The 57,671-nt window shown below is 62.8% G+C and carries 54 protein-coding genes and 1 pseudogene (2 of these 55 running past the window's edge); 18 read left to right on the top strand and 37 right to left on the bottom strand.

Features of this window, described 5'->3' with window-relative positions:
• The 3 genes from F3K02_RS22880 to msrA form a co-directional block, all read left to right on the top strand.
• Positions 1-895, top strand: partial view of an XdhC family protein gene (locus tag F3K02_RS22880; protein ID WP_177138306.1) — the 3' portion only. Its footprint begins 155 nt before the window's first position; only the last 895 of its 1,050 coding nucleotides appear in the window; the start codon falls outside the window, past its left edge; its stop codon occupies positions 893-895.
• Between the two features lie 4 nt (positions 896-899).
• Positions 900-1,559, top strand: a complete 660-nt coding sequence (locus F3K02_RS22875; RefSeq protein WP_177138305.1) for a nucleotidyltransferase family protein — start codon at positions 900-902, stop codon at positions 1,557-1,559.
• 68 nt (positions 1,560-1,627) lie between these two features.
• Complete coding sequence (msrA, locus tag F3K02_RS22870) at positions 1,628-2,161, top strand: peptide-methionine (S)-S-oxide reductase MsrA (RefSeq protein WP_177138304.1); 534 nt, start codon at positions 1,628-1,630, stop codon at positions 2,159-2,161.
• A 90-nt stretch (positions 2,162-2,251) separates the two neighbouring features.
• Here msrA and F3K02_RS22865 read toward each other — a convergent pair whose 3' ends face one another.
• The 4 genes from F3K02_RS22865 to aztA all read right to left on the bottom strand — a co-directional run bounded on the left by F3K02_RS22865 (position 2,252) and on the right by aztA (position 5,857).
• On the bottom strand, positions 2,252-3,133 hold the full coding sequence (locus F3K02_RS22865; RefSeq protein ID WP_177138302.1) for an EamA family transporter: 882 nt from the start codon (positions 3,131-3,133) through the stop codon (positions 2,252-2,254).
• A gap of 73 nt (positions 3,134-3,206) precedes the next feature.
• Positions 3,207-4,142, bottom strand: coding sequence for a metal ABC transporter substrate-binding protein (locus F3K02_RS22860; protein WP_177138300.1), 936 nt, complete (start codon positions 4,140-4,142; stop codon positions 3,207-3,209).
• 9 nt (positions 4,143-4,151) lie between these two features.
• Complete coding sequence (locus F3K02_RS22855; protein WP_246309727.1) at positions 4,152-5,057, bottom strand: metal ABC transporter permease; 906 nt, start codon at positions 5,055-5,057, stop codon at positions 4,152-4,154.
• Positions 5,054-5,857, bottom strand: coding sequence for a zinc ABC transporter ATP-binding protein AztA (gene aztA / locus F3K02_RS22850; RefSeq protein ID WP_177138298.1), 804 nt, complete (start codon positions 5,855-5,857; stop codon positions 5,054-5,056). Before aztA ends, F3K02_RS22855 begins: the two co-directional genes overlap by 4 nt.
• Before the next feature lie 83 nt (positions 5,858-5,940).
• Between aztA and F3K02_RS22845 the strand changes: the two genes are divergently transcribed.
• The 6 genes from F3K02_RS22845 (at position 5,941) to F3K02_RS22820 (ending at position 10,207) form a co-directional block, all read left to right on the top strand.
• Positions 5,941-6,432, top strand: a complete 492-nt coding sequence (locus tag F3K02_RS22845) for a Fur family transcriptional regulator (protein ID WP_343067138.1) — start codon at positions 5,941-5,943, stop codon at positions 6,430-6,432.
• Positions 6,429-7,073, top strand: coding sequence for an ATP-binding cassette domain-containing protein (locus F3K02_RS22840; RefSeq protein ID WP_177138296.1), 645 nt, complete (start codon positions 6,429-6,431; stop codon positions 7,071-7,073). Before F3K02_RS22845 ends, F3K02_RS22840 begins: the two co-directional genes overlap by 4 nt.
• The gene (locus F3K02_RS22835) at positions 7,070-8,287 is read left to right on the top strand and encodes an FtsX-like permease family protein (RefSeq protein ID WP_177138288.1); all 1,218 of its coding nucleotides are present in this window, start codon (positions 7,070-7,072) and stop codon (positions 8,285-8,287) included. Before F3K02_RS22840 ends, F3K02_RS22835 begins: the two co-directional genes overlap by 4 nt.
• A 5-nt stretch (positions 8,288-8,292) precedes the next feature.
• Entirely contained in the window at positions 8,293-8,532 is a 240-nt protein-coding gene (locus F3K02_RS22830) for a hypothetical protein (RefSeq protein ID WP_177138286.1), read from the top strand.
• 258 nt (positions 8,533-8,790) lie between these two features.
• On the top strand, positions 8,791-9,189 hold the full coding sequence (locus tag F3K02_RS27815; protein ID WP_343067137.1) for a DUF3299 domain-containing protein: 399 nt from the start codon (positions 8,791-8,793) through the stop codon (positions 9,187-9,189).
• A 61-nt stretch (positions 9,190-9,250) separates the two neighbouring features.
• On the top strand, positions 9,251-10,207 hold the full coding sequence (locus F3K02_RS22820) for an AEC family transporter (protein ID WP_177138282.1): 957 nt from the start codon (positions 9,251-9,253) through the stop codon (positions 10,205-10,207).
• Positions 10,208-10,225: 18 nt separating this feature from the next.
• On the opposite strand, the gene F3K02_RS22815 is transcribed toward F3K02_RS22820, so the two are convergent.
• Complete coding sequence (locus F3K02_RS22815) at positions 10,226-10,750, bottom strand: hypothetical protein (protein ID WP_425485634.1); 525 nt, start codon at positions 10,748-10,750, stop codon at positions 10,226-10,228.
• Positions 10,747-11,286 carry a GNAT family N-acetyltransferase gene (locus F3K02_RS22810; protein WP_177138280.1) on the bottom strand — a complete coding sequence of 180 codons (540 nt, stop codon included), beginning with the start codon at positions 11,284-11,286 and terminating at the stop codon, positions 10,747-10,749. The genes F3K02_RS22815 and F3K02_RS22810 overlap by 4 nt, the downstream gene beginning before the upstream one ends.
• A gap of 196 nt (positions 11,287-11,482) precedes the next feature.
• Between F3K02_RS22810 and rpsP the strand changes: the two genes are divergently transcribed.
• From rpsP to F3K02_RS22780, 6 genes are all read left to right on the top strand, one after another.
• A complete protein-coding gene (rpsP, locus tag F3K02_RS22805) occupies positions 11,483-11,740 on the top strand; it encodes a 30S ribosomal protein S16 (RefSeq protein ID WP_177138277.1) in 258 nt (85 codons plus the stop codon).
• Positions 11,741-11,788: 48 nt separating this feature from the next.
• Positions 11,789-12,379, top strand: a complete 591-nt coding sequence (gene rimM, locus F3K02_RS22800) for a ribosome maturation factor RimM (protein WP_177138269.1) — start codon at positions 11,789-11,791, stop codon at positions 12,377-12,379.
• Positions 12,380-12,642: 263 nt separating this feature from the next.
• The gene (gene trmD / locus F3K02_RS22795; protein ID WP_177138267.1) at positions 12,643-13,419 is read left to right on the top strand and encodes a tRNA (guanosine(37)-N1)-methyltransferase TrmD; all 777 of its coding nucleotides are present in this window, start codon (positions 12,643-12,645) and stop codon (positions 13,417-13,419) included.
• Positions 13,420-13,563: 144 nt separating this feature from the next.
• Positions 13,564-13,920: a 50S ribosomal protein L19 gene (rplS, locus tag F3K02_RS22790; RefSeq protein ID WP_177138265.1), complete on the top strand. Its 357-nt coding sequence runs from the start codon at positions 13,564-13,566 to the stop codon at positions 13,918-13,920.
• A 386-nt stretch (positions 13,921-14,306) separates the two neighbouring features.
• On the top strand, positions 14,307-14,990 hold the full coding sequence (locus tag F3K02_RS22785; RefSeq protein WP_177138263.1) for a CoA pyrophosphatase: 684 nt from the start codon (positions 14,307-14,309) through the stop codon (positions 14,988-14,990).
• Between the two features lie 89 nt (positions 14,991-15,079).
• Entirely contained in the window at positions 15,080-16,015 is a 936-nt protein-coding gene (locus F3K02_RS22780) for a CobD/CbiB family protein (protein WP_177138261.1), read from the top strand.
• Between the two features lie 151 nt (positions 16,016-16,166).
• Here the strand turns inward: F3K02_RS22780 and rsgA are convergent, their stop codons facing one another.
• From rsgA to F3K02_RS22765, 3 genes are read right to left on the bottom strand one after another with little or no spacing between them, the layout of a single operon-like run.
• The gene (gene rsgA, locus F3K02_RS22775) at positions 16,167-17,138 is read right to left on the bottom strand and encodes a ribosome small subunit-dependent GTPase A (RefSeq protein ID WP_177138259.1); all 972 of its coding nucleotides are present in this window, start codon (positions 17,136-17,138) and stop codon (positions 16,167-16,169) included.
• Positions 17,139-17,170: 32 nt separating this feature from the next.
• A complete protein-coding gene (locus F3K02_RS22770) occupies positions 17,171-17,491 on the bottom strand; it encodes a 4a-hydroxytetrahydrobiopterin dehydratase (RefSeq protein ID WP_177138251.1) in 321 nt (106 codons plus the stop codon).
• Between the two features lie 24 nt (positions 17,492-17,515).
• The gene (locus tag F3K02_RS22765; RefSeq protein WP_177138249.1) at positions 17,516-18,790 is read right to left on the bottom strand and encodes a M48 family metallopeptidase; all 1,275 of its coding nucleotides are present in this window, start codon (positions 18,788-18,790) and stop codon (positions 17,516-17,518) included.
• Positions 18,791-18,891: 101 nt separating this feature from the next.
• Here F3K02_RS22765 and orn point away from each other — a divergent pair, with 101 nt between their 5' ends.
• From orn to F3K02_RS22750, 3 genes are all read left to right on the top strand, one after another.
• Positions 18,892-19,500, top strand: a complete 609-nt coding sequence (orn, locus tag F3K02_RS22760; RefSeq protein WP_177138247.1) for an oligoribonuclease — start codon at positions 18,892-18,894, stop codon at positions 19,498-19,500.
• Between the two features lie 114 nt (positions 19,501-19,614).
• Positions 19,615-21,201: an inorganic phosphate transporter gene (locus F3K02_RS22755; protein WP_177138245.1), complete on the top strand. Its 1,587-nt coding sequence runs from the start codon at positions 19,615-19,617 to the stop codon at positions 21,199-21,201.
• A 361-nt stretch (positions 21,202-21,562) separates the two neighbouring features.
• Positions 21,563-23,455, top strand: a complete 1,893-nt coding sequence (locus F3K02_RS22750) for a DEAD/DEAH box helicase (RefSeq protein ID WP_177138243.1) — start codon at positions 21,563-21,565, stop codon at positions 23,453-23,455.
• Positions 23,456-23,558: 103 nt separating this feature from the next.
• Here F3K02_RS22750 and F3K02_RS22745 read toward each other — a convergent pair whose 3' ends face one another.
• The 28 genes and pseudogenes from F3K02_RS22745 to F3K02_RS22610 all read right to left on the bottom strand — a co-directional run.
• The gene (locus F3K02_RS22745; RefSeq protein ID WP_177138241.1) at positions 23,559-25,523 is read right to left on the bottom strand and encodes an acyltransferase family protein; all 1,965 of its coding nucleotides are present in this window, start codon (positions 25,521-25,523) and stop codon (positions 23,559-23,561) included.
• 78 nt (positions 25,524-25,601) lie between these two features.
• Positions 25,602-26,744, bottom strand: coding sequence for a Gfo/Idh/MocA family oxidoreductase (locus F3K02_RS22740; RefSeq protein ID WP_177138240.1), 1,143 nt, complete (start codon positions 26,742-26,744; stop codon positions 25,602-25,604).
• 107 nt (positions 26,745-26,851) lie between these two features.
• A complete protein-coding gene (locus F3K02_RS22735) occupies positions 26,852-28,786 on the bottom strand; it encodes a polysaccharide biosynthesis protein (protein WP_177138239.1) in 1,935 nt (644 codons plus the stop codon).
• Between the two features lie 16 nt (positions 28,787-28,802).
• A complete protein-coding gene (locus F3K02_RS22730; protein ID WP_177138238.1) occupies positions 28,803-29,363 on the bottom strand; it encodes a sugar transferase in 561 nt (186 codons plus the stop codon).
• Positions 29,360-30,286, bottom strand: coding sequence for a UDP-glucose 4-epimerase family protein (locus F3K02_RS22725; protein ID WP_343067144.1), 927 nt, complete (start codon positions 30,284-30,286; stop codon positions 29,360-29,362). Before F3K02_RS22725 ends, F3K02_RS22730 begins: the two co-directional genes overlap by 4 nt.
• A 5-nt stretch (positions 30,287-30,291) precedes the next feature.
• Entirely contained in the window at positions 30,292-31,380 is a 1,089-nt protein-coding gene (locus tag F3K02_RS22720) for an acyltransferase family protein (RefSeq protein WP_177138236.1), read from the bottom strand.
• Between the two features lie 33 nt (positions 31,381-31,413).
• Entirely contained in the window at positions 31,414-32,364 is a 951-nt protein-coding gene (locus F3K02_RS22715) for a glycosyltransferase family 2 protein (RefSeq protein ID WP_177138235.1), read from the bottom strand.
• Positions 32,365-32,402: 38 nt separating this feature from the next.
• The gene (locus F3K02_RS22710; protein ID WP_177138234.1) at positions 32,403-33,278 is read right to left on the bottom strand and encodes a hypothetical protein; all 876 of its coding nucleotides are present in this window, start codon (positions 33,276-33,278) and stop codon (positions 32,403-32,405) included.
• Between the two features lie 14 nt (positions 33,279-33,292).
• A complete protein-coding gene (locus tag F3K02_RS22705) occupies positions 33,293-34,339 on the bottom strand; it encodes a glycosyltransferase family protein (protein WP_177138233.1) in 1,047 nt (348 codons plus the stop codon).
• Positions 34,336-34,953: a histidine phosphatase family protein gene (locus tag F3K02_RS22700; protein ID WP_177138231.1), complete on the bottom strand. Its 618-nt coding sequence runs from the start codon at positions 34,951-34,953 to the stop codon at positions 34,336-34,338. Before F3K02_RS22700 ends, F3K02_RS22705 begins: the two co-directional genes overlap by 4 nt.
• Positions 34,950-35,918: a glycosyltransferase gene (locus tag F3K02_RS22695; protein ID WP_177138229.1), complete on the bottom strand. Its 969-nt coding sequence runs from the start codon at positions 35,916-35,918 to the stop codon at positions 34,950-34,952. The genes F3K02_RS22700 and F3K02_RS22695 overlap by 4 nt, the downstream gene beginning before the upstream one ends.
• Before the next feature lie 122 nt (positions 35,919-36,040).
• Entirely contained in the window at positions 36,041-37,084 is a 1,044-nt protein-coding gene (locus F3K02_RS22690; RefSeq protein WP_177138227.1) for a glycosyltransferase, read from the bottom strand.
• Positions 37,085-37,104: 20 nt separating this feature from the next.
• A complete protein-coding gene (locus F3K02_RS22685; protein ID WP_177138225.1) occupies positions 37,105-38,388 on the bottom strand; it encodes a sulfotransferase family 2 domain-containing protein in 1,284 nt (427 codons plus the stop codon).
• Entirely contained in the window at positions 38,385-41,105 is a 2,721-nt protein-coding gene (locus F3K02_RS22680) for a glycosyltransferase (protein WP_218179557.1), read from the bottom strand. The genes F3K02_RS22685 and F3K02_RS22680 overlap by 4 nt, the downstream gene beginning before the upstream one ends.
• Positions 41,089-42,093 (bottom strand): glycosyltransferase, encoded by a 1,005-nt coding sequence (locus F3K02_RS22675; protein ID WP_343067135.1) that lies wholly within the window; start codon positions 42,091-42,093, stop codon positions 41,089-41,091. The genes F3K02_RS22680 and F3K02_RS22675 overlap by 17 nt, the downstream gene beginning before the upstream one ends.
• Positions 42,063-43,154, bottom strand: a complete 1,092-nt coding sequence (locus F3K02_RS22670; protein WP_218179556.1) for a rhamnan synthesis F family protein — start codon at positions 43,152-43,154, stop codon at positions 42,063-42,065. The genes F3K02_RS22675 and F3K02_RS22670 overlap by 31 nt, the downstream gene beginning before the upstream one ends.
• A 743-nt stretch (positions 43,155-43,897) precedes the next feature.
• Positions 43,898-45,352, bottom strand: a complete 1,455-nt coding sequence (locus F3K02_RS22665) for a hypothetical protein (RefSeq protein ID WP_177137940.1) — start codon at positions 45,350-45,352, stop codon at positions 43,898-43,900.
• Positions 45,277-46,279 (bottom strand): annotated as a pseudogene (locus tag F3K02_RS22660) (IS30 family transposase). Before F3K02_RS22660 ends, F3K02_RS22665 begins: the two are co-directional and overlap by 76 nt.
• Positions 46,280-46,333: 54 nt before the next feature.
• Positions 46,334-47,191 carry a class I SAM-dependent methyltransferase gene (locus F3K02_RS22655; protein ID WP_281362875.1) on the bottom strand — a complete coding sequence of 286 codons (858 nt, stop codon included), beginning with the start codon at positions 47,189-47,191 and terminating at the stop codon, positions 46,334-46,336.
• Entirely contained in the window at positions 47,170-49,167 is a 1,998-nt protein-coding gene (locus F3K02_RS22650) for a glycosyltransferase family 2 protein (protein ID WP_177138208.1), read from the bottom strand. Before F3K02_RS22650 ends, F3K02_RS22655 begins: the two co-directional genes overlap by 22 nt.
• 65 nt (positions 49,168-49,232) lie before the next feature.
• Complete coding sequence (locus F3K02_RS22645; protein WP_177138206.1) at positions 49,233-50,420, bottom strand: glycosyltransferase; 1,188 nt, start codon at positions 50,418-50,420, stop codon at positions 49,233-49,235.
• Positions 50,407-51,537: a non-hydrolyzing UDP-N-acetylglucosamine 2-epimerase gene (gene wecB / locus F3K02_RS22640; RefSeq protein ID WP_177138203.1), complete on the bottom strand. Its 1,131-nt coding sequence runs from the start codon at positions 51,535-51,537 to the stop codon at positions 50,407-50,409. The genes F3K02_RS22645 and wecB overlap by 14 nt, the downstream gene beginning before the upstream one ends.
• Positions 51,534-53,123 carry a polysaccharide deacetylase family protein gene (locus F3K02_RS22635; protein ID WP_177138201.1) on the bottom strand — a complete coding sequence of 530 codons (1,590 nt, stop codon included), beginning with the start codon at positions 53,121-53,123 and terminating at the stop codon, positions 51,534-51,536. Before F3K02_RS22635 ends, wecB begins: the two co-directional genes overlap by 4 nt.
• Before the next feature lie 7 nt (positions 53,124-53,130).
• Positions 53,131-54,516 (bottom strand): phenylacetate--CoA ligase family protein, encoded by a 1,386-nt coding sequence (locus F3K02_RS22630; protein ID WP_177138199.1) that lies wholly within the window; start codon positions 54,514-54,516, stop codon positions 53,131-53,133.
• Between the two features lie 34 nt (positions 54,517-54,550).
• Positions 54,551-55,300, bottom strand: a complete 750-nt coding sequence (locus F3K02_RS22625) for an ABC transporter ATP-binding protein (protein WP_177138197.1) — start codon at positions 55,298-55,300, stop codon at positions 54,551-54,553.
• A gap of 4 nt (positions 55,301-55,304) precedes the next feature.
• Positions 55,305-56,108: an ABC transporter permease gene (locus F3K02_RS22620; RefSeq protein ID WP_177138640.1), complete on the bottom strand. Its 804-nt coding sequence runs from the start codon at positions 56,106-56,108 to the stop codon at positions 55,305-55,307.
• 31 nt (positions 56,109-56,139) lie between these two features.
• Positions 56,140-57,588: a mannose-1-phosphate guanylyltransferase/mannose-6-phosphate isomerase gene (locus F3K02_RS22615; protein ID WP_177138194.1), complete on the bottom strand. Its 1,449-nt coding sequence runs from the start codon at positions 57,586-57,588 to the stop codon at positions 56,140-56,142.
• A 9-nt stretch (positions 57,589-57,597) separates the two neighbouring features.
• Positions 57,598-57,671 carry the 3' end of a glycosyltransferase gene (locus F3K02_RS22610; protein ID WP_177138192.1) on the bottom strand. It continues 1,054 nt past the right edge of the window, so only the last 74 of its 1,128 coding nucleotides appear in the window; its start codon lies off the right edge, out of view; the stop codon is at positions 57,598-57,600.

The raw sequence follows: 57,671 nt of genomic DNA, 5'->3' as shown, positions 1-57,671 counted from the left end.
CTCGGTCTCGGGCGGCTGCATCGAGGACGACCTGATCCGCCGCGTGCGCGAAGAGGGCCTGGACGCGGTGTGCGCGCAGGGCCGGCCCGCCACGCTGCGCTACGGCATCTCGGCCGACCAGGCGCACCGCTTCGGCCTGCCCTGCGGCGGCACGGTGGAGCTGGTGCTGGAGCCGGTGGCCGCGCACAGCCAGTTGGCGCAACTGCTGCAGGCCAACCTGGAGCGGCGCAGCACACAGCGCCGGCTGGACCTGCGCAGCGGCGCCGTGGACCTGCAACCGGGCCGGCGCGACGGCGTGCCGGAGTTGACCGACGACACGCTGGTGACCCACTTCGGGCCGCGCTACCGGCTGATCCTCATCGGCGCGGGCGATCTCTCGCGCTTCCTGAGCCAGATGGCGCTGAGCCTGAACTTCGAAGTCATCGTCTGCGACCCGCGCGAGGAACAGCGCGCCAGCTGGACGCTCGAGGGCGCGACCCTCAGCCACGAGATGCCGGACGACCTGGTGCTGCGCCTCCAGCCCGACGCGCGCACGGCGGTGGTGGCGCTGACGCACGACCCCAAGCTCGACGACCTGGCCCTGATCGACGCGCTGCAGTCCGAGGCGTTCTATGTGGGCGCCATCGGTTCGCGACGCCACACCGCGCTGCGGCGCGACCGCCTGCGCGAACACTTCGGCCTGGGCGAGGCGGAGCTGGACGCGTTGCACGGGCCGGCCGGCCTGTACATCGGCAGCAAGACGCCGGCCGAGATCGCGCTGTCCATCATGGCCGAGGTGGTGGCGGCGAAGAATGGCATTCAGCGGGCCACACCGGTGCCGGTGGCCGAAGGCAAGACGGCGTGGCTGGACGGTGGGGCTGCGCCCGCAGACCTGCCGGCCATCTGTTCGGTGTGAGTCGATGAACCTGACTGTGCACCCCGGCGCCCCGGTGGCGGCCACCCTCCTGGCGGCCGGGCTGGGCCGCCGACTGGGTGGTGTGCCCAAACCGGCGCTGCTGATCGATGGGGAAAGCCTGTTCGAGCGGCTGGTGCGTGCGCTGCGCCAGTCGGGCATTCAGTCCATCAGCGTCGTGATCGGCCCGTACGCCGACACCCTGCTGGCTTTGGCCCGGCGCTGCGATGTGCAGGTCATCCGGCACAGCGGGCCCGCAGACGAACTGGCGGCGTCGCAGCGGCTGGCGGTGCATGAACACCTGCGGCAGCAGCCGGGCACCGACCTGATGCTGCTGGTGGCGGACCTGCCGCTGCTGGCGGCCGACGACATCCGGCCACTGCTGCGGGCGTGGGCCCAACGTCCCGCGCACACGCAGGCGCAGGTGCCCGTGGTCGGCGGTGTGCGCGGTCATCCGGTGCTGCTGTCCTGGCAGGCCGTGCAGGCGGTCGCCGGGCAGCCCTGGCCCCACGCAGTGAAGGCGTGGATGTTGGCCAACACCGGCTCGACACAGTGGCTCCAGGCCGACCGTGACGCCTACGTCACCGACCTGGACACGCCGGAGGACTTGCAGGCGCTGAGGTCCCGTCTGGCGGGCGCCAGCATCGCCTGGCCGAAACAACCCTGACGCGGCCGACCCCAGGGGCGGTGGGTGCATGGTGCTTGTCCCATACTGCGGGCCAAGGAGAATCAACCATGACCCTATCGACCATCGTGCTCGGCGGCGGCTGCTTCTGGTGCACCGAGTCTGTTTACAAAGAGGTGCGCGGTGTGACCGACGTCGAGTCCGGTTACAGCAATGGCCAGGCCGAACGGCCCAGCTACGAAGGCGTGTGCACCGGCCGCACCGGCTGCAACGAAGTCGTGAAGCTCGAATACAACCCGGCCGTGATCAGCACGCGCGAGATCCTCGAAATTTTCTTCGTGATCCACGACCCGACCACGCTGAACCGCCAGGGCAACGACGTGGGCACGCAGTACCGCAGCGGCATCTACTTCACCAACGACGAACAGAAGCAGACCGCGCAGGCGCTGCTGGACGAACTGGCGCACGACAACGCCTTTGGCCGCCCGGTCGTGACCGAACTCGTGCCGCTGGAAAACTACTGGCCCGCCGAGGACTATCACCAGGATTTCTTCGAACGCAACCCGCACCAAGGCTACTGCATGGCCGTGGCCGCGCCCAAAGTGGCGAAGTTCCGCAAGACCTTCGCTCGTCTGGCGAAATAGAGGCCCCCACGCTCCGCCGCTGCGCGGGTCGCTGCCCCCCAAGGGGGCTGATCCGCCTTGGGGCGGCCCGGCGGCGGATCGTCTCGGAGTTCAGGCCCTTTCCAGGCGCGCCCGCAGCCGTGGCCAGAGAACGATCACGGCCAGGCCACCGAGCACCAGGGCTGCTGCCTCCAGCTTCCACCCCGGCAGCGACTCACCCAGCGACAGGGCCGATGCCCCCATGCCGAACACCGGCACCAGCAGCGCCAGCGGCGCCACGGTGGCGGCCGGGTGGCGGGCCAGCAGCCAGTTCCACACGCCGTAGCCAAAGAGCGTGTTGCCCAGCGCCTGCCAGAGCACGCTGGCCCACACCAGCGGCGTGGCGTTGATGACCGCACTCTGCATCAGGGCTGGGCCTTCGATGAACCATGAAATCGCCAGCAGCGGCGGCACCGCGAACACGCTGCTCCAGACCATGAAGTGCAGCATGTTCACCGGCCCGAGCGACTTCACCACCAGGTTCGCGCCGGCCCAGAAGAAGGCGGCCGAGAGCACCAAGGCCAGACCCAGCCACGTGACCACGGCGGCGTCCAGGTTCAGGGCGATCACACCCAGCCCGGACAGCGCCAGCAGCAGGCCCACGATCTGGAAGCCGCGCACGCGCTCGCCCATCAGCAGCAGCGAGAGACCGATGGTGAAGAACACCTGCACCTGCACCACCAGCGAGGCCAGCCCGGGCGAAATGCTGCTGCGCATGGCCAGGAACAAGAGGCCGAACTGGCCCACACCGAGCAGCACGCCGAACGCGGCCATCTTGCGCCTCGGCGCGGTGGGTCGCGGGATGAACAGCAGCCAGGGCAGGGCGGAAAAGGTGAAGCGCAACGTGGCGAACAGGAACGGTGGCAAACCGTCCAGGCCCCAGCGGATGACCACGAAGTTGGTGCCCCAGACGAACACCACCGCGAGGGCGAGCAACAGGTGGTTGAGAGGCAAAGGGGGCTCCGGCCGGTGAAAAGCCCGCCAGTGTAGCCACGTGCCGCCCCGGGGCAGCGCGCCTGCGCGACGCTCAGTGGCCCTGGATGGCCTGCGTGAGTGCGGTGGTGTTGGCGCGCATCATGGCCACGTAGCCCGCGGCCGGGCCTTTGGCGTCGGACAGGGAGTCGGAGAACAGCTCGCCCGCGGGCTTGACGCCGGTCTCGCGGCCGATCTGCGCGATCAGGCGCGGGTCGGAAATGCTCTCGACGAACAGCGCCTTGATCTGCTCCTTCCTGATCTGGCGCACCAGTTGTGCCACGCCCTTGGCAGAGGCTTCGCTGTCGGTGTTGACGCCTTGCGGGGCGAGGAACTTCACGCCGTAGGCATGCGCGTAGTAGCCGAACGCGTCGTGCGACGTGATGACCTTGCGTTGCGTTGCCGGAATCACGGCCCAGGTGGCGCGGATGTCGGTGTCCAGCGCCTTGAGTTGTGCGTTGTAGGCCACCGCGTTGCGCCGGTAGCTGTCGCAGCCGGTGGCGTCGGCCTCGCACAGGCCTTTGACGATGTTGCCCACATAGACCATCGCGTTGGGCACGCTTTGCCAGGCGTGCGGGTCGGTTTCCTCGTGTTGGTGTCCGGCATGTGGGGTTTCACCGGCTTCTTCGGTGTGGATCGCCTGGATGCCCCGGCTGGCCACCACGTGACGGCCCTTGTAGCCGGCCGTGCCTAGCAGGCGGCTCATCCAGCCTTCGAAGCCCAGGCCGTTGGAGAACACGATCTGCGCCTGGCCGACCAGCCGGGCCTGCGAAGGCGTGGGCTGGAACACATGGGCGTCGCTGCCGGGACCGACCAGCACATCCACCGCGACGCGATCACCGCCGACCTGGCGCACCAGATCGCCGAGGATGCTGAAGCTGGCCACGGCCTTGATGGGGGCCACGGTCTGGGCCAGCAGCACGGGGCTGAGGGCTGCGGTGGCGAGGCCGATGACGGAGGTTATGAGGTGACGGCGCAGTGACGTGTTCATGAAAATTCCTTAGGCTTGCAGATGGGACGAGGCGGGACGCTGGTGGCGCAGCGCGCCCTGCGGCGCGAAGAGCAGGGAGAGCAGGTACATCGCGCCGAGGGTGAGCACGATCACCGGGCTGGTGGGCCAGTCGGCGTGGTACGAGATGAGCAGGCCGCTCAGGCAGGCCAGCAGGGCGAGCGCGGTGGCCAGCAGCAGCAGGGGGCCGAGGCGGCGCACCCAGAAGCGCGCGGTGGCGGCCGGCAGCACCATGATGCCCACCGCCATCAAGGTACCCAGCGCGTGAAAACCGGCCACGAGGTTGATCACCAGCAGGCCCAGAAAACCGTAGTGCGCCACCGGGCTCCAGCGGCTGACCTGGCGCAGGAAACCCGGGTCCAGACACTCCAGCACCAATGGGCGGTAAAGCAGGGCGAGCGCCACCAGCGTCGTGGCCGAGATGCCGCCGAGCAGCGTGAGCGCCGCGTTGTCCAGTGCGAGCACGGTGCCGAACAGCACGTGCAGCAGGTCCACGCTGTTGCCGCGCACCGAGACGATGAGCACGCCCAGCGCCAGCGAGAGCAGGTAGAACGCGGCGAGGCTGGTGTCTTCGCGCAGCACGGTGTTGCGCGCCACCAGCCCGGAGCCCACGGCCACGGTGAGCCCGGCGGCGATGCCGCCGATGGTCATGGCGGTGAGCGAGAGGCCGCTCACCAGGTAGCCGATGGCGGCGCCCGGCAGGATGGCGTGGGCCATGGCATCGCCGGTCAGGCTCATGCGCCGCAGCATCAGGAACACGCCCAAGGGCGCGGCGCTCAGCGAGAGCGCCACACAGCCGAGCAGCGCGTCGCGCATGAAGCCGAATTCGGCAAACGGGCCGAGCAGCGGGTTGCCCACCAGCCAGGCCATGAGCGGTGAAACGGCGATGTCGTTCATGTGAACGCCTCCGCTGCATGGGTGTGGGGGTGCGTGTGCGTGTCCGGCGTCGCCGCGCAGAGCGGCGCTTCGTCGTCGAACGCCTCGTGCATGCGCTGGGCGCGTCCCCAGTGCGCATCGGTCAACACCTCGGCGGTGGGGCCGCAGGCCACCAGCTCCCGCGCCAGCAGCAGGGTGAGCGGGAAGTGCGCGCGCACCTGTGCCAGATCGTGCAACACCACGATCACCGTCTTGCCCTGGCGGTGCCAGCGGTGCAGCAGGGCCAGCAGGTCGCTGGTGGTGCGGTTGTCCACCGCGGCAAAGGGCTCGTCGAGCAGCACGGCCGGCGCGTCTTGCAGGATCAGGCGGGCAAACAGCGCGCGTTGCAGCTGGCCGCCCGAGAGTGCGTCCAGGCTGCGTTGTTCGAAACCCGTGAGTCCGACGGCGGCCAGTGCTTCGTCGCACAGGCGGCGGTGTTCGGCGGTGAAGCGCCCGAACGCGCCGACGCGGTGCCACAGGCCCAGGGCCACCATGTCGCGCACGGTGACGGGGAAGCTGCGGTCGAGCTCGCTGTGCTGCGGCAGCCAGGCGATGCGTTGGCCGGCCAGGCCGCTCATCGCGCCGCTGATGGGGCGGAGCTCACCGGCCAGTGCCTTGATGAGCGTGGATTTTCCCGCGCCGTTGGGGCCGACCAGTGCCAGCAGCGAACCCGGCGCGATGCGCAGGCTCACGTGGTGCACGGCGGGGTGGCGGTCGTAGCCGAGTGTGAGGTCGTGCAGTTCGATCGCCGGGACAGCAGGTTGGGGTGGCGGTTTGTGCATGGAGGGCGGGCGTAAACTATCGCAACTGAATTGCAGTAACGACGATATTAACGCAACTTCGTTGCAATAATGGAGCCATGCCCGTGTCCACACGCCCGCCGAAAGAACCCGCTCTGGTGCCTGCCGAGATCCAGGCTCGCCTGGAGCGCGCGGGCCTGCGCCGCACCCTGGCCACACGCGCCGTGCTGGGCCTGTTCCTGGCGAATCCGCAAGGCACGCTGAGCCACGCGCAGGCGCTGGCCTCGCTCACCGCACGCGGGCTGGACATCAACCGCGTGACGCTCTACCGCCTGCTGGACCGGCTGGCCGCCTGTGGGGTCTTGCAGCGCCACGCCAACGACGACGCCCGCACCTGGCGCTACGGCCTGGCCGACACCGACGAGGGCCTGGCGCCGCGCTTTGAATGCGACGCTTGCCACCGCCAGTTCCGCCTGATCGAGGGCAGCGCGCCCACCCAGGCGGTGGCCAGCGATCTCTTGCGCACGCTGGCCGGACTGGGCCATCAGGGTCTGCGCGTGGATGTGGCGATCCACGGCACCTGCGCCAGCTGCTTGCCGCAGGAGCCGGCCGCGTGATCCACACCCGCGACCTGGCCTGCCGGTTTGCCGACGGCAGGACGCTGCGCTTCGCCGATGTCGATGTGCCCCAGGGCGGCACCTTGCTGCTGCGCGGGCCGTCCGGTAGCGGCAAGTCCACCTGGCTGGCGCTGGCCGCGGGCCTGCTCTCGGCGACCGGTGGCGAGATGGTGGTGGCGGGGCAATCGGTGGGCGCGCTGGCGCCCGCCGCGCGCGATGCCTGGCGGGCCAGGACCATTGGCTTTCTGCCGCAGCGCCTGTTGCTGAGCGAGGCGCTCACGGTGGCGGGCAATCTGGGCCTGGTGTTTTTCGCCGCTGGCCTGCCGCTGGACAAGGTGGCGATGCACCACACGCTGGATGCGCTCGGTGTGGCGCATCTGGCCGCGCGCAAGCCGGCGCGGCTCTCGGGCGGCGAGGCGCAGCGCGTGGCGCTGGCGCGCGCGCTGCTGCTGCGCCCGCGCGTGATCCTGGCCGATGAACCCACGGCCAGTCTGGACGATGCGGCCTGTGCCGCCGCGCTCACGCTGCTGCGTGAGCGCGCGCAAGCCGCGGGCGCCACGCTGGTGATTGCCACACACGACGCGCGCGTGCTGCAGGCTGTGCCAGGCGCGCAGGTGTTGGCCATGCGGGGTGACGCATGAACGTGTTCTCGCTCTCGTGGCGCTATCTCTGGTCGCGCCCGCTGGCCACGGCGCTGAATCTGCTGCTGCTCACGCTGGGGCTGGCGTCGATGGCTTTTGTGTTGATCGCGCAGGATCAGGTCGAACATGCCTTCGAGCGCGATCTGGCCGGCATCGACGTCGTGGTGGGTGCCAAGGGCAGCCCGCTGCAACTCATTCTGGCGGGGGTGTTCCACATGGACGTGCCGCCGGGCAATGTGCCGCTGGCCGAGGTGCAGGCGCTCGCCACGCACCCGCAGGTGGCACAGGTGATCCCGCTGAGTCTGGGCGACAGCGTGGCGGGCTTCCGCATCGTTGGAACCAGCGCCGACTACCCGGCGCACTACGGCGCCACGCTGGCGCAGGGCGCGCTGTGGAGTGCGCCCATGCAGGCGGTGCTGGGCGCACAGGTGGCCCAGGCCACCGGGCTGCCGTTGGGCCAGCGTTTCACCGGCTCACACGGTCTGGGCGGTGGTGGCCACGAACACGCCGACATGCCCTACACCGTGGTGGGCGTTCTCGCGCCCTGCGCCTGCGTGCTGGACCGGCTGGTGCTCACCGACACCACTTCGGTCTGGAACGTGCACGAGGGGCTGGCGCCGGGCGAGTTTCAGAGCCTGTCGGCCGAAGACCGTGAAGCTATTCGAGCCGAGCGCGAGGTGACTCTGGCGCTGGTGCGCTACAACACGCCGATGGCGGCGATCAATTTTCCGCGTTTCATCAACGCCACCACGAAGATGCAGGCCGCCGCGCCGGCGATGGAGATCACGCGCCTGCTCGGCATGGTGGGCGTGGGCACGCGGGTGCTGCAGGGCATGGGCGTCGTGTTGCTGCTGGTGGCGGCGCTCTCGGTGTTCATCGCATTGTGGAGCGCGGTGCGCGAGCGCCGGGCCGACATCGCCATGCTGCGCTTGCTGGGCGCTCCACCGGTCAAGGTGGGCGCCTTGCTGTTGTGTGAAGCGCTCTGGCTGGCGCTGCTCGCCAGCGCGCTGGGCCTGCTGGCCGCGCAGGGCCTGTCCGCTCTGGTGGGCTGGTGGTGGATGGCCGACCAGGGCCTGGCCATCAGTGGCTGGCACTGGTCGACCGCGCTGGCCGGCGTGCCCGTGGCGGCCCTGGGCGTGGCGCTGGTCGCGGCTGCGGTGCCGGCGGTGAGCGCCTACCGCATGGATGTACTGTCTCTTTTGCAAACGAGGTAAACCGGATGAAAAAACACCTGCTCTCGCTGTCTCTGGCCCTGCTCGCCACGGCCGCTTTCGCTCAACACTCTGACAAGGAAACCCAGGAAGACATCGCGCGCCACCGCGCCATGGCCGCGGCGCACGAAGGCGCGGCCAAGTGCCTGGCGTCGGGCAAGAAAGAAGACGTGTGCATGGCGGAACTTCAGGCCGCCTGCAAGGGTCTGGCGATTGGCAAGTATTGCGGGATGCGGCATGGGCACTGAGCCCACCCCCGCGCCGCGCCTGCGGCGCATCACCCCCTCAAGGGGGCAACGCTGGCGGCCCGGCGAAGCCGGTTCCGCGGCGTTCTCGGCTGGAGACACTTCGTTGACATGAATCACCTCTCTCGTTCTTTGATCACTGTGTCTTTGTGCGGAGCAACGGCCGTTTTCGCGCAGGCCCTGTCGTCCCCGTTGGGGTCACCGCCTGCTTCCGCCCCGGCAGGTGCGCCGTCGGCTGTGCCGCACGGCCAGGGCGCGGGCGTGCACAGTCCGCTGAGCCCGTTCGCACCGCTCAAACCACGCACCGACGTGGTGGCCTGGTCGGTGTTGACGGATGTGAAAACCAGAATCCAGAACCGGCGCATCGTGCCGGTGTACCCGGCCGCGGTGACGGCGCTGGACCAGAAGACGATCCGCCTGCAGGGCTTCATGATGCCGCTGGGTCCGGGCGAGCAGCAGCGCCATTTCCTGCTCGCTTCCGTGCCGCTGACGTGTGCGTTCTGCACGCCGGGCGGACCGGAGAGCATGGTCGAAGTGCGCACCGTGAAACCGGTGAAATACAGCCAGGCCGCGGTGGTGGTCGAAGGAAGATTCCACGTGCTGCAGAACGATCCAGCCGGGCTGTACTACCGTTTCACCGAGGCCGCGGGTGTGAAGTGAACGGCCAACTCCGAAAGCCCCTGGCCTGTGGGCACGCGCACCGCGGCGATACCATCGCCCGGTGAACATCACCGCCCACCCCGTCGTCGCTTCGCTCACCCCGGTCTTCCTGCTCATTGGCCTGGGCTACCTGGCCGGGCGATTGCAGTGGATCCGCGAGGGCGCGGTGAAAGACCTGTCCAACCTGGTGTTCCTGCTGCTGATACCGGCGCTGCTGTTCCGCACCATGAGCGCGGTCAACGTGCAGGCGCTGGACCTGCGGCCGCTGGCGGCCTACTTCCCGGTGGCGCTGGGCCTGCTGGGCGCTTCGATCGCATGGCGCGGTTTCAACCGCGGCAGCGTGGTGATGGCGGTGGGCGGCGTGTTTTCCAACATGGTCATGATCGGCATCACGCTGGTGGAACTGGCCTACGGCAAGGCGGCGCTGGTGACGCTGCTGACCCTGGTGTCGGTGCACGCGCTGATCCTGCTCACGGTGAGCTCGGTGGTGCTGGAACTGGTGGTGGCGCGCGAAGCCCGCGCGGGTGGCGAGCGCGTGCCGCATGTGCTGGAGACGGCGTGGGCGGCCTTCAAAGGCGCGCTGATCCACCCGATTCCGTTGCCCATCATCAGCGGCCTGCTGTTCGCGCAGACCGGCTGGACGCTGCCAACGGTGGTGGACAAGCCGCTGCAGTTGCTGGGCAGCGCGTTCGGACCCATCGCGCTGGTACTGGTCGGTGTGACGCTGGCGCGCACGCCGCTGGGCGGGCACCTGCGCCAGGCACTCTGGATCACGGCGTCGAAGAATCTGCTCTTGCCGCTGCTGGTCGGTCTGGCAGCCTGGACCCTGGGTATCACGGGCCTGCCGCTCACCGTGATGGTGGTGGCTGCCGCGCTGCCGATGGGCGCCAACGTGTTTCTGTTTGCCCAGCGCTACGAAGTGGCGCAGGAACTCACCACGGCAGCGATGGGCCTGTCCACCGTGCTGGCCTTGTTCACGCTGAGTCTGGTCATGCTGGTCATGTCGTACTTGAACTGACCCCCGCCGCGCTGCGCGCTATTGGCTTATTTTTCGGGCTTCTTCGATCTGGTACTCGAAGTAGCGCTGGATGCCAAACGCAAGGCTGCCCATGAAGGCCACGGTGCCGACCAGCAGCGCCAGCACCAGCGCGCCGATGGTGAGCCAGTTGGTGCCGCCGGCCGCCGCTTCGGCGTCCAGGCCAGGGTTGAACCAGCTGTTCCATTGCGCGCGGTCGCTCAGTGCGTAGACGATGCCGGCGAGGCAGCTGGTGGCGATGCTCGCGCCCAGGAACGGAATCAGCACCCAGGCCAGCTTGTCGTCCTGCCCCAGTTCCTGCACCCGCTCCACGCCCCACCAGCCCAATGCCGCAGCGATGGGGTGCAGCCAGCCGATCCAGTCGCCCAGGCCACGCAGGTAGAAACGGTGCAGACCCATGCTGCCGCCGAGCACGGCGAGCCAGACGGTGAGCGTCTTGTTGCGTGCGCGGGCGGTCACTGGAGTACCTTCGCCCTGCGGGCTGCGGAGCGAGCTTGCTTGGGAGCGGCCCGGCGCGGCGCTCATGCCGCGCCTTCGGTCGGCTCGGGCGATGTGCTGTCGCCCGCGCCCAGGCTGCGCTGCATGAGCACGATGTCAAGCCAGCGGCCGAACTTCCAGCCGCAGGACGGCACCACGCCGACCTGCTCGAAACCGAGTGCGCGGTGCACGCCGACGGAGCCGGCGTTGGCCGAGTCGCCAATCACCGCCATGACCCGGCGTACGCCGGCGCGCTCGAAACTCGCCAGCAGCTCGGCCAGCAGGGCGCGGCCCAGGCCCTTGCCCGCGGCTTCCGGCGCCAGGTAGATCGAGTCCTCCACCGAGAAACGGTAGGCCGGGCGCGGCTTGAACCAGTTGCCGTAGGCGAAGCCGAGCACCTGACCGCCTTCTTCGGCCACCAGCCAGGGCAGGCCCTTGGACAGCACATCGGCACGCCGCGCCGTCATGTCGGCGAGCGAGGGCGGGGTGGTTTCGAATGTGCCGGTGCCGGTCAGCACGTGGTGGCCGTAGATGCGGGTGATGGCGTCGAGATCTTCGTCGCGGCTGGGTCGGATGAGGGGCATGTCGTGAGGGAGGGCGAATGGTTGGGAATGACGCGCTGATGGGGGTACCACACGGGCTATAATCGCGGGTTTTGTGGTGTTTCGCTGGCCGGGTGGTCAGTCGTGTGTCTCAGGCGCTGCAATGAATGGGGTTTATTCAGCCAAAAAAACCCACTGAAGTCCCGATTTTGGGGCTTCTCCATCCGAAGGATAAATCATGGTCGTCATCCGACTCTCCCGCGGCGGTTCCAAATCGCGCCCGTTCTACAACATCGTGGTTGCCGACAAGCGCAACCGCCGCGATGGCCGCTTCATCGAGCGCATCGGCTTCTACAACCCGCTGGCCCGCGGTGGTGAAGAGCCCCTGCGCGTCGCCATGGACCGCCTGACCTACTGGACCAGCGTCGGCGCCGAGCCGTCGGACACCGTGTCCCGCCTGGTCAAGCAGGCCGCCGCCAAGGCCGTGCCCGCCTGATGGGCCTGGCCGGCCCGCACAGGGCTGGCCGGTTTGCCTCTTTCCTGCATGTCCAACAGCCCGTTCGCCACCGCGTCCCTCCCGGACGACGCCATCGAACTGGGCCGCATCCAGGAAGCCTGGGGCATCAAAGGCTGGGTTCGCATCCTGCCGCACAGCGCCGACACTTCGGCGCTGTTTGAATCGTCCGAATGGTTTCTCCAGCCGCCCGAAGCCCGCTTCGCGCGCGGCTTTTCGGCGTTTGCGGGCGGTGTCCGGGTGAAAGTGGCCGAGATCAAGGCCCACTCCGACGGCATCGTGGCCCGGATCGAAGGGCTGGACGACCGCAACGGGGCCGAAGCGCTCAAGGGCGTGCGCATCTATCTGCCGCGCAGTGCGTTCCCGGCCACACCCGATGGCGAGTACTACTGGGTCGACCTGATCGGCCTCACCGTGGTCAACCGCGATGGCGTGCACCTGGGCGTGGTGCGCGACCTCATGCCCACCGGACCCAACTCGGTGCTGGTGATGGAATACACCGAGACGGTGGATGGCAAGGAACAGAGCGCCGAGCGCATGATTCCCTTCGTGGCCGCCTACATCGACGACGTCGATCTCAAAGCCCGTCGCATCACGGCCGACTGGGGTATCGACTACTAACCCCCCCTGCGCCGCTGTGCGGCTTCCCCCCAAGGGGGACGGCGCCCTTTGACCGGCCAAGCCGGATCGACAGCGCCAGCTGGGCGAGACACCTCGCTCTTGAGTGTGGTGTGAAGCCAGTTGCCGAGGTTTCTCCGAAGCAAGGGATCGCGGCGCGCCCAGGTCCAACCCAGCAAACGCCGAGGAACCGGCTTCGCCGGGCCTAAGGCGTTGTCCCCCTGGGGGGAAGCCGCGCAGCTGCGCAGGGGGGTGACAATACCCACATGCGCTTTGACGTCATCACCCTGTTTCCCGAGCTGTTTGAGCCGTTTTTCAAGAGCGGCATCACCCGCCGTGCGTTCGAGTCGAAACAGGTGGATGTGCGTCTGTGGAACCCGCGTGATTTCGCCGAGGGCAATTACCGCCGCGTGGACGACCGGCCGTTTGGCGGTGGCCCTGGCATGGTCATGATGGCCGAGCCGCTCTGGCAGTGCTTGCAGGCCATCCGTGCCGACCGGGCCGAACCCGGCGAAAAACGCGCGCCGGTGGTGTTGTTTTCGCCTATCGGCCAGCGTCTGGACCATGCGGGCGCTACACAGTGGGCCGCCAGCACCGGCGCGGTGCTGGTGTGTGGACGCTACGAGGGCATCGATCAGCGTTTCATCGACGCCTGTGTCGATCAGCAGATCAGCCTGGGTGACTTTGTGCTCTCAGGTGGCGAGATCGCTGCGCTGGCTTTGCTGGATTCGGTGGCGCGTCTCATGCCGGGCGTGCTGGGCGATGAGGGCAGCCACCAGCAGGACAGCTTCAATCCGGCGCTGGACGGTCTGCTCGACAGCCCGCACCACACCCGGCCCGAGGTCTGGAACGGCCCGCAGGGACCGATGGCCGTTCCAGACGTGCTGCAGGGTGGGCACCACGAGCGCATCGCGCGCTACCGGCGCGAGCAGAGTCTGGCGCTCACCGCCCGCCTGCGGCCCGAGCTGCTGGAGGAGGCGAGGGCGGCTGGTCGCCTCAGCAAAGCCGACGAGGCTTTTCTGAGCCAGCCGAAAAGGCTATAATCCAAGGCTTTTCGATCCTCTGACCGGCCGCCATGACCGGGCCAGCCCGCAGCCAGCGCCGTTCGACGGTGCCAGCTGGACAGGGCTTTTGCCGGATTCGTGGCCTTTAGTGCAGCGCGGGCATGATCGTGAAAACAGGAAACCATGAACCTCATCCAGACCCTTGAGCAAGAAGAAATTGCTCGCCTTGGCAAGACCATTCCCGCTTTCGCGCCTGGCGACACCGTGATCGTCAGCGTCAACGTGATCGAAGGCACGCGCAAGCGCCTCCAGGCTTACGAAGGCGTGGTGATCGCCCGTCGCAACCGTGGCCTGAACTCCAACTTCATCGTGCGCAAGATCTCCAACGGCGAAGGCGTTGAGCGTACGTTCCCGCTGTACAGCCCGCTGATCGCCAAGATCGAAGTCAAGCGCCGTGGCGACGTGCGCCGTGCCAAGCTGTACTACCTGCGCGAGCGCAGCGGCAAGTCGGCACGTATCAAGGAAAAGCTGGGCGCTTGATCGGCGACCGCTTCCCTTCGCAAAAAGCCGCTCCCTGGAGCGGCTTTTTTGTGCCCGCTGGGGCTGTTCCTGGCGGGATGATCGGGTAGGGCCTGTTCACACTATTGTTCCAAAATGCGTTGCGGATCAAAAAAGCCATGCGCAAGGCGCGAAACGCAGCCGGGGTCGCCCCCCGGCAAGGCTTCGCAACGCCGCGCATGGTCTTTTTGGCCGCAACCCGAAGGGAATGGGCTGAAAACAACGCCACTCGTCGTTGCACTCCTAGGCCAGACATCCAGTCTGGCCGTCGTCGCGCGTCTAGATTGGCGCTGTTTTCAGCCCATTCGCACTGGGAAAAAATAGTGTGAACAGGCCCTAAGCGCCTTGTGTCCTATGCTCGGACCACCATGTCTCAAACATTGCCTGTTTTTGATCCGCGCCTGATCCCGGTGGTGCCCAGCGCATCCCGTGAAAGCTTGCGGCCCGCCCGCGCCGATCACCTGACCGAGCAAGGCCTGCGTGAACGGTTCGCCCGGCCACCCGCCTGGACACCCGAGTTGCGGCAGGAGGTGAAGTTTGCCGACCGGGCGCCCGCGCAGGCGGCGGTCTTGCTGCCACTGGTGATGCACGCGCGACCGACCCTGTTGCTGACCCAGCGCACGGCCCACCTGTCCACCCATTCGGGCCAGATTGCGTTTCCCGGGGGCAAGCTGGATGCCACGGACGCCGACGCCACGGCTGCGGCCTTGCGCGAGACCTTTGAAGAGATCGGATTGCCCCCGGACCGGGTGGAGGTGCTGGGCAGCCTGCCGGTTTATGTGACGGGCACCTCGTACATCGTGACGCCCGTGGTGGGCCTGGTGCAACCTGGCTTCACCCTGCAGCCCAACCCGCACGAGGTGGACGATGTGTTCGAGGTGCCGCTCGACTTCCTCATGAACCCGGCACACCACCGCAGGCACGCCCTGGAATGGGAGGGCGTGGTGCGCGAGTGGTACTCGATGCCCTACCAGGACGGCGAGCACGAGCGCTTCATCTGGGGGGCCACGGCCGGCATGTTGCGCAACTTCTACCGGCTGCTCAGCGCCTGACGCCTGGTGCCTGAAGGGGCGCCGCGCTGAATGTGGTGTCCGCTGGGTGCCAGCCACCCGCACATGGGACCAGACACTATCATTGACCCATGAGTTTCTTCGCCATCCTGATCGCTTTCCTGCTGGAACAGGCGCGCCCGCTCGCCTACGACAACCCGGTGCATTCGGGCTTGCGTGCCTGGGCGCGGCTGGTGCGCCGCAACCTCGATGCCGGGCAGAGTGCCCACGGCTGGCTGGCCTGGTTGCTGGCCGCGGGGGTGCCGGCGCTGCTCGCCGGCCTGGTGTACTGGGGGCTGTGGACGTTCAGCACGGTGCTGGCCTTTGCGTGGCTGGTGGTGGTGCTGTACGTGATGGTCGGGTTCCGGCAGTTCAGCCACCATTTCACCGACATCCGCCAGGCGCTGGAGACCGGAAACGACACGGAAGCCCGTGAGAAGCTGGCCGCCTGGCTGCGGGTGGATGCGGCCAGCCTGCCACGCGCCGAGCTGCTGCGCCAGGTCATCGAGCACTCGGTGCTGGCGGCCCACCGCCATGTGTTTGGTGTGCTGGCCTGTTTTGTGATCTTCTGGGTGCTGGGGCTGGGGCCGTCGGGGGCGGTGTTCTACCGCATGGCCGAATACCTGGCGCGCAACTGGCGCGCCCGACCCGATGGCACGCCCAGCGCCGCCCTGCAGCAGGCGGCTGCCACCGCATGGGCCTGGGTGGACTACCTGCCTGCGCGGGTGACCGCGCTGGGCTTCGCCATCGTGGGCAACTTCGAAGAGGCGGTGGCCAGCTGGCGCGATGAGTCCGACCGCTTTGCGCACGGGAACGACGGCGTGTTGCTGGCGGCCACGTCGGGCGCGCTCGGTGTGCGGTTGGCGCAGCTCGCCGAGGTCGAGGGCGTGGTCGAAACCGTGGAGGGCAGTTCCAGAGCCGAACCCCAGATCGCCCATCTGGCGAGCGCCGTGGGTCTGGTCTGGCGCAGCGTGGTGCTGTGGATGTTGCTGCTGGCGCTGCTGACGCTGGCCCGCTTGATTGGATGAGCTGTAGGGCGGGCCACAGTTTCATCTCGAAGCTGCGCGATTTGCGTCGCACGACATGGTCCAACCGGGGACACCGCCGGGCCGGCTTTGCCGGACGTCTGGTGTCGCCCCCGTGAGGGGGTAGCGCGAAGCGCTGCGGGGGCGGTCTTTCTCAGTAGCTGCGGCGGGCCGAGAGTTCGGCGAACAGTTCGCCGTAGATCCGGTAGCGGTTGTCGCCGATGCTTTTTTCTTTGCTCGCGCGGCCCGCGTCTTCGACGCCCATCACCTGATCGCGCACCGCGCAGCCTGGTTCGTGCAGGTGCGTGCAGTTGTAGAAGCGGCAATGGCCGAGCGTGGCGCGCAGGTCGGGCATGAAGTGCGCGAGCTGCATCGGTTCAATGTGGTTGAGGCCGAATTCCTGAAACCCCGGGGAATCGATCAGGGCGGTGCTGCGCGTCCCGTCCACCCAGTACCAGGTGGTGCTGGTGGTGGTGTGTTTGCCGGAGTTGAGCGCGCGGGAAATTTCACCGGTCAGCGCCTTGGCGTGTGGCACGAGCCGGTTGACCAGCGTGCTTTTGCCCACGCCCGAAGGACCGAGCACGAGCGTGGTCTTGCCCGCCAGGTGTTGCTCCAGTTCGATCAGGCCCCGTTCGGTTTCGGCAGCGGTCTGGCCCTTGAGCCGCAGGGGCAGGACCTCGCAGCCCATGCGGCGGTAGCTCTCCAGCCGTTCCCACGCCTGGTCGAAGGCGGGTTGCAGATCGCTCTTGTTGAGCACGATCAGCACCGGAATGCCCTCGGCTTCGGCGGCGATCAGCGAGCGCGCGAGTTGGCGCTCGGAGAACTCCGGGTCGGCCGCGATCAACACCAGGATCTGGTCGAGGTTGGCGGCAAACGACTTGGTGCGCATCTCGTCCTGCCGGTAGAACAGGTTGCGCCGCGGTTCCACGCGTTCGATGCTGCCCTCGTCCCCGGTGGCCTGCCAGGCCACCCGGTCGCCAACCACCACGGCGTTCTTTTTGCCCCGGGGATGGCAGATGCGCCGTGTGCCATCGGGGCTCTCCACCAGGCAATGCCGCCCGAAGGCGGCGACCACCAGACCGGGCTGCAGCGCACCGGCTGCGGGGGTGGCGGGGTGTTTGCTCAAGGCGTGGGTCCGGTGGTAGGGAGGGCGTGCATTCAGTCTTTCAGCAGCGCGTCGACCGCGGCGGCGCAGAAAAAATCGCTCACCGAGATGCCGCCCACGTCGTGTGTGTTGAAGCGCACGGTGCAGCGCCCAAAGCCGAGCGCGAGATCGGGGTGGTGGTTCTCCCGGTGCGCGATCCAGGCCACGGCGTTGACGAAGGCCATGGTGGCGTGGAAGTCGGGGAAGGTGTAGGTCTTCTCCAGCGCCCCGTCGATCAGTTTCCAGCCCTGGGCGGCGTCGCCATTGAGCTGGGTGAGCTGGGTCACGACCGCGGTGGCGGACAGGGCTTGCCGGTTCTGGTGGATCGGGTTCATGGGCCTTGGGGGCATCAATGTGGATCAGGCCGGGGTGCCGGTGGCGCGCAGGCGGGCGATGCGTTCGCTCGCGGGCGGATGGGAGTAGTAGAAGCGCGCGAACACGGGGTCGGGAGTGAGGGTGCTGGCGTTGTCCTTGTAGAGCTTGAGCAGCGCACTGGCGAGGTCCTGGCCATTGGTTTGCGCCATGGCGTAGGCGTCGGCCTCAAACTCGTGGCTGCGCGACATGCGCGCCATCAGCGGCGACAGGAAATAGGTGAACAGCGGCACCACCATCATGAAGAGCAGCAGCGCGAGGGCGTTGTTGGGCGCATCCAGCGACGGCATGACCCCCAGGCCGGTGTAGAACCAGGTCTGACCCGACACCCAGCCCAGCAGGGCAAAACCCAGCAGGCTCAGGGCGAACATGAGCACGATGCGTTTGAGGATGTGGCGGCGTTTGTAGTGACCCAGTTCGTGGGCGAGCACGGCGTCGATCTCGGCCGGGTTGAGTTGCTGCAGCAGGGTGTCAAAGAACACCACGCGCTTGGCGGCACCAAAACCGGTGAAGTAGGCGTTGGCGTGGGCACTGCGCTTGCTGCCGTCCATGACGAACAGGCCCTTGGCGGCAAAGCCGCAGCGCTGCATGAGCGCGTTGACCCGGGTCTTGAGGGTTTCGTCCTGCAGCGGCTCGAACTTGTTGAACAGCGGGGCGATGAGGGTGGGGTAGAGCACCAGCGCCAGCAGGTTGAAGGCCATCCAGACACCCCAGGCCCACACCCACCAGCTCACGCCCGCGGCACCCATGAGCCACAGCACCAGCGCGGCGATGGGCAGGCCCACGAGCGCACCCACCAGCGCGCCCTTGAGCAGGTCGCCCAGCCAGAGCGAGAGCGTCATCTTGTTGAAGCCGAAGCGCTCTTCGATGCGGAAGGTGGACCACCAGGCGAGTGGCAGCCCGACCAGTCCACCGATCAAAGCAAAAGCGGCCAGCAGGCTGAGCTGTTGCACCATGCCGCCACCGAGCGCCGCCAGCAGGGTCTGGTTCAGCCAGTCGAGTCCGCCCAGCAGCGTCCAGCCCAGCAACATGGCGGCTTCCAGGGCAGTGTCCAGCAGGCCGAAACGGGCTTTGGTGATGGTGTAGTCGGCCGCTTTCTGGTGGGCTTCGGGTGTGATGGTCTGGGCAAAAGCGGCCGGTACGGTGGCGCGGTGCCGGGCCACGTGCCGGATCTGCCGGCTGGCCAGCACGGTGCGCGTGATCAGACCGGCCACGAGCAGGGCGCAGAAAACGAGGGAAAGCATCAGGGCGGGGGATTCCATGGGGGGAGTCTATCCAACACCGCATGCACATGGTGCCGGGAGGGATGGCCCGGACGGGCTCGCTGGCGGGGCGGACAGGCCAATCGGTGAAAATCGGCGGCATGACCGAACACACCACCCCTTCGTTGCCGGCCGCAGAACTTGCCGCGCCGAGCGATACCCCTGTCCTGACCAAGAGTGACCAGAATCTGGTCTGGCTCGATTGCGAGATGAGCGGGCTCGACCCCGAAAAAGAGCGCCTGCTGGAGATTGCGGTCGTCATCACCGGACCGCAACTCACGCCGCGCGTGGAAGGACCGGTGCTGGTGATCCACCAGAGTGATGCGGTGCTGAACGCCATGGACAACTGGAACAAGGGCACGCACGGCAAGAGTGGCCTGATCGACAAGGTGCGCACCAGCACGGTCGACGAAGAGCAGGCGCAGGCCGAACTGCTGGCCTTCATCGCCCGTTACGTGCCCAAGAACGGCTCGCCCATGTGTGGCAACACGATCAGCCAGGACCGCCGTTTCCTGGTGAAGTACATGCCCAAGCTGGAGGCGTATTTCCACTACCGTTGCCTGGACGTGAGCACCCTCAAGGAGCTGGCCAAGCGCTGGCGCCCCGAGGTGTACGACGCTTTCAAGAAACACCAGAAGCACACGGCGCTGGCCGATGTGCACGAGTCGATCGACGAGCTGGTGCATTACCGAACGCATTTCCTGCGCTGACCGGAGCGCCGTTTTCACCCGAATCCAGCCCGCAGCCGGGCTTGGATGGTCCTGCGCAGCGCCCTGGGCCGTCAGGTCGGCATGTCAAAATCGTGTCATTCACGAGAGCTTTTCATGACAAAAAAATCCCGTTCCAGCTTCGTCACCCGCCACATGGATGCGTTGCAGCTGGCTTCCGCCATCGGTTTTCTGCTCCTGGTGGGGCTTTACGCGTCGCTCACGGGCGCCAACGTGCTGGGGCTGTCCAGCACGGCGGTCTGGTTGCTCATCATCTCGGCCGTGGTCGGTGGTTACATGGCCATGAACATTGGCGCCAACGACGTGGCCAACAACATGGGCCCCGCCGTGGGATCGGGCGCCATGACGATGGGCTGGGCGATCGTGGTGGCCGCGGTCTTTGAGGCCATGGGCGCCATCGTGGCCGGCGGCGAGGTGGTGGGCACCATCAAGGGCGGCATCATCGACAGCAAGCAGATCACCGACGCGACGCTGTTCGCCTGGGTGATGTTTGCAGCCTTGCTGGCGGGGGCGCTGTGGCTGCACCTGGCCACGGCCATTGGCGCGCCGGTGTCGACCACGCACTCCATCATTGGCGCGGTCATGGGCGCGGGCATTGCAGCCGGCGGCTGGGGTCTGGTGAACTGGGGCACCATCGGGTCGATCGTGATGAGCTGGGTTATTTCGCCGCTGTCCGGTGGTGCTGTCGCCGCGGCGTTTCTCTACCTGATCAAGCGCAGCATCACCTACCGCAATGAAATGACCGAGGCGGCCAGCCGTGTGGTCCCCTGGCTGATTGCGCTGATGGCCTGGGCCTTTTGCACCTACATGCTGCTCAAGGGTTTGGGGCAGTTGGTGAAGGTGGACTTCTGGGTGGCGGTGATTTCTGGTGCAGGTTTTGGTGGTGTGGCCTGGGCCCTGGTGCGCAAGCCGATTGCGCGCACCGCCATGCGGCAGGACAACAGCAAGGAAGGCGTCAATCGCTTGTTCATCTGGCCTCTGGTGTGCTCGGCCGCCTTGCTCAGTTTTGCCCATGGGGCCAACGATGTGGCCAACGCGGTGGGTCCGCTCGCAGCGATCTATGAAGCGGTGAAGGCGGGCGAGATCGCCACCAAGGCCGCCACCCCACTTTGGGTCATGGTGCTGGGAGCGCTGGGCCTGGCTGCGGGCCTGGCCTTGTATGGCGCACGGTTGATTCGCACGGTGGGCAAGGAAATCACCGAGCTCGACAACATGCGGGCCTACTCCATTGCCATGTCGGCCACGCTGACGGTGATCGTGGCCTCGCAGATGGGCATGCCGGTCTCGACCACCCACATTTCGATTGGCGCCGTGTTCGGTGTGGGCTTTCTGCGCGAGCTGCTGAAGGTGAACTACGCCAAGATGGAAGCGGTGGTTTTTGCCGGCCACCAGGGCGAAGACCGGGCCGAGGTCGAGGCTTACCTGCAGCGTTTTGAAGCGGCTGAAGTGCAAGAGAAAAAACGCATGCTGGCCGACATGAAGCGTCGCGCCAGACTGCACGAAGCGGCTGAGGGCGCAGTGTTCGCCAAGAAGGAGCAGAAGGCGCTGAAGAAGGCCTACAAGAAGGAGCTGGTCAAGCGCTCAGCGGTGTTGCGGATCGTGGCCGCCTGGATCGTCACCGTGCCGGCCACTGCGGTGCTCGCGGCCATCCTGTTCCACCTCGTTGCTGCAGTGCTGGGTTGATGTTTTGAAATATTTCTAGGGTTATCCCTGAAAACCTGCGATAATCGCAGGCTGCGCAGGAAACTGTGCTGATTTGTGCATCTGCCTCTCACACCAGGCCTCCCGATATTTGCGCTGGCTTTTACCTTTCCAGGAAGGTGATCTGCAAGCCCGCCACGGAACACTCCGCTGGCGCCACGGAAGAGGCCATTCGCTCCCGGTGTCATCTGCTTCTGAGCAGGACACCGAGCGCGTTGACCGTTTGATGGTTGATGTTTTGTAACCACGAACGGATCAAGCGCCCAGGAGCGCCCGCCCATGAGGCGGGCATCATCCTTGTGCTTTTTTCGATCAATTGCGCTGTATCTGCGCAAGGACGAACATGAGCGACTCTTTTGAAGCCCGCGGCGATTTCTCGCCCGAAATGATTTCCAACGAATCCGACAACCTGCTGGACCAGCCGGTTGTTCTGGAGACCCCTGACGTTCCCGCTGAGCCCAATGGCTTCGAGTTGCTGGGTCTGGCACCCGAACTCGTGCAAGCCTGTGCCGACCTCGGCTATGTGCAGCCGACGCAGGTGCAAAACAACGTGGTGCCCAAGGCCATGCTCGGCGAAGGCGAAAAGCGTTTTGCCGACCTGATGGTGTCCAGCCAGACCGGCAGTGGCAAAACGGCGGCTTTCCTGCTGCCCGTGCTGCACACCCTGCTGCAGCAACAGGCCCAGGCCGAAGCCAACGAAAAGGCCGAGTTCGAGCAGAGCGTTGCCGACGCGCTGGCCCGTGGTGAAGTGGCTCCAAAGCGCGCCAAGCGCAAGGACCCGACCAACCCGCGCAACTTCAAGGCCGCCACCCCCGGCGCCCTGATCCTGTGCCCGACGCGCGAACTCGCCCAGCAGGTGGCCAACGACGCCATCGACCTGGTGCGCCATTGCCGCGGCCTGCGCATCGCCAACGTGGTCGGCGGCATGCCGTACCAGTTGCAGATCGCCAAACTGCAGAACGCCGACCTCGTGGTCGCCACGCCGGGCCGTCTGCTCGACCTGCAACGCTCGCAGCAACTCAAGCTCGACAAGGTGCAGTTCCTGGTGGTGGACGAAGCCGACCGCATGCTGGACCTCGGTTTTGCCGACGACCTGGCCGAAGTCAACGACCTCACCAGCCAGCGCCACCAGACCATGATGTTCAGCGCCACCTTCGCGCCGCGCATCCAGCAACTCGCCATGCGCGTGATGCACGATGGCGGCAAGCACGTGCAGAAGGTACAGATCGACAGCCCGCAGGAACAACACGCCAACATCAAACAGGTGCTGTTCTGGGCCGACAACGCCGACCACAAGCGCAAGCTGCTGGACCACTGGCTGCGTGACACCGGTATCAACCAGGCGATCGTGTTCTGCAGCACGCAGATCGAATGCGATGGTCTGGCCACCGACCTGCAGCAGGTGGGCTTTGCCGCCGTTGCGTTGCACGGTGCGCTCAGCCAGGGCATCCGCAACCGCCGCCTGATGGCCTTGCGTGGCGGTCAGGTGCAGATCCTGGTGGCCACCGATGTGGCCGCACGCGGTATCGACGTGCCCACCATCACCCACGTGTTCAACTTCGGTCTTCCCATGAAGGCCGAGGATTACACCCACCGCATCGGTCGCACCGGCCGTGCCGGTCGTGACGGCTTGGCGGTGACCTTTGCCGAACTGCGTGATCGCCGCAAGATCGGCGATATCGAAGCCTTCACGCGCCAGCGCATTGCGGTGGAAACCGTCACCGGCCTGGAGCCGCGCCAGCGTGCGCCGATGGCCGAGCCCTTCGGTCGCGGCGGTCCTGGCCGCCCGGCGGGTCGTGGTGGCAACGAGCGTTACGCCGAGCGCCGTGGCCCGGCCCGCGGTCCGCGCTTTGAAGGTCGCAGCGAAGCTCCGCGTTTTGAAGGCCGTGGTGATGCACCGCGCTTCGAAGGCCGTGGTGAACAAGGCCGTTTCGACAACCGCGCCGAACCTGCGCGTTTCGAGAACCGCGGTGGCCCGCGTCCCGAAGGTCGTTTTGACAACCGTTCGGACAGCCGCCCGGCCGCACCGAGCCGTGGTTTTGCCGATCGTGGTGCCCCGGCGCGTCCCGCTGGAAAGCCCAGTGGCTTTGGCAGCTTCGGCCGCAGCGACGCCGGTGGTGATCGCTTCAGCGACCGCGGCAACTCCGAACGTGCGGCCATGCGTGGCGGCGAATTCGCCCCTCGCCGCAGCGAAGGCGGCACAGCGCGCCCGGTGGCGCGTCGCAGCCCGCGCTGATCGACCGTTCCGCAAAAAGGGCGCATCAGACGCCTCAAAAAAAACCGGGTTTTGACCCGGCTTTTTTTCGCGTGAATACCCGACGAGCAGAGGCCAGATGACTCTATTTCGTCTTGAAGATCAGAGGCGCCAGTTGTTCAACGTAGTAGGTGGAAGCGCTGGTGGACAGATGTCCGTAGTCATATGAAAGAGGTTGGCTAGAATCCTCGGACATGCGGGTCAGGCAACCTTGTTCGTTGCAGAAATAATCCATGCCGGAGATGAACTCGATGTTCATCTTCTGTGCCCGCGCCCGCATGCTCGCGGTGGCGGCACGGACGCCGGGATCCAGGAACTCGTCTTTCAACCGCATCGGAGGCCGCTTCATGGGCGGACCTTTTTTCCATTCCTCCAGCAGGATCTGGGGCAGTTGCTTTTTCCAGTACGGTACTGCGCCGAGCATGATGATCCGCGGGACTCCGGCCTTCTTGATTTCTGCCACCGTGGCTTCGAGGTTTCTCAGGTCGTAGCGTTTGTTGTGCCACCAGGAATACAGGATTACCACGTCGGGTTTGGCATCCCGGATGGCCTGGATATTGGCCTCGTTGAGACTTTTGCAGAGGGGGCGGGGTTCGATGCCGAGCACGGACGGGCAAATGGCGGCCGCACGCTCGCCCAGGCCGAAGTTGTACTTGCCACCCGCCTGCAGGGCCTTGAAGCCGGGATACAGCGAACCGGCGTGGGAATCGCCCCAAAGAAACACCAGCGGACGCTTCTTCTCGATGCAGAAGTCCTTGTAATGGGAGGCCGGCAGTCTGAAGTCCAGCGTGCAGTCGCCGTCGCGCCATCCCTCGACGACGGCGGTTTTCCCACCCTTGGACATCATGTTGCGCACGATTTCCGGGAAGCGCTGCTCAAAGCCATCGCGCTGGTAGGTGGCGTAGCCGGACCCCGCCATGACCGTCATGCCGGCACACAGCGTGCCGATCACGACTTTGCGGTTCCATCGGCCAAAGCGAATCGGTTTCTCCACGAGCTGGAAGGTGAGCCAGGCCAACAGCACGCTCAGGGCGATCCAGCCCATCTGGGTTTGCCAGTGCGGCAGTTCACCCGCCTGGATATGGGCAAACGACAGCAGCGGCCAGTGCCAGAGGTACAGCGGGTAGCTGATCAGGCCGATCCAGACAAAAGGTTTGCTGGCCAGGACATGGCGGTTGAACCAGGCCCTGGGGCCGGCGGCGATCAGCAGCACCGTGCCCAGGGTCGGCAACAGGGCCCACCAGCCCGGAAAGTGGCGTTCGGGGTGGATGGTGAGCAACACGATGACCAGCAACGCCAAGCCGGTCCACGACCACAGGTTGTTGCGCCAGTGCCGCTCGGTCACGCTGTCTTCCTGGGTCGACGCCTGGTTGTGGAAGATGGATTTCAAGCCCACACGGTGCACATGCATGGCCGCCAGCAAGGCGCCGACCATCAGTTCCCAGAAACGCGAGACCGGGTTGTAGAAGGCGGCGGTGGGTGAGGACCTGACCAGGGCCAGGTTGATCAGGAACGAAACCACCAGCAAGGCGAATATCCAGCGCAGCGCGTTCATGCGCCAGCGGTGGAGTGCGAACAGTGTGAGTGGCCAGAAGATGTAAAACTGCTCCTCAATCGCCAGTGACCAGAGGTGCAGCAGGGGTTTGTTGGCGGAGTCCGCATCAAAGTAGCCTGCTTCGCCCCAGAAGGCGAAGTTGGAGATGAAGGTGCTGCCCGCAAAAATGTGTTTGCCCACCTGTTTGTAGTCAACCGGCAGCAGCTGGTACCAGCCCATCACCAGCACCGTGGCCAGCACAAGGAACAAGGCCGGGAAGATGCGTTTGATGCGGCGCACATAAAAATCCGCAAACCCGAAGTGCTGTTTCTTCAATCCGCCCAGAATGATCGAGCTGATCAGGTAGCCGGAAATCACGAAGAAGATGTCCACCCCGATGAAGCCACCCCGGATGTGTTCGGGGAAAGCGTGGTGCAGCACCACCGAGACCACCGCAATCGCGCGCAAGCCATCGATGTCGGGGCGGTATTGGGAGCTGTGGGGATCAGAAGACATGGAGGAAAGACAAGCCGCGCAGCGCGCGGCGATTCATGAGCAGAAAAGGCAGCCTCCTGCGAACGGAGGCCGCGGCGGTCAGGCGTAGAGCTTGCGTGCGATGCTCAGCGCGAGCGTGTCCGGCAGCTCGACATCGTCGAAGCTCAAGGTCTGGCCGGCCAGCACCGGTCGGGTGATCACGGCATTCTGGATCATGCCAATGGGCACATGGTTCGGCACGTCCTGGATACGGGCCGCTTCGCCGCGCACCTGGAAACCGCCGATGGCGCGGTCGATCCGGGTGCCTGCGGGCAGGTCGGTTTTGGCAATGCCGACGATGGAAACCGTCGGGGCGATGGAGTTGTTGAGCAACACGCCACCACCGTTGATGACACGGCGCACGGTCTTGATGATTTCGTACTGGCAGAGGTGGAACGGGCGAACCAGCACGTAATAGGGGCCATCGCCCAGCTTGAGGTAGTTCAGCGCTTTCCATTCCGACTTGTCGTGCGTCCCGACAACAAAGACGCCGGCGTTTCCGGGCGAGAGCACATAGTCGGAAATTGCCTGTCCGCGTTCGGCCGCGGTGCGGGCCAGTTCAATGGCTGCTTTGGTGACATCCGCCGACTTCGGGCCTTCCATGCCCTGCCGGGTGATGGTGCCGCCAAAGCCGTTGGCCACCAGCGCCTGCTCGATCTGGATCTTGGTCCCATCGGTGAACGAGGTCGTCTGCTCGACGCTGATGCCCTGTTTGCCAGCCCAATAGGCCATTTCTTCACGGGTCGGGTGGTGGTTGAGGAAGCCTTTCATGTTGCCGTAAACCAGGGGCTTGAAACCCATCATCACGGCTTCTTCGCGCAAGGCTGCAATGGAGCCGGGCTGGTCGCCCTCGGCTTCGGTCAACAGGCCCTTGTCGGCAAACCAGGAGCCGGTGGTGACATGAAACTCCGAATTCATGGTCACCACCGGTTTGCCGGCGCGCAGCGCTGTGTCGATGACATCGGTGGCGTGCAGCACGTCGCCGCTGCACTCCACGATCATGTCGCACTTGTCGAGCAGTTCCTGAACCGAACGGGTGAGCCGCTCGGGAAAGGGGAAGCCTTCGGTGTTGTCGGGGGGACGGCGTGTCAACACGGCTGCAATGTCCAGGTCCGGTGCGTGGTTGTGCACCAGGCGCGCGAAACCGCTGGCGATGAACCCGGTACCCACCAGGCCGATTCGGTGCTTGTTCAAGCTGTTCATGGAAGTCCTGACCGTTGAGTCGCTATGTATTGATAGGATGGGGCCGCACTAGCCATGGTTCCATGGCTCCCTGCAGGCCGGGAAAAAGACTGGGGGATTTCCTGGCCTTACACGCAGTAGCGCAGACGTCGGGCCGGGCTGGCGGCGTCCAGCCCCAGGTCTTGCGGGGTGTAGCCCGAAACCAGCTCGACCAGCAGCGCCTTGGTGCTTTCGACGTCGTTGCTGGCGAGCAGGTTCTCCAGCTCCTGGAGTTTGTCCTGCAACAGCGGCCAGGCAAGGAATTCTTCATTCGCCTTCATGATGCGCGGGTGTGATGTGGGGCGCGGATCGTTGCCGATCAGCAGCTCTTCGTAGAGCTTCTCGCCCGGCCTCAGGCCGGTGATCTCGATCGCGATGTCGCCATCGGGGTTTTCTTCGTCCCTGACGGTCAGGCCCGAGAGTTCAATCATCCGCAGGGCCAGGTCCATGATCTTCACAGGGTCGCCCATGTCCAGCACAAACACATCGCCGCCCTTGGCCATGGCACCGGCCTGAATCACCAGCTGGGCAGCCTCGGGGATGGTCATGAAGTAGCGTGTGATGTCCCGATGGGTCAGCGTGATGGCGCCCCCATCGCGGATCTGGCGCCGGAACTTTGGCACCACCGAACCCGATGAGCCCAGCACGTTGCCAAACCGGACCATCGAAAACCGGGTGTGAGGCGCGGTGGAGGCGAGGGCCTGCAAAGCCATTTCGGCCAGGCGCTTGCTGGCCCCCATGATGTTGGTCGGACGCACGGCCTTGTCGGTGCTGATCAGCACGAAGTCGGTGACGCCATGCTCCACCGCGATCCGGGCGGTGGTCAGCGTGCCCAGGGTGTTGTTCTTGATGCCCTCGATCGGGTTGTGTTCCACCAGCGGAACGTGTTTGTACGCCGCGGCGTGGTAGATCGTGTCCGGCTTCCAGCTGGCCATGACATCCCGCAGACGATCGGCATCCCGCACCGATGCCAGAACAGGCACGAGCAGGGTGGTGTCGTCGGCGAGCTTGTCTTCAAGCTCCTGTTGGATTTCGTACAGAGCGAATTCGCTTTGTTCCAGCAGGATGAGCGTGGCAGGGGCCATGCCCAGAATCTGTCGGCAGAGCTCCCCCCCGATGGAGCCGCCGGCACCAGTCACCAGAACGACCTTGTCGGTGATGTTCTTGCCCAGCAGGATGTGGTTGGGGCTGACGGGTTCGCGCCCCAGGAGGTCGTCAATATCGAGTTCGCGCAGGTCGGAGATGCTGACCATGCCCTGCGCCAACTCACTCACGGCGGGCAGGGTGCGCACCTGCACGTGGGCATCGAGCATCTGCGCGATGAGTTCGTTGCGGCGGTGCCGGCTCACCGATGGCAGGGCCAGCAACACGGTACTGACCTGAAGCGAATTGACGAGGCCCTGCAGATCTGCCGGGCTGTAGATGGACAGGCCATTGAGCACGTGACCGTGCAGGCGGTCATCGTCATCCAGAAAGCCCACCACACGCATTTCGTGGCTGTTGGCCATGGCCGCAGCCAACTGCCGGCCGGCATTGCCGGCGCCATAGATCAGCACTCGGGGCAGCGCAACCAGCTTGAGTTGATTGCGGTAGAGGCCTCCGAGCCAGAAGCGCGCCAGCATGCGCGAGGCTCCGACCAGCAACAGCAGCAGCATGGGTTGAATGAGCCCCACGGTACGCGGCACGCCATTCACACCAAAGGCCGTGAAGACCGTGGCATAGAGCAGCCCATAGACAGCGATCGCCTTGATCATGGTCATCAGCGCTGTCAGTCCCGAGTAGCGGAAGATCGCGCGGTAAAACCCGTTCACGACAAAAATCGGCAGGGCCACGACCAGCGACCCACCGACGGCCCACAAGGGTTGCCAGAAGCCGTCACCGGAGAGCTTGACCCACTCACCCAGGCGAAGGTAATAAGCCAGCCATACGGTGATCACGCACAGCGAGGCGTCCACGCTCAGCACGATGACGCGCTTGGCACGCCGCGGCATGGCGAGTATGGGCAAGGCGAAACGGTTCAGCATCGGAGGGTTCCTGACTTCAGTGGGTGACGCCGTCACGGCGCAGCACGCGCCACGCGGTCAAGAACATGATCTTGAGGTCCAGCCCGAAGGAGTGCGTCCGCAAGTATTCAGCGTCCAGGCGAACCTTCTCGGGAATCGGCAGTTCGTCCCGCCCGTTGATTTGTGCCCACCCGGTCAGACCCGGAACCAGCCGGTCGACGCCATGGTGGGTGCGCAAGGCAATCAGATCGTCCTGGTTGTACAAAGCCGGCCGAGGGCCGACGAAACTCATGTCACCTTTGAGGATGTTCCACAGTTGCGGCAATTCGTCGAGGCTTGTTTTGCGCAAAAAAGCCCCCATCGGTGTCAGGCAGGCCTGCGGATTGGGCAACAGATGGGTGGCCACGGCGGGCGTGTCCACTCTCATGCTGCGAAACTTGGGCATGCGAAAAATGCGATTGTGCTGGCCAACACGGTCACTCCAGTACAGGGCGGGTCCAGGCGACGTCCAGCGCACAAGCAGGGCAATGACCCCGAGCGGCAGCAGCAACAGCAACCCCAGACAGGCCGCCAGCATGAAGTCGAAAACCCGCTTCATCTGGTGAAACCCTGCACCGTGAGCCTCAAACCCTGCTGCAATGTCAAACGGGGGGACCAGTCCAAAACCTCTCTAGTATGCCCGATGTCCACCTGCAAGGACCCGATCAGGCGCTCAATCTGGTGTAACCGCCCGGTCAGACGGCCTGCCCAGCGCAACCAGCTGACCGGAACCGGCAGCAGGCGGGGCTGTCGTCCCATGGCCGCGGCCAGCTCCCGCACCAGATCGGGGGTCGAAACATCCTGATCGTCCGAGGCAAGGAAGGTCTGTCCGGGCGCGTCGGGGTGTCGGGTGCACAACTGCAACAGGTCGGTCAGGTTGCCCAGGGCCAGCAGGGAGCGCTGGTTGTGTACCTGCCCAAATGGCAGGGGCAGACCGCGCGCGACCGCTTGCATCAGGCGCAGGAAATTGGCTTTGACACCCGGGCCGTGCACCAGCGGCGGACGGACCACCACGACTTCCAGGCCGGTGAGTTTTGAAACGGCCCACAAGGCCTGCTCGGCTTCCCATTTAGAGCGACCGTAGGCGTCCTCCGGTGCCGGGGGCGTCAGGCTGTTGAAACGCAGGCCCGGCGCGGTCTGCTCGCCGAGCACCTTGAGCGAACTCAGAAACACCAGCCTTCGGACACCAGCTTGCGCTGCCGAGTGCGCCAGGTGGCGCGTGCCTTCCACGTTCACCCGCCGAAAAGCAGCCAGGGGATCTGCCTCGGTGTCTTGCATCACATGGACGCGCGCAGCGCAGTGGACGATGCAGCTGACCCCCTGCAAGGCAGCGGCCCAGTCGGTGTTGGCGCCGATGTCGCCGATCACGCGGGCCTGGGGCAGGTGCGTATTGGGTGAACGAACCAAGGCGCGGAAAGGCACGCCCTGATCGGCCAGGGCCTGGCAGAGTGCACGACCGACAAAGCCGCTGGCACCGGTCACGGCGATCAAGCCCGGCCCCCGGCGGTCAGGCGAACGGCGCCGGTTTTGCCCAGGCTGGGCGCCAGCCAGTTTTCCATCACGGCGACCACCGGGATCAGGACGGCGGCGGTGACCGCCAGAACCACCAGACCCAGGCCCACGCTGGCCTCGATCTCCCGGATCGGCATCGACAACACCCCCGCGAGCACCACCTTGACCGATTTGATGATCAACATGTGAATCAGCATGATGGACAGGCTGTAGCGTCCGATCCAGGCCAGGAACCGCCCCTTGCTTCCCAGCAGTTGGACAATCGCCAAGACCATGAACAGCCCGCTGAACGCGAACAGGAAAAAGAGTGCGGGGTGCCCCAGCCGGGTGTCTGCCATGGTCACGAAGCCGTTGATCTGGCTGAACAGGCTGATGCACAGGCAAACGACCAACCCGCCCCAGCGCCAGCCGGCAGACGGCCAGCCCGACCGGGCGAGACCCTGGAACGCCACGCCCGTTTCGAAGAACACCAGGCCGACCAGGGCCGGACCGAGGCTGAACGGCAGCTTCATGTGCGGAGCGACGGCATGGGCGCACGCGGTCAACAGCAAGGCGATGAACATCCGCAGCGCGAAGGAGGAGGTCAGGCGCCGGAGCAGATGGCCGATCATCAGGGTGCAGAACAAGGCGATGACAAACCAGACCGGTGTGTTGACCAGATGGCCGTCACCCAGCGATCCGTAAAAAATGCCGAGGAAGGGCGTGAGCAGGCCGTGGTTGAACTGCTCCAGTTTCAGTCCCGAACGGGCCGCAGCCCAGTAACCCGCGAGGTAAAAAAGGTAGCCCAGTGCGGCGTAGCACAGGTAGGGCACCAGCAGGGTACGGAACTTTTTGCGGAAGAAGGCCGGGAGGGCAGGCGGGTCAAAACGGTAGGTCAGACCGGCAATGAAGAAAAACAGCGGAACGTGAAAGGCGTAGATGAAGACATAGAGCGGCGAAGGCTCCGCGACCGAATAAATGTGGCCGATCACGATCAGCACGATGCCCAGCCCCTTGGCCGCGTCAATCCAGTCTATGCGTGGACCCGTGCGGGGTTCGTCGAGGGGACGGGTTACAGGCTGCATTGTTGTGGTGAACTGGTCAGGCCGCTGCCGCGCTCAGCGCAGCGCATCCCGGTTCTGCAAGGTCATCGAGCGGATCTCTTCGAGCAGCTTGCGGTTGGCGGAGAGCAGATCGGCCACGAAGGCAATCAGGATGGTTTGAAAACCGATGACCATCAGCGAGCTCGCCAGAATCAGGGATTGCACATGGCCGTCGTAACCGTTGTCCGTCGTCAACCATTTGTAGACAAAGCGCATCCCGATCAGGAAGCCCAGACCAAAGAGGGTGATGCCGATCGAAGCGAAGAAACGGAACGGCCGGTAGATGACGAAGACGCGGATGATGGTGACGATGCTGCGCCGGATGTACGAGGAAATGCTTTTGACCAAGCGGGAAGGCCGCAGGTCGCCGTTGACCCGGATGGGCACCGACGTGATGGCCATGTTTTTCTGGCCCGCCTGGATGATGGTTTCCAGGGTGTAGGTGTAGTCACTGAACACCGTGAGCTTCTGGGCCGCCGCCCTGCTCATGGCCCGGAAGCCGCTTGGTGCGTCCGGGATGCTGGTCTTGCTGGCCACACGCACGACCCAGCTCCCCAGCTTTTGCAACAACTTCTTGATCGGGCTGAAGTGTTCGATCGCCTGGATGGGTCGGGCACCGATCACGATGTCGGCTTTGCCGTTGACGATGGGGGCCGTCAACAGGGGGATGTCGTCGGCCTCGTACTGGTTGTCGGCATCGGTGTTGACGATCACGTCGGCGCCGTGCTCCAGGCAGGCTTGCAGGCCGTTCATGAAACCACGTGCCAGACCCTGGTTGCGCGTGTGCCGGACCACATGGTCGACACCGTGACTCAGCGCGACCTTGACCGTGTCGTCGGTGCTGCCGTCGTCAATGATCAGCCACTCAACGCTGTCGAAGCCGGGGACTTGTCGCGGGAGCGCTGACAGGGCAATGCCCAGGGTTTCGGCTTCGTTGTAGCAAGGGATCTGGATGATGAGTTTCAAAGTTTCGCCTCTATGGTTCGGCTGTCACGATGGTGAAATCAAGAAGAGACAGTCGGGTGATCTGATATCACTCTTCCCGTGTGGGGGTGCGGATTGTTCAGAAAGAATCGTTTCCCTTGTGCTGTATTGGAAATTGCAGCCTGGCTCAGGGACTCCACCAAATCTATTGGAAAGTAGCCATTTTTGTCTGCGGCGTCAATCGACGGCTTCATGGCGGTCGCAATTTCCCATTCCGCTTCGTTCAGGCAATAGGGTCTGATGTCCAGAATTGGATATGACTTGCAACTGAACTCCAGATGCAGGGAAATAAAGGTGCTGAAGAGTCGCTCAATGATGAATGGCAGAAACGAGGCCTTGTCCGTGTGATAGGTGCCCTGCATCACCAGCTTGGCAACCGGATGATCAGGTTGCTGCTGGAGAAATTCTGCTATGGGAATCAGAATGCCACCAACATAGGCGTCCCAGAATTTCTCATTTGCAACCCAGAAATTTGAAAAGGCCAGAAATTGTTCGCCGTGCCGGGGAATACGGTCAATTTTCCAGGGGATGCCGACCGCATCCATCAGACCCTGCGCAACCTGCATCAATCCTGGGTGCCACGGCTCTCCCTGGGTCCATACGTTGTATGCCACGTACCGGACCTGGGGGAATGGATTGAAGAAACAAACGTCAGCTTCTTCATGAGACCGGCAAAAGTCGAAAAACTGGGAGGTCTGAATTTTTGATTTTAGTGCGAACTTGGGCGAAAAAATGCCGCAATGTCCAGGACCACGGTGACGCCCTTGTCGGTAGAAGTCAACGTATATCCTGAACTCGCGCCAGTCAAAGTCATTGTTGGCCAACGGGAGTGGCAGGAAGAGGGGTTCGACCTTTTGTTGGCCGACCGCATAGAGGGGTTCATAAATCCGGAGCATGTGCGGAGCCACTGTCAACCAAAGGTCTGAACGAGTGACTCGGCACTCTTGCGAACATGGTGCCGGTTCATGATGTCATCAAAGGCGGCTGTGCGGATGCGCTCACGCAGGCTCAGGTCAAACGCCAGATGCTCAAGCGCTTCGGACCAGTCATTCAGGCTGTTCTCCACCAGAATGCCCGTTTCCATGTTGGCGATACAGCGCGTGTAGATGGGCGATGCCGAGTAGATGCCAGGAATGCCCGCGGCCCCGTAGTTCAGGTACTTGAAGGGGTTCTTGCAGGCATTGAAATCCGATGCGGCTGCGTCCTCACCGGCGCCCAGCGGTGTGATGGAAAACGCATAGCTGCCCGAGATGAGCGAGTGCATGTACTGCTCATAGGGCATGCGGTTGGTGAAATGCAGAAAGGGCAACGAAATGATCTCGGGGAACGGGTCACCGTAGAAATCAAGAACAAACTGAGGGTGCTTGAGAAAGAACACCTGCAGGGCCGTCAGCAGCAGCTCCTTGGAACTCTCCAGCTTGATGAGGTCGGCATTCGTGAACACGATCCTGTTCGGAATGGCCTCCTTGCAGATGGTCGGCAACCCGGATGGAGCGTACTTCTCGACCCACATCCCGTTGGGCACATAGTGCGTGACCGGCACATGGGTACGGATCTTCTCCTGCAGGCGACGGTTGGCGACCGTCACCACATGGCAGTTCTCCAGGATGTCCAGAATGAGGCCGGTCTTGTCGTTTTTCGCCCGTCCACCGCTGTATTCAGGGAAGGAAAATATCCAGTCGTCAATGTCATAGACGAGGCGCTTGCCCAACTGGCGTCCATATTGGGTGAGCTGCAGTGCGGCGGTGGAAGAATGCTTGCTGAGAATGATCACATCGGCCCAGCGCACTCCATTGGTCGCTGCCGGGTCGCTTTCCGAGATCGAGGCGTAGTCAATCTGACCCCGGTCCTGCAAGTAGTCCAGCAATTCCGTCACACGGGCTGCCACCGACAAGGAAGGAACGCCGGGAGCCACGTGCGATTCACGCTGCAAGGCGAGGACGCGGACCTTGCTCATGCAGGGACCCCGATCAACGTCCTGGCCGAAGATTCTGGTAGCTGGGAAAACAGCACCAGTTTGCCCGCGTCGCCGACCGACACATAGTCGACCACACTCAGGCTGGCATTGCATGCGATGAGGCTGGGAAAACGCTCCATGGGGATGCCCAGGGCGTGTTGCAGCAGGCAGGCAATGGGTCCTGCGTGCGTCACGGCCACCACGGTACCCGCGCACTGTTCCTGAATGTCCCGGAGCCAGGCCAGCACACGCTGATTCAGCTCCGCGTGGGTCTCACCATCCGGGTAGCGGTTCAGGTGATTGGCGTAGAAGTCAGGTTGTTGAGTGAGAAATTCGGGCAGTCGAATGTCGGCCACCGACCCCGCATGGGTTTCGCCCAGCCGGGGGTCCACCTGGAAGGCGGCGCCTGGAAACAGGATGCGGGCGCTGTGTTGCGCCCTGAGCCACTGGCTGGTGAAAAAGTACCTGGCCTGGAAGTCAATGCGCTCCAGGAAGCGGCGCGTTTGATCCACCTGCTCGATACCAGCCGGGGACAGGTCGTCCAGTGGCGTGCCCGTCACCAGACCCTTCAGATTGGCCTCGGAGAGGCCGTGTCGCACCAGCACCAGTCTCATGCCGCGATATCCGCGAGTATGTGGACCAGCCGTTCGATGGACTCGTCGGCGCAATACTGCACCAGGTGCTGTGACAAAGCCTGCGAGCCAGGCGCCTTGGTCAGCGAGACATCGATCGCGTTGCGAATGGAGTCCAGGCTGTTCGGGTCGCAGTACTGCACCAGGTCGCCAAAATGCTCTCGGGACCAAGGTGATTCGCTGAGCACCAGTTGACAGCCGGCCAGACCGGCCTCGATCGCCGAAAGCCCGGGAGGTTCGTGCGAGCACTCGATGAACAGGCGAGATTCGCGCAATGCCGATCGCATCAGCTCGGAGCGGGCCGGCAATGCTTCGATGAACAGCACATCGTTCCCGCCCTCAGCCTGACACGTTCTGTAGTACTGGGTATCGCGATGTCCACCAATGAGGACGAGCTTGATGTCCCTGCCCTTGAGGGCCCGGATCACCGACAGCTGGTTCTTGTTGGGCTCGATGATGCCGACACCGATCACATACCGGTCCAGCCCGTAAAGGGCAGGGAACAGGCCCGCAGGTGCCGGCTTCTGATACACCGGATCGGCCTGCGTGATGACGCGGCGAACCTTGTCGGCGGGCAGATCGAACTGGCTGGAAAACATGGTCTGCTCCGCCGACGACTTGAAGATCACCACGTTGGCCAGGTCGGTGTAGGCGCGCACCATCTGACCGATGTCGTTGGCAGGCCGGTTGAGCCAGAGATTCGGCCACAGCGCGATGGGCTTGCCCTGATCGTGGATGTAGCGGAGCAGATCCAGACCCCCACCATGCACCGAAAAGTGCAGCACCACGTCATAGCTCTCCAGACCACGGGACAAGGGTCCGTAGATGTCGGCGATCATGCCGTGGCGTTTGAGCTTCTCCGAAATGGAGAAAATTTCGAACTCTCCACCCGCCTTCTTGAGATAGGCGTGGTGGTAGGTGGTCAGAAGAACGCGAGGAGGCGACATGTTATAGGTATCAATGCACGACCACGCGAACAGCGCCTGGCCTGGTGGTCGTGAATCGCGGGAATCCCAAGAGAGCAGGACAAACGCTGGGCGCAGGTCCTGGGGTTCGCCTGGAGCGGTGCCTAAAGTCGTTCCAGGAGCGGAATCCAGATGTCGACAGAAGCTTGGCGGATCATCGCTGACGCGCGCTCACGACCCAATTTTACCAGTTCGTCACGAGCTCCCTGATCGTTCAAAACCTTGTGCAACTGACCAGCAGCCTCGTCGGCGGTTGAGAACGCCAGAACAGCACTCCCTCCCACTTCGACAGCGGCCGTTCCCTGTCTCACCACGACAGGCACGCCCAGGTGCATGGCTTCGAGCACAGGCACGCAAAAGCCCTCGTGTTCGCTCGTCGACAGCAAGACAGAGGCTCTGGCGTAGCAGTCTTGCAGAGCTTCCTCGTCCACCATGCCGCGCATCTGCACATAGGCGCTCAGTCCGAGGGCCTCGATCCTCTGGTTCAGATGGGTGCGGTAGCCATCGTTTGAGCAGGGGCCCACCACTTCAAGCCTGGCGATGCATCCCCGTTTGTGAAGCATGGCGGTCAGTTCGATGGCCTGCTCAATCCGTTTGTGAGGGACTACACGGCCCAGCACCAGGATCAGGGGGTCGCCACCGCCGACCCGGTGCACCTCGGGCCACGAGAAAAGCTTGAAGCTGGGCGAGATCGGGGGAATCACGATGCCCTGGCTCGTGTCGATGTATGCCGACAGGTCGCGGCGGTTGTACTCGGAGTTGAACAGCAACAGGTCAAAGCGTGCCAGCAGCGGGAACTGCAGGGCTGAACGAGCGCAGAGATCGGCGGTGACAGGCTCGTGCTCGCGAAGCAGTTCTGGCGGTGTGACGCCATGGAAGTAGCAGGCCTTGCGTTGTGGCATGGCCAGCAACTGCTCCAGATAGGGGTCGTGAATCGAGTAACTGACCAGCAGTCGGTCACCAGCCTGAGCATGCTCAAACAGCGCTTCCAGCGGCAGGATGGGTGCATCCAAGGGCGTTGACCGCTGAGCATAGAGGGCCGTTGGGAGGCCAGCAGCGTTCAGATCTTGGGCCAGATGAATGCAATGATTGCCCACCGCGTCACCCGTGTGGATGTCCGGCGCGACGATGCGTATCGTGGTGTTCATGGATGGGTTATTTGAGAGGGTCAAGCCAGATGCCAGCCCAAACGCCAGGGACCACTGGAGGGGAAACGGTTCGAAGTACCTTCAATCAGCACGTGCAGATCTTCCTCTGGACTGACCATGTTCTTGGGTAGAGAAATACTGAAACCGGAGGTGGGCGTGTCATACCCTGCCGCCTGAACATCCGCACGAGGTTCTCCGGTCCGGCCAGTCGCGACGACACGATCCCCGCACACCACCTTCAGGTGGACTGCCTCGGCGGGATGCGTGAAGTTGAGTGCCCAGCCGCGGACGACGCCGTCCAGAATGCCGTCAACATGCCCTTCATACAGGTCCGCTCTCCCGTGATATTTCGCCTCGCGAGCTTGCGTCAGGAAGTGCTGTATGGCGTCCAGGTTGCAGTCCTTGATGAATGTTCGAACCTTGGAAAGATGTTCATCGTTGAACCCAAATGCAAACGAGTCGTGCACATGGGGGTTGGGCATCGAATTGATTTGCCGTTGTATTTGCTTCACCTGCTCAAGTGCATCCGCGAACGCCGGACCATAGGACTGCTCGTCCTGTGCAATCAGTGTGGAGGCTTCTGTGTAGAGTTCGACGTCCAGCCGATTGGTTTCCAGAAACTTGCGTTTGGCAGCATCTGAAACAGGGGAGACGGGCGATTTTGGATGGGCGCGGTTGGCCTCCACGAAGAAAGGCATCTGAAGACCACCGGTTGCACAGAGCCGCAACAAATAGCTGCTCATGTCTTCGCAGGTACCGACAGCGAGGAAGTGAGCGCGTAAGTTGTTCTTGGCGACCTGCAGGCTGGTTGTGTCCGGATTTGGATGGCCAGACACCATCTTCGTGAACAGATTCAGGTCATCATAGGATTCACTGACCCATTCATCTATGGAGATGTCGCCCCGCATGGCGCCTGCTTCCATGAGGGAAATGGGGACTCCCTGGGAAACTTCACCATTCTTGCCGCTGCGCGCATAGTGAAAATGTGAAATCTGGCGAGCCAGCGGATCCCGCAGAATGGTGGTGTAGTTCACGGCCATCTTCAGGGCACGGTGATAGCCAAATGAGAAATGACCACCACCGAATTTAGAGATTGAAAATTTTTGCTTGCAATTGTTCCAGCGTGGACGATTCCACAGGAAGTCAGAGAACTGGTTCGAACCCAGATTGAGGTCAAAAAATGTGCGTACGGTTGATCCTCCACTCTTGGGCGGATGAATGAAAAACAATGGCAATGACAAGGTGATCTCCGGCAAGGCTTGGTGGTACAGCTTGGGTAAGTTCGATATCGGCAACTTGTTCAATCGATGTTGAGTGCTTTGAGGCGCTCAAGATATCTGCAAGCTATTTTCTGGATGGTGTGGTTCTCCGATATCTGTCGTTGCCCCGCCAGAGCAATAGTTTGCGTTCGGAGTTCGTCTTCCACACAGCGCCTGAAGGCAGCGGCTGCATCATCTAGGTCCGGATCCATCCAGTACTGGCCCTCGAATTCGACGTAGTCACCCTGCCGCAACGACACCAGCGGTCCGTCAACGGTGTACGCGGTGCCCTCGAACGCGAAGTCCACACTGCCGGAGTAGTTGGTCGATATCACGGGCTTGCCCATGTACATGGCCTCGGCGATCACGCGGCCAAAACCCTCCGATCGATGCAGTGAAACAAAAACGTCGCATGCGTCGATGAGCGCGAGCATGTCGTTGCGCGGCAGGAACTTGTCGATCAGGATGATCCGCGAGTCCTTGGCCACTTGTGCCAGAAGCTCCTGGTACTCTGGAATGGATGCCTGGGAGTTCATGATCTTGACCACCAGTCGAACGTCAGCGCGCCCGGGGGGGAACGCAGTGGCAAATGCCTTGACCGCACCCATCGGGTTCTTGCGCTTGATCCACGAATTGCAGTCGAACACGGACAAGAACGTGTAGGCGTTGTCCGGTATGCCGAAAAAGGCTTTTCCCCTGGGTGAAAACACCGGCTTGTCGATGGACAGCGGCATGTAGGTGACCGGTTTGTCGGTGGTCTTGGCAAACATGTCGGCCACATAGCGGGACTGTGCCCAGATCTCGTCCGGGATGTTCAGCAACGGAACCCATCTCTTGGGCCAGACAGGCAGCTCCCACTGCCATGCACAGATGTTGTAGCGGCCCGCAAGCACCGGCGCCCAGCCCTTGAGGATGAGCTGGTAGGTGTCCGCTGCCGGCAGGCAGATCAGGTTGGTCCTGGACTTGGGTGTGCTGGAGACGAGGTCATCGGTCCACTCGGGTTTGTACACCGTTGTCAGGGCGCCTATGGGTGCGGGGCACACGCAAGTGTCTACCCCGGCGCGCAGCAGCGCCCGCGTGGCGGTTCGTGCGTCCTCGCCAACACCAAACTGGCCATTGGGCAAGCCCACCACATTGACACCCCGTTCGTGGCGCGTCCCCCGCGGCAAACCCGCACGGAAACCCGATTTCTTCAGCGGGGGATGTTTGACCAGGCCATCCAGCATCGCAGTCAGTTCGACCTGTTTCCACGGCCACCACTGCTCATAGGCCGCGACATCGCCTTCTTGCAGTTGCTGAACAATGCTTGCCGTGGTGTGGAAGATGGCGGAGAGCAGTGCCAGATTGGGCAAGTGCGAGATCCTGCCGGCGAACACCTGACACGGGGCATGTAGGTGGGCGATGTCCCGGTCGGTCAGCGCCAGGAATCGATACTCCAGCTGGCCCAGCGTGAGGCGCCAGTGGGTGAATTGCTGCCGGCCCAGGAAGGTATTCAGGTCGAAGGATTGAATATCTGTCCGCGTTCGCCAGACGGCCAGGGCCCCTTTGGTGATGGGCAGGGCCGAGTCCTGGACGATGCCCGGAGCGGGTTCGTAAACCACATCCGGGAATCGATTGGAGGCCGGCCAGTCCAGGTCCGGCATCGCCTTGCGCTGGGGATGTTCCCAAAACGCCATGGAGTTGAGAACAGCCTCTTCGGTGGCCACCCCGATGTTCAGCTTTTCCTCAAGATCGGGCCAGGTGGTCAGGAGCTGCGTCAGGAAATAGGGGAGCCGAATACCCGCTGGTGTTTCGACTTCATCCAGCAGCCAGGCCAGTTGCTTCGACGTGTCGGCGTGGTGGAATTCGCGAAGATCCTGGCCGATCAGGTCAACGTCGTAGCCGGCCTGCCGTTGGACCAGGGTATCCCACCCATCCATGTCGACGCCGAGGGGATTGTGTCGCAGCAGATCCGCATGAATGAAGGGATAACGGAACGTCTCAACAATCAGGTCCCAGTAGGCTTGGCGCACGTCCTGACGCACGTTCACACCGTCCAGCAACCGGCGCCGGATTGAAGAACGGTCTGGCAGTTGGGAGGCCAGCACTTCGGCCACATGGCGCCGCACATCGGACACGCTGCAGAAAGCTCCCAACCTCAACAGGCCATCGGTGAATCGGGTGCAGGCGTCCATCTCGATCTGGCGAAGCGATGCACGGTGGCTCTCCGTGTTCCCGGCCTCGGGCAGCAGGGCTGGGAGGAGGTCCCAGAATTCACGGACGGATGGGTGCGCCAAAGCCTCTGCCCGCATGACCAGGAAATCGCTGTGCAGGTAGTACCCGCTGGCAAACCCGTCCGAGGCACTCCAGATATCAAGGTCCCGTTCGTCACCAAAGCGCAACAAAGGGCTCAGATCGTTCAGCGGGCCGTACAGCTGGTCGTGCGTGAACACAACCTTGTCCCAGCTGTCCTTGTCGGCTTGCAGCAGACCCAGGCCTGCACGGTATGCATGGAACAGATGGCCAGGCGGAACACCCAGGACAACCTGGTGACACAGTGTCTGCAGGCGTGCCAGGTCCTCGGGCCGGAGCTGCACGGCGCTGGAACAAAACACGCTGGTGCAACCGATCTGCTTCAGGCACTGCAGATAGTGGAAAACGTACTCGCCGATGAATTCGCTGCCGGCTGTGTGCGCAAACACGCAGGCCGTTGCATGGCCAGACTGATGGAGCGATCCCTCGTGGACAAGTTGCGTGGTAGCCATATCAGATGACGCCTTCATAGATCGACTTCAGTTTTTCGACGACGCGGATCCAGGCGAAGCGCTCGTAGATCTGGCCCGCCTGTGTAGCGGTCGGCGCTGGCATCGACAGGGCCTGCCTCAGTCCAGAGGCGATCGCTTGAGGGTCCTTGGGCGAAACATAGATGGCCTCGTCACCAAAATACTCCCGGGTCGAACCCTCCTCCGTGATGACCTGGCGGCAACCCTGGGTAGCCGCTTCGAGCGCGGCCAAACCCGGCGTTTCCAGTGTGCTGGGCAGGCAAAACAGGTCACAGGCCTGGTAGGCGGAGCGGAGCAACTCGGAATGGTGGTCCAGCGGCCCCAGGTACCGAAACCGCCCCTCTGGCGCCGCTTCCTTGACCTTGTCGAAATAGGCCGCGTCCCGGATGTGACCGATCAGGATCAGTTCGTGATCGGGCATCGATGCCATGGCCTGGGCGAGGCCCAGCTGGTTCTTTCGCGGCTCGATGTTGCCGACGTTGAGCACAAACTGGCCCCGAACGTTGAACGTGGAGCGAAAAAGATCCGGAGTGGGCCTCTTCTGGAAGACCTCGTCCACACCGTTGTAGACCGCTGCGAACTTCGATCGGTCCAGTTCCAGAACCCGGGCCAGGGTGTCGCTTTCCATCTCCGAGTTGGTGATCACCCGGTCTGCCAGCGAGAGCTGATGGCGGATCTCATCAATCGGGTAAAGGTGCCTGGTTTCTTCGGTGATCCAGAGGCTGGACGTGATGACCAGGGGCTTTCGCAAGTTGCGGACGAAGTGACAGAAGTGCACCGAGCCGCCAACGCACGAAAAAAAGTGAACCACATCGTGCTGATCAAAGCGTGGATTCCACAGATCAAACAGGGTGACATCGACCCCGATCTGCGGCAGATGGTCCCGATAGGCCAGCAGCTGGACTTCGCCTCCGCCTGGCGTGTGAAACGCCATCGGATACGTGGAAAACAGGACTCTCAATTCTTCACCACCCGTTTGAACACGCACTTGCGGCCTTCCTGGAAGCCGTAGCGCCTGTAATGCGCCAAGCCGTAAGGGTAGTCGCCGGCCTGGACGACCGCAGCAACGTCGGGGTAGTTGTTGAGGTAGAACTGGTCGTCAAAGCGGAACGGAACCGCAGCAGGCACGCTGGCCATGTTGATCCACTTGTTCAGCGCAGGATTGAGGGGGACATCGACAGCGTCCTCCGGAGTCTGGATGACGGACAGCGCTTGTCCGATGTCGATGGGGTAGATGTTTTCAATCGCGTCCTGGTTGATGAGGGCCTCAAGGATCATGGAGACATCGTAGGGCGAGCTTTCCTCGATCTTCTGGGACCAGGTAGAGACATCCGTGGCGGTGGGGTTCTTGGTCAACAGCTCGCGCTTGATGAAGGGCATGCCCATGTCGATCAGTTCATCCCAGTAGGCGTGGGAAGCGTTAAGGTTGTACACCAGCTCGCCGTAGTGCATCACGATGTCGGAGTTCGGGAGCCTGGACGCCTCCAGCTTTCGCAGCGTGCGCTGAAACAACCGGTCGAGAACGTCGCGGTACGGGAAGACGACCGAGTAGCTGCAACCGGTCCGAAGAAAATGCTGGCTGCCACCCACCTCGTAGTTGTGAACGATTTTCTGTTTGAAGTTGTCGGTGGTGTTGCTGATGAGGTCGACCGAAGACCAGAAGTCGTCGAACGCAGCGCTTTCATACAGCCTGGTGCTGTACGAGATGAAATAGCTCTGGAGGTGGTACCCGTGGTCGTGCGAATCGGTCAGTCCACAGAGGTCGATGTCCTCGCGCTCCATCTCATGCAGGATCGGCTGCAGATCGTTGAAGGGGCCAAACACACTGTCGTTGGCAACCAGCAGACGACTGACTTGGGCCTCTTGCTGTTTCAGCAGCTCGATCCCCGCCTTGTAGGAGCCGAAGTCGTAGCCCACGTTCTCTCGAAGGCAGACGGTGTGGCAGACCTTGGACAAAGCCTCCACGCTCGCGTCAGAGATGGCCCGGCTGGTGGACACCAGGAGCACCTCGTAGCCACACCGCTTGAGCTGCTCCAGGTAGTACAGCACGTAGCGCTCCACCCGATCGTTCGCATCAAAGTGGGAGAAGACACAGTATTTGGCCGGAGTGGTCGGTGTTTGGCCAGAAAACCTGGAGGAGAGGATCTTCATGTTCTGTGAGAAGGGCTACGAGAAACAGAATGTAGCAAGCCGTCAGGCACTGCAACCCCATATTGTCGGTCCCTTTTTGGTGCGCGATTGCTGGGGCAGTCGGGCAAAACCAGTACCGAAGGAAGTGTGTGGATGCACAACGAGCTTCAACGCTGATGGGTGGGCGCCCGCAAACTGACCTCACTATGTTCAGGTTGCTGCGGCTGGAACACGGTCAGATCGACAGCACCGCAAGTGCTCTGGGGCCATCCACCTCTGGCATGTAATCAAGTATGAAGCTGTGATTGAGAAATAATTGAATTTGAATTGGTGGCGTGATGTTATCGTTGCTTTATTCTAATTTGGAGATATCAATTTCTATGGGTTGAGATAGTTGACCATCTTTAATCCTTCCGAATAGCTCAATGATTTTGATGTTTTGAATGTCTGTGTGATAAATTAAAACTCGAAATCCTGAGAATAGTGACCCCTCCGGATAGTGATGGTTGAAATCGGGACGGGGTCTGGTATCGAAACTAATCTCGTGCGCGCTTTTATTGTCAATTTTTGCGATCAAATTTTCGATGGCATGAACGCCCAGGATCAAGCACCAACCCTCAGCGAATATATTGTCGTCGATTGCGCTGATGACGTCAATATGACTAAATATCGGGGTAAAAAATATTTTTTTCTTTTGAGATGCCCTTGCTCCAATTAATGGGGCTGGTTCTGTTTCCGGAATTGGTTAATGCATAAACCTCAATGGTCTTGATATTGCAGGGCAAATTGAAGGGTATGAAGAGGCTAAATCCACAATTGATGGTTCCATCTGTATGTATTTTATTTACGTCTGGGCGAGCTCTTGGCTCGAAATTTTTGACGGGAGATTCAATTCCATTGATGGCGACTGTGAATCCGCTTGCAGCTTCCCTGCCCCAGGGAAGCGCCCATCCTTGAATCAAGATACCCTGCATCGTACGATCGATAGCATCAATACAGCCCATTACGGGTTCAAATTTTTCATCCATTGATCGCAGGTAGAAATGCTTCATTGTTGAAAACAGCAGCGTTTTTAGCTGCTCGTTTCGCTCAGGCTGCTTTTTGACAATCTGTTTTCCGTTGGGATTAAATATCACCAGCGGTGAAATTTCGGGGTGATTATTCTTGATCAGATCAATGTCTGGCTCGCTTATGTCCGTCAAGTGTCTTAAAACGGCTTCGTCTAGAATGATTTCTGTTTGACATTCTGGATCTCTGTAGATGAAATCATCAGATATCGATTTGGAGAAGTCGGGGTTGACATCCTTAAATACTTCGCTGTATGTCAAGTTGGCTACCCTTAACAGTTCTGTCTCAAATAGGGTCAAAGATCTGTTTACTTTGGCGTTGCCCATTGCTGGGAGTGCATTTGAGTCAATTTCAAGAGCCTTGCACAGTGATATTGACAGTCCTTGCTGAATTTCGCTGTCGTAATGAAAGGTAAATATTTTATCAAAAATCTTTTTATATTTTTTGATCGCATCGAACTGTGGGATGCTATTGATTGACAAGCCGTATTCGCGAAAATTGCGGGCATATTGGTGGCGCTTAATGAGTTGTTGGTATCCTGAATAAACGATATCGTAAACATCTCTGAGGTATGCAATTATTATGATCTCTAGAGAGGCGTTGGTTGCATGATGCTTTAATTCAATCAAATCATCTTCTGTTAAATCTTGAAATGCCTCGGATGACAAAAGAATTTTACTTTCGCTGACACTTTTGATTTTATCTATTTCTTCGGAAATATGTCTGGATTTGATTGCTCTGAAAAGGGTAAAGCCGTTACCTATAGAGACTTTGTGTGGTAAAAAGGTCTGCTTGACATTAGGGTATTTCACGCCTTGGGTGCTTAGGGCCACTACGTTGTTGTTGAGCCAAACTTGGAGCGCGGATGAGCCTGTTTTTGCACATCCTATGTGTAAATAGAGTGTTTTCATTGCATTTAATTGAGTTTTTTCGTGAAGGGTGGATTCAAGCCTGAAGTGCAACACCCTGGGTTTCAATGAACGAAGGTGGAATGCTGCGGGCTGTTGAGCAGGAGTTCTCGATAGACCGCCAGCGGTGATCGTACGCACAGACCTTTGCCAGGTCGGTTGTTGAGCTGATCGGCAATGGCATCGAGTTGCTCCTAGCTGTAGCCTGAGAGATCGGTGCCCTTGGGCAGGTACTGACGCACCAGCCCGTTGGTGTTCTCGTTGGAGCCGCGCTGCCATGGGCTGTGCGGGTCACAGACGTACACCGCCATCTCCCGCCCCATGGTCGTACGTCATGCTCTGGCGCATGGGCGCTGCGATCCCCAGCAGCTTGTCAGAGAAGGCCTGCATCACGTTGGCTGCGCTGGCAGGTTTGAACTCAGGCAGTTTGATGAGCATGAGCAGCCTGCTGGTGCGCTCGACCAAGGTGCCCACCGCACTGGCGTTGGCCGCACCCTTGATCAGGTCGCCCTCCCAATGCCCGGGAAACTGCCGGTCTTCAATCTCGGGCGGGCGCAGGTGGATGCTTACCATGTCGGGGATTTGACCTCTGCGGTCCTGTCCTTTGCTGCGAGGCACGCGTTTGTTGTGGGCGTGGCGCAGGGTGGCGATCAGCTCGCGCTTGAGCTCGCCAACGGGTTGGGCGTAGATGCAGTTGTAGATGGTCTCGTGTGACACGCGGTGCTCATGGCCTCTGGGGAGGATGCAGGCCAGTGTCAGGGCAATCTGTACAGGCGACCAGCGCTCGCCCAGAAAGTGGCGCATCAGGCCGAACAGGAGGCCATAGCGATGGGGCTTGTTCGGGGAACGGCTTTGGCGACGGCGCTGCCGGGCACAAGCACGTGCTGCGGTGCTTGCGTAGCCTGCTGGCTGTGCGTTGCGCCGCAGCTCCCGGCTGATGGTGCTGGGTGATCGCACCAAGACCAGGGCCATAGCTCGAATGGTGTACTTCTGCTGTGCCAGGCTGGAAATCGTCACACGGACTTCAGGCTGGAGTTGTTGATACCTTCTCTGTGGGCTGCTTTGCATCTGCGGACCTTACTTGGTGGCAGGTGTTGCACTTCACTTTTGACTCCGCCAGATCTATCCAAGTAAATCCTTCTCCGCGGCCAAGACAAGCTCCATTCGAGTTGCCTCTGGAAAAGCTGCACGCTTTGACAACGTCATAAAGAATTCGTGACCAACCGTGGGCAGAAAAGTGCACTCTTGAAGATGGATGAACTTGAGGGCATGAAGGTCCTGCACCAGCAGTCGGAACGAGTGCGGCACAAAACACCAGGCGTGGATGTCGAGGTAGGCCCTCTGCTCCCGAACTATCTGAATACCGCATGAGGCGTTCGACAAACCGTGAAGAAAGCGGTAGTCGCCCGGCTCATTTCCACTCCACGCAATGCGGCCGTCTTTTGCAACCACATTCATGTAGTATTCGGCGACGTTACCGGGGCTGTGTATGGTGTCCTTGGCCAGATGCGCATCAATGATCTTGCCCAAGCCAGTTACCGGTCGGAAGCGGTCAAAGCAATACCGCTTGTCTGGAACAGCCAAGGACAGCACACCACCCGGTTTGAGGATGCTCTCGCACTCATTGAGAAACGCGATCAGGTCGGGCGTATGCTCGATGACATGCGAGGCAATGATCCAGTCGTATTGGCACGTACCACCGGTCAATTCCTTGAAGGACTGGCCGCTCCAGACAAAATCAACTTCTTCAATGTTGTCCAGCTGAACGCCGTGGTCCTTGTACTTCTCGACCAATCCTTCCCGGGTCAGGTGGTCCATGACATGTACCTGGAATCCATCCCTTTTTGGGGCGACCGGGTTGTGGCTGGGGCCAATTTCCAAGCCGAGCCCTCTTGTATCGATATCGCGCAGGATGAGTTCTTTTCGCGTAGACATTCTGGAGTCCTCCCTGTGGTGATCTACCCGACTCTCGGCGGCCAAGCCAGACTGAAGTCTTCATGGACCAGCGACAGGTTGGGACTGTAATTCCTGTCCGCCGCCATCTTGTTGCCCCAGCGGGCGAACATGTACTGCACTTCGCTGGCGAATCGCGCCTGTTTGGCGGGGTTGTCTTCCAGGCCGCGCGAGGCCGACTCATGGTGCTTGAGCACCGCGTGTGGGGTCCAGACGTTTCGGTACCCGGCTGCTTGAACCCGAAGGCAGAAGTCGACGTCGTTGAAGGCGATGCCGAGCTGTTCGTCGAAGCCTTCCACGGCATTCCAGGCAGAGCGCTTGATCGCCAGGCAGGCCCCGGTGACGGCACTGAGTTCCTGATGCAGCTGAGCGCGACCGAAGTACCCAGGTGCGTCGCCAGGGAAGAACTTGTGTGAGTGGCCGGCAACGCCACCGATGCCGACGATGACGCCGTTGTGCTGGGCGCGTCCGTCCGGGTAGAGCAACTTGGCGCCCACTGCGCCGACACCTTCGTGCGCGGCGTGGGAAACCAGTTCGTGCATCCAGTTGCCATCCAGGATCTCGATGTCGTTGTTGAGCAGCAGGACGATGTCGCCGCGGCTGGCGGCCACCCCCATGTTGACGAGCCTGGAGAAGTTGAACGGGATGCTGGCATCGACAATGCGCAGCTTGTCGCTGGAAAGTTCCTGGTACAGGGCCTTGACCTGCGGATCCACGCTGCCGTTGTCGACCACCACGATCTCGAAGTTGGGGTAGGTGGTTTTTTCCAGCACCGTCTTCAGGCACAAGGCTATGAGTTCAGGCTTGTCCCGCGTGGGGATGACGATGCTGACCAGGGGCGGCGGGTCGGGCAACTGGAACTTGACGCGGTTGTAGTGGGGAATGATGCCCGGTACCACTTCACCCGGCAGTCCCACCCGCGCCAGGTGTTCGGACACCGCCCGCCTCGCCGCGTCCAGCGCGTAGTTTTTGTTGTCAATACTCAAGGCGGTGCTGCCTTCGCAGGCGCGCCAGTGGTAAAGGATGCGCGGGACGTGCGCGATCTCGTCCATGCGCAATCCCTCAACCAGCCTCAGGGTCAGGTCGTAGTCCTGTGATCCGTCGAAGTCGCTGCGCAGTGGCCCCACCTGGTCCAGCAGTGTTTTTTGAACCGCCGTGAAGTGGCAGACCATGTTCTGGGCCAGCATGAGTTCGTAGTTGAATTCACACTTGAAATAGGGTTCGAACCGGTTGCCCTGATCGTCTATCTTGTCTTCATCCGAATAGATCAGCCTGGCTTGCGGGCGCTGGTTGATCGTGTCCACGACCCAGTGCAGTGCATCCTGGGTGAGTTCGTCGTCGTGGTCCAGAAAGCACACCCAGTCGCCGGTGGCGATGCCGATCGCACCGTTGGTGGCGCCCGAGATGCCGGCGTTTTTTTCCAGCTTGACGTAGCGGATGCGTTCGTCCTGAGCGAGGTATTCCTGGACGATCTCATCAGCCTCCGGTCGGGTGGAGCAATCGTTGCAGATGCACAGCTCCCAGTTGCCGTAGGTTTGCGCCAGCACAGAGTCCAGCGCCTTGCGAAAGAACACCGGATCGGGGTTGTAGGTCGGCATGACGATGGACAGCTTGGGCGTGCATGTGAACGTCGTCGCTTGCTTCAGCAGGCGCTTGAGGTATCCGGAGTCTTTTTGATCGTATTGTTGGACCCACAGCGTGTAGTCGTTGCTGGATTTTTTGCTGGTTTCGGACAGCAGCTTGGTATCCAGGGTCAGACGCCAGATGCCCCTGTCGTACCTGCCAAGCAGGTATTTGGCGCAGAACAGGACGCGCTCCCACAGTGTGCGTGGTGCCTGACCGTTGGGGGTCAAAAGCGCCTTTAGCAGCGCATTGTTGGCGATGCCATCGCCCTGAATGCATAGCGCTCCATCGACGCGAAGTTGGTCCTTCAGGCGCGCGATCTCTGCTTCGCGGCGTTCGTAGTGCGCCAAGAGCGCCAGTGGGGTTGTGTTCTTGTCCATGTCGTTGGTGCTTGATCGAAATCCGGGGAGCTGAAAGCGGGTGGGAAAACGGCGTGTTCGGTGTATCAACCGCGAGAGCCGTTCACGATTTGAAGCATCTTTTCAAGGCGCTGTGACCAGGTATTTTCGCCGACGAAATCCGCAGCTTCGTCGGGCGTCAATCGGCCACGCCGCAGCTGGTCATGAATGGCCCGGGAAAAGCTTGGCACATCATGGCCAATGCACAGCCCGACATGGTGGTGTCGGGTGAATTCCAGCGGTGTCGAGGCCACCGGCACACCCGCGGCCAGGTACTCGAAGTACTTCATCGGAAACATGCTGCGTGTGTAGTCGTTCACCCGGGTGGGCAGCAGCCCGACAGCCATGCCGCGCAGATATTGCGGCAAGGCCGCATAGGGTTTGTGTCCGAGGGTGTGCACGTTGGGTAGTTTGCGCATCTCGGCGAGCGTGGGGTCATGTTGTCCCTCCCGCTCCTCGCCGATCAGGACGAAGCTCCATTCTGGGTGTTGACTTGCCAGTGCATGCAGCAGCGCAAAGTCGACCTTGAAGTCCGACAGGGCGCCCACGTAGGCCAGGCGCGGGGACGGAATCGCCGCCAGATCTCCAGGCAGTGGTCCGCTTTCCAGCGCCTGTCCGAAATGCCCGGCATCCACCACGTTGGGCAGGTCGACCACCTGGGGGTGATGAAGGCTGCACTTGGCCTGCAGTGCAGGACTGGTCGTGAAAACGTGGTCTGCAACCTTGAGGAGACGCTCTTCCTCCAGGTTGAACGCGTCCGCGTCAATACCCGGGATCGCTGCGAGATCGTCGACACAGTGATAGACCAAAGGGCCGGTATCCAGATCGTCCAGAAGATCGACGATGTACGGGTGGTAGGTCCAGACCATGGGCCGGGAAAATGATCGACTCCGAATGAACCAGCGCAGCACGCCGCTCAGCAGGCTGCGGTTGAGTGTGCGGATCCAGGGATGGTCATGGCGGAACGGCACCAGAAGCGGGGAATAGACCCACAGGTTCTTGCTCACCTGCCTTGGGCCGCGCAGACCTCGCCAAAGGCGTCTGAAGATGCGTCCCCAGTCGGTGCCACTGCCCAGTTTGGGTGGCCTCAGGCCGATGCTCTCCACATACAGCACGCGCCACCCGGCTTCGGCCAGATGGGCCGCGGTGTGCTGCTTGTTGGTCCAGTAGGGCGTGTCCCAGTCGGCGGTGGCAAAGAGAATGCAATCCTTGCTGGGGTGCTCAGCGGTGGCCATGCCGGGCCCCGTTTCCTTCGTTCAACAGCACCTGCAGCATGCGTTGCGAGGCCTTGCCATCGCCATAGGGATTCGGTTGACCCTGCAACCGGGCGCGTCGCTCCGGGGCGCCCAACCACCCGCGGGCCGCTTCCAGAATGGGGTCGATATCGGTACCGGCCAGGGTCGCAAAACCCGCGTCTATGCCTTCGCTGCGTTCGGTGTGTTGGCGCATGACCACCGCCGGCACGCCAAACGACGGCGCTTCCTCCTGGATGCCGCCGGAGTCGGTCAGGATCAGGACCGAACGGCTCTGCAGGTACAGACTGGTCTCGAAATCAACGGGCGGCATCAGCCGCAGGTTGGGGATGTCGGCCAGCCGCTGGTAGACCACTTCCTGCACCTGCGGGTTCAGGTGAACCGGAAACACGAAGCCCAGCTGGGGGTATTCGCGACCCAGTTGAAGCAGGGCTTCACAGATGTTTTCCAGTCCCTGACCGAAGTTTTCGCGCCGGTGGGTGGTGACCAGGACCACATCCTGATCCGGGAAGAGGTCGGCGGCCTCGCCCTGATAGGGGTGCTGTGCCCATTTCTGCTGGATCAGGCCGATGGCGTCGATGACGGTGTTGCCGCACTGCGTGATGTGTTCCGGCGCGATGCCTTCAGCGAGCAGGTTGCGGGTGGCCTTGCTGGTGGGCGTGAAATGCCAGCGCGCCAGACGCGCGATCATGGCGCGGTTGATTTCTTCCGGAAAGGGGCTGTAAGGGTCGCCCGTGCGCAGTCCGGCTTCCACGTGTGCCACGGGGATGCGCTGGTAGAAGGCCGCCAGCGCACCTGCAAAGGCCGTGGTGGTGTCACCTTGCACGACCACCACGTCCGGCCGGTGTTGCTGGTAGGTGTGGGTCAGGCTTTCGATCAGTCGGGCGGTGAGTTCCGGCAAGGTCTGGTTGTCGCGCATCAGGCCCAGGTCGATGTCGGCCTGGAGGCCAAAACACGCCAGCGCCTGGTCCAGCATCTGGCGGTGTTGCCCGGTCGAGCAACTGAGCAGTTCGATGCCATCCAGGTGGCGCGCCGCCTCGATCACGGGCGCGAGCTTGATGACTTCTGGCCGGGTGCCAAAAACAACCATGAGTTTCATCGCACCAGGCCTTCGCGTTCGATGCACAGGGACTGGCCTTTGTACCGCACTTGCAGCGGCCAGGGGGACGCTGCCGGCGGGCGCACAACGAGGAATCCCTCGGGCGTGGCCTGAATCCGCGTGTGCGCGCGGTCATGCAGGAAATCCATGGCCTGGTCTTCGTTGGCGAACAAGACCCGTCCGCGCTGGCGCATGTGCTGAATCAGCTGGACATGGGCGCTGGCACGCTGCGTTTCGGTGAGCCATCCGTATTGATAGCGTTCGGAAAACGGGTGATCGAGGTAGCCAAAAAACGCACCGCCTTCGCAGGCCAGATCAAAGGCCTGCTTGAAGATCTTCATGGGTTCATCGCCCTCGAGCATGCAGTCGCCGTGCAGCATGCACTGCTGGCTGTGGCCGATGAAGCCGGTGCCCGAAGCCGGTGGCACGCCTGCGCGGGCCATCAGGAAGTCGAAGTCGTTGCGGATGATGCCGCCGATGCAGCCGCTGTAGCCGGCGTCGGCCAGCCCCAGCCGGGCATACACGGGCGTCTGGTGGAAGGGTGAGACCGCGTACCGCACGGTGTGGCCGATGGTGTCGCGGATCACGTCGGCCGATGTTTTTCCTTCGAGGTAGGCGGCTTCGTAGCTGCCCCCCCAGTCCGGGGCATGGGTGGCGGTGTGCGACAGGATGGCGCCTCCGGCGGCCAGCACTTCCCGGGGCAGAACGTGGTGCTGCGCATCGCTCAGAACCTTGGCGTGCAGCGCCAGGCTGAACGGAACGCCTTCGCGCTGGTACACCTGCCACAGCGTTCGAGCCGATTCCACGTCTTCGTCGCAGTCCAGCCGCATGGTCACGGCAGCGTCAAACCCGTGGGGAATTTCGGCCAGCACGGGCCAGCAGGGCAACTCGACCGGACGGTGATCGGAGAGAAAGTCTTCGATCCAGCGCCATTCCTGCGAATCGATCGGGCCAACCGCTCGGTTGACCCAGAGCAGGCTGGCCGGACCCTGGTCCCACAGGCCCGCGTAAGCACCGTGGTGCTCCGCTTCGACCACGACCTGCGCCAGTTCGTTGCCGGGCTCCAGCCAGGCGCGTTGCGCCAGCGACCAGGGTGAGCCGTCCGCTGTGATGGCCCCGAAGCCCAGGTTGTTCCATTCGTCGGTGAAGTCGTAGCGGCGCAGTGCCCGTTCTGGCTGGTGACAGGCGCGGCCCGACAGGCGAAGCATCGGATCGGGCAACCAGCGCACGCGCGCGGCGCTTTCAGAATCCTGGAAGGTGTTGGCCGGTGCACAGCTCGCGGCCTTGATGAGGTCCTGCGGCAGCGGTTCGGTGCGCACCTTCAGGAACTCAGCCAGAGCCGGTGGCAGTTCACCCAGAACGATGATCTTGCTGCGGGCACTCGCCAGACGAATGAGTGCTGGGGTCCAGTCTTCCAGCGGGTTGATCACGACCCACGCATGGTGCCCGACCGGATCATGAAGCGTTTGCAGCAAACCGGAAAAACTGCCAGCCGAGACCTGGTCCAGACCGCAACTGCGGGCCAGTGCCGCCACCAGCAGCGTGGCGGTGGGCTGTTGATTTCCGGGAGCGAGAACGTGGATCATGGGGCAATCAGGGGGTGACGACGTGGCGGAACTTGGCGTGCCGGCCGACGCGGACCAGATCACCGTGTTGCACAAACTCGACCCGGAAGGCGCTGGGCCAGAAGGCCTCGACCCGACTGGCGATGTGCGCTTCGTTGCCATGGCTGTCCACCACCACGCGCAGCGTGGGGGGCGACGAGCGCAGGTCGATCTGGAATTCCTGGATGCCGCCCACGCGGTGGTCCAGCACGTCCTGGATGTGGTGCGTGGCGTGGGGCGTGCCGTTGATCGGCACGATGTCGTGCAGGCGGCCCACCACCTCGGTCAGGAACAGGCCGTTCACCCGTTGTTCGACGCGGCCCAGGTCGCCGCTGCGGTAGCGCAGCAGCGGCATCAGGCGGTTGCGGAACGAGGTGAACACCAGCTCCTGATGGCCGTCGGGCGTGTTGTCGGTGGCGAGCGATTCGCTCCAGCCTTCGGAGTCGAGCAGCTGCATGCCCTGGCCCCGGCCACCGTCGAGGTCGTAGGCCATCACGCCGAGTTCGGCCAGGCCGTAGCGGTTGACAACCCGGCACTGCAATACCTCGGCGATCTTCTTGCGCTGGTAGTCTTCCATCAACTCGCCGCTCGATTCGAAAACGGCAAAGGCCTTGCCCTTGCCTTGCGTCTTCTCGATGTGGCAGGCCAGCGCATAGATGGTCGACGGGTGACCGTGCACCAGGTAGGGCCGGCGCCGCTGCAGCGTGGCCCAGATTTCATCCAGACCCGCCGCATCCAGAGCGCCGAAAAAGATGTTGCTGCGGTTCATCGCAAAACACTTGAAGTCTTCGCGCGACGGCCAGGGCGGCACCGGGTCGCCGGGGAAGCGGCAGGCGAAATGCAGCTCGGACTGGCGTTGCGACTTGCCCGCCATCTTGCGGCAATACAGCACCACGGCCGCGGCGTGATCGGCGGCGATCTGGTCGTATTCGATGACGCAGGAGAGACCGGTCGAGCCTCCGGTCTTGCAGGTGAAGTGGGGGGCCTCGGCCAGTGGACGGGACAGCAGGCGATCACCCTGTTCGCGGATGATGTCCTTGGTCAGCAGGGGAATGTCCTGCAGGTAGCCGATGTCCGTGCGCAGCCGTTCGGGGTCAAAGCCGATGCTGCCCAGCGTATCCTTGTAGTAGGGCACGGCCTTCATGGCGAAAGCGACGGTGTCCGCGAGCTGCTGCCGGGCCAGGCGCAGGCGCTCGGCGAAGGGCTTGCGGTAGTGGCGGTGCAACTCGGCCAGCTTGCCGCGCACCTGGCGCTGCTCCATGCGCTCGGCCACCGGGTAGGCCAGGTAGGCGCTGGTCAGGCCCTTCAGTGTGCGTACGGGCTGGCGGCCGGAGAGCCATTCCAGGTAGGGAAAGATGGGGTGGTCGGCGTTCATGGCAGGCGACTGAGAGGAACCGGTCCGGCCGGCTTCAAGCCAGCGTGGGCGCCGGGTTGCTGGCCTGGCCCAGCACCTCGCTGGCCACGATCTTGCCGTGCTCCAGCTGCAGCTTCTTGTTGCAGACGTTGTCGATCAGCTCCGGGTTGTGCGAAGCGATCACGAGGATGGAGGCGTTGTCAACCAGGGCCTTCAGGCGTTTGGCGGCCTTTTCCCGGAAGTCGGCATCGCCGACACTGAGCCATTCGTCCATGAGCAGGATGTCGGCCTGGATGCTGGTCGAGATCGCGAACGTCAGGCGCAGCATCATGCCGCTCGAATAGGTGCGCACCGGCAGGTTCAGGTATTCGCCGAGTTCGGTGAAGTCGGCGATTTCATCGATCTTGCTGCGGATCATGCTCGGTTTGAAGCCGTTCATGATGCCGCGCAGGTAGATGTTTTCAAACCCGGTGGCGTCCGGGTCCACACCGGTGGAGACGTCGAGCAGGGACGCTGTCTTGCCCTTGATCTTGAGCTGGCCGCGCGTGGGTGAATAGATGCCCGAGAGCACGCGCAGCAATGTGGTCTTGCCCGAGCCGTTGTGGCCCACCAGGCCGACGCGGTCGCCGTCCTTGAACTCGAAGTCCAGGGCGTCGAGGGCGCACACCACGGGGTGGTTGCCGGCGTCGTTGCCGATGGTGCCCCCGGTGGTCAGGTGCAGCACCTTCTTCTTCAACGAGCGGTGCGAGTTTTCAAAAATCGGGAACTCCACGGTCAGCTGCCGGGCGGAAATGCTTGTGCTCATGGGGTTACAGCCAGTAAGTCAGACGGTGGCGCGCGCGCTGCATCAGGTATTGGGCGGCGACAAAGCCCACGATCAGGAAACCGATCGACCACACCCAGGATTGCAGGTGGATCGGGGTGCCCAGCACCGGTGCCCGGACGATTTCGATCAGGTGGTAGAGAGGATTGAAATGGGCGATCCAGGCGCGATCCTGCAACAGCTCGGGCGACCACATGATGGGCGTGAAGAAGAAGGCGACCTGGAGGAAGTTGGTGACGATTGGCAGGATGTCGCGGTAGCGCACGCACAGGATGCCGAGCAGAACCCCCATCCAGACACCGTGCAGCAAGAGGATCAGCAGGCCGGGGATGATCAGCAGGAACGTGATGCCGGGCCAGTGGCCGATGGCCAGCAGGAAGAGGATCACCACCGGCAGGCTGTGCAGCAGGATGCAGAAATTGCGCCAGACGATGCGACAGACATGGATGCTCAGCGGCATTCGGATCTGTTTGATCAGAAAGGCCGAATTGATCATCGAGTTCGCGCCCTCGGTGATGACGGTCGAGACGTACTGCCAGATCACCAGGCCCACGCCCAGGTAGGGCAGGTAAGTGACGATGTCCTGCTTGAGCAGGGTGGAGTACAGCACGCCGAGCACACCGATCATGATGAAGGTGCTCAGGGTGAACCAGAACGGACCCAGCACCGAACGCCGGTAACGCTGGCGGATGTCGTGCCAGCCCAGGGCCGACCACACGTGCGCATTGCGCAGCCCGACCCAGATGTCGCTGCGCCCGTCGTGTTCGTACCAGGCGTCGTCGTGGCCCATGTCCAAGGGTGGGGACTGGCTCAAGGCCGTATCAGTTTGTTCTGCCATAGATGTCTTCAAATCGCACGATGTCGTCTTCACCCAGGTAGGAGCCGCTCTGGACCTCGATCATCACAAGCGGATCCGGGCCGGGGTTGTGCAGACGGTGCTTGTGCTCGGCGGGAATGTAGGTGGATTCGTTGCTGGCCAGGCGGAACACATTTTCGCCGTTGGTGACTTCCGCCACGCCGCTGACCACAATCCAGTGTTCGTTGCGGTGGTGGTGCATCTGCAGGCTCAGGCTCGCACCCGGCAGCACTTCGATGCGCTTGAGCTTGTAGCGGGCCCCTTCGCCCAGCACGGTGTACGTGCCCCAGGGCCGCGCCACCGTCTGGTGCAGCTGGTACGCCGGGTGCTGTTTCTGCTTGAGCAGACTGACCACCTGGCGCACATCCTGCACGCTGTCGGCGTCCGACACCAGCAAGGCATCGGGGGTGTCGACGATGATCAGGTTGCGGGTGCCCACGGTGGCGACCAGGCGCTGGTCGGCGTGGATGTAGGTGTTCTGGCTGTCGATGAAGATGCTGTCTTCGTTCGACCGGTTGTTGTCGGCGTCGCCCGGTGTCAGGTCGCGAACGGCCGTCCACGACCCGATGTCCGACCAGCCGATGTCGGCCGGGATCACGGCCACCTGGTCCGAATTTTCCATCAGGGCGTGGTCGATGGAGATGGACGGCACCTGGGCGTACAGCGCGTCAGGAATCTCCAGTCCCTGCCCACTGCCCCCTGTCTGGCCACGCATGGCCGCGTAACACGCCTGGCAGGCGGACAGGACCTCCGGTGCGTGCAAGCCCATTTCATGCAGGAAGGTGTCGACCTCGAAACAGAACATGCCGGCGTTCCAGAGGTACTCGCCCGATTGCACGTATGCCGTGGCCGTCGCCAGATCGGGTTTTTCGACAAAGCGGCTCACGGTGTAGCCCGGGTGCAGCGGTTCACCGGTCTGGATGTAGCCGAAACCGGTTTCCGGACGGCTGGGCTGGATGCCGAAGGTGACGAGCCGCTTCTGGGTGGCCAGCACGGCGGCCTGTTGCACGGCCTCGGCAAACGCTTCCACCTGGCCCACCAGGTGGTCGGACGGCAGCACCAGCAGCAGCGATGGGCCACCCATGTGTTCAGCGGCATACAGCGCAGCCATCGTGATGGCCGCGGCGGTGTTGCGGCCATTTTTCTCCAGCAGGAACACACAGCCGCTGGTGTCCGAGACCGATTGTTGGAGGGTGTCGCGGCTGGAAAAAAAGTAGTCCCGGTTGGTCACGGTGATGGAACGATCCGCCCCACTCGTCTGTTGCGCGCGCAGATAGGTCTTCTGCAGCAGGCTTTGGCCGTCGGGCATCAGCATGAACGGTTTGGGGTGCGCCTCGCGCGACACCGGCCACAGGCGCGTGCCTGTGCCGCCGGAAAGGATCACGGGAATGATGGGCTGAAGTCCAGGGGTCATGGCGTGGGTTCAGTGTGGGGTGACGGACTGGTACAGCGCCGCGTACGACCGGGCCATGATGGCGCCTGTGAAGTGCTGCTCGT

It is taken from the genome of Hydrogenophaga aromaticivorans (genome assembly GCF_013387465.1).
GTDB lineage: Bacteria > Pseudomonadota > Gammaproteobacteria > Burkholderiales > Burkholderiaceae_C > Hydrogenophaga > Hydrogenophaga aromaticivorans.
Note: the sequence above shows the minus strand (reverse complement) of the source record. Positions and strands in the feature narration are given on the sequence as shown.

Coding starts and splice junctions, on each gene's coding strand:
- F3K02_RS22770 (WP_177138251.1), bottom strand. CDS start 17,491: ATGAACCCGATCCACCAGAACCGGCAAGCCCTGTCCGCCACCGCGGTC.
- F3K02_RS22855 (WP_246309727.1), bottom strand. CDS start 5,057: ATGAACGACATCGCCGTTTCACCGCTCATGGCCTGGCTGGTGGGCAAC.
- trmD (WP_177138267.1), top strand. CDS start 12,643: ATGCGCTTTGACGTCATCACCCTGTTTCCCGAGCTGTTTGAGCCGTTT.
- F3K02_RS22745 (WP_177138241.1), bottom strand. CDS start 25,523: ATGTCTTCTGATCCCCACAGCTCCCAATACCGCCCCGACATCGATGGC.
- F3K02_RS22815 (WP_425485634.1), bottom strand. CDS start 10,750: ATGAGCGCCGCGCCGGGCCGCTCCCAAGCAAGCTCGCTCCGCAGCCCG.
- rplS (WP_177138265.1), top strand. CDS start 13,564: ATGAACCTCATCCAGACCCTTGAGCAAGAAGAAATTGCTCGCCTTGGC.
- F3K02_RS22860 (WP_177138300.1), bottom strand. CDS start 4,142: ATGAACACGTCACTGCGCCGTCACCTCATAACCTCCGTCATCGGCCTC.
- F3K02_RS22810 (WP_177138280.1), bottom strand. CDS start 11,286: ATGCCCCTCATCCGACCCAGCCGCGACGAAGATCTCGACGCCATCACC.
- F3K02_RS22720 (WP_177138236.1), bottom strand. CDS start 31,380: ATGCAGCCTGTAACCCGTCCCCTCGACGAACCCCGCACGGGTCCACGC.
- F3K02_RS22730 (WP_177138238.1), bottom strand. CDS start 29,363: ATGAAGCGGGTTTTCGACTTCATGCTGGCGGCCTGTCTGGGGTTGCTG.
- orn (WP_177138247.1), top strand. CDS start 18,892: ATGACCGAACACACCACCCCTTCGTTGCCGGCCGCAGAACTTGCCGCG.
- F3K02_RS22835 (WP_177138288.1), top strand. CDS start 7,070: ATGAACGTGTTCTCGCTCTCGTGGCGCTATCTCTGGTCGCGCCCGCTG.
- rimM (WP_177138269.1), top strand. CDS start 11,789: ATGTCCAACAGCCCGTTCGCCACCGCGTCCCTCCCGGACGACGCCATC.
- F3K02_RS22765 (WP_177138249.1), bottom strand. CDS start 18,790: ATGGAATCCCCCGCCCTGATGCTTTCCCTCGTTTTCTGCGCCCTGCTC.
- F3K02_RS22740 (WP_177138240.1), bottom strand. CDS start 26,744: ATGAACAGCTTGAACAAGCACCGAATCGGCCTGGTGGGTACCGGGTTC.
- msrA (WP_177138304.1), top strand. CDS start 1,628: ATGACCCTATCGACCATCGTGCTCGGCGGCGGCTGCTTCTGGTGCACC.
- F3K02_RS22750 (WP_177138243.1), top strand. CDS start 21,563: ATGAGCGACTCTTTTGAAGCCCGCGGCGATTTCTCGCCCGAAATGATT.
- rpsP (WP_177138277.1), top strand. CDS start 11,483: ATGGTCGTCATCCGACTCTCCCGCGGCGGTTCCAAATCGCGCCCGTTC.
- F3K02_RS22650 (WP_177138208.1), bottom strand. CDS start 49,167: ATGGACAAGAACACAACCCCACTGGCGCTCTTGGCGCACTACGAACGC.
- F3K02_RS22875 (WP_177138305.1), top strand. CDS start 900: ATGAACCTGACTGTGCACCCCGGCGCCCCGGTGGCGGCCACCCTCCTG.
- F3K02_RS22735 (WP_177138239.1), bottom strand. CDS start 28,786: ATGCTGAACCGTTTCGCCTTGCCCATACTCGCCATGCCGCGGCGTGCC.
- F3K02_RS22620 (WP_177138640.1), bottom strand. CDS start 56,108: ATGGGCCACGACGACGCCTGGTACGAACACGACGGGCGCAGCGACATC.
- F3K02_RS22780 (WP_177138261.1), top strand. CDS start 15,080: ATGAGTTTCTTCGCCATCCTGATCGCTTTCCTGCTGGAACAGGCGCGC.
- F3K02_RS22635 (WP_177138201.1), bottom strand. CDS start 53,123: ATGATCCACGTTCTCGCTCCCGGAAATCAACAGCCCACCGCCACGCTG.
- F3K02_RS22700 (WP_177138231.1), bottom strand. CDS start 34,953: ATGAGACTGGTGCTGGTGCGACACGGCCTCTCCGAGGCCAATCTGAAG.
- aztA (WP_177138298.1), bottom strand. CDS start 5,857: ATGCACAAACCGCCACCCCAACCTGCTGTCCCGGCGATCGAACTGCAC.
- F3K02_RS22710 (WP_177138234.1), bottom strand. CDS start 33,278: ATGCTCCGGATTTATGAACCCCTCTATGCGGTCGGCCAACAAAAGGTC.
- F3K02_RS22625 (WP_177138197.1), bottom strand. CDS start 55,300: ATGAGCACAAGCATTTCCGCCCGGCAGCTGACCGTGGAGTTCCCGATT.
- F3K02_RS22615 (WP_177138194.1), bottom strand. CDS start 57,588: ATGACCCCTGGACTTCAGCCCATCATTCCCGTGATCCTTTCCGGCGGC.
- F3K02_RS22705 (WP_177138233.1), bottom strand. CDS start 34,339: ATGAGCAAGGTCCGCGTCCTCGCCTTGCAGCGTGAATCGCACGTGGCT.
- F3K02_RS22690 (WP_177138227.1), bottom strand. CDS start 37,084: ATGAACACCACGATACGCATCGTCGCGCCGGACATCCACACGGGTGAC.
- F3K02_RS22645 (WP_177138206.1), bottom strand. CDS start 50,420: ATGGCCACCGCTGAGCACCCCAGCAAGGATTGCATTCTCTTTGCCACC.
- F3K02_RS22830 (WP_177138286.1), top strand. CDS start 8,293: ATGAAAAAACACCTGCTCTCGCTGTCTCTGGCCCTGCTCGCCACGGCC.
- F3K02_RS22680 (WP_218179557.1), bottom strand. CDS start 41,105: ATGAAGGCGTCATCTGATATGGCTACCACGCAACTTGTCCACGAGGGA.
- F3K02_RS22785 (WP_177138263.1), top strand. CDS start 14,307: ATGTCTCAAACATTGCCTGTTTTTGATCCGCGCCTGATCCCGGTGGTG.
- F3K02_RS22630 (WP_177138199.1), bottom strand. CDS start 54,516: ATGAACGCCGACCACCCCATCTTTCCCTACCTGGAATGGCTCTCCGGC.
- F3K02_RS22695 (WP_177138229.1), bottom strand. CDS start 35,918: ATGTCGCCTCCTCGCGTTCTTCTGACCACCTACCACCACGCCTATCTC.
- F3K02_RS22755 (WP_177138245.1), top strand. CDS start 19,615: ATGACAAAAAAATCCCGTTCCAGCTTCGTCACCCGCCACATGGATGCG.
- wecB (WP_177138203.1), bottom strand. CDS start 51,537: ATGAAACTCATGGTTGTTTTTGGCACCCGGCCAGAAGTCATCAAGCTC.